The organism is Stappia stellulata DSM 5886, assembly GCF_000423705.1.
Taxonomy (GTDB): domain Bacteria; phylum Pseudomonadota; class Alphaproteobacteria; order Rhizobiales; family Stappiaceae; genus Stappia; species Stappia stellulata.
On record NZ_AUIM01000011.1, the window covers coordinates 111,723 to 167,356 of the forward strand.

General features: G+C 65.5%; 58 protein-coding genes (2 of these 58 cut by a window edge). 27 read left to right on the forward strand and 31 right to left on the reverse strand.

What is annotated here, in order from left to right:
* A protein-coding gene (locus tag G572_RS0107990; protein ID WP_208979066.1) for a LysR family transcriptional regulator crosses the window boundary here: on the reverse strand, positions 1–543 show its 5' portion. The gene continues 363 nt to the left of window position 1, outside the view; the window shows 543 of its 906 coding nt (coding positions 1–543); its start codon is at positions 541–543; the stop codon falls past the left edge of the window.
* A 208-nt stretch (positions 544–751) separates the two neighbouring features.
* Between G572_RS0107990 and G572_RS23100 the strand changes: the two genes are divergently transcribed.
* Complete coding sequence (locus tag G572_RS23100) at positions 752–1,915, forward strand: TauD/TfdA family dioxygenase (RefSeq protein ID WP_051242008.1); 1,164 nt, start codon at positions 752–754, stop codon at positions 1,913–1,915.
* 60 nt (positions 1,916–1,975) lie between these two features.
* Positions 1,976–3,169, forward strand: a complete 1,194-nt coding sequence (locus G572_RS0108000; protein ID WP_169391297.1) for an MFS transporter — start codon at positions 1,976–1,978, stop codon at positions 3,167–3,169.
* A gap of 163 nt (positions 3,170–3,332) precedes the next feature.
* Here the strand turns inward: G572_RS0108000 and G572_RS0108005 are convergent, their stop codons facing one another.
* Both G572_RS0108005 and lysM read right to left on the reverse strand, forming a co-directional pair.
* Positions 3,333–4,055, reverse strand: a complete 723-nt coding sequence (locus G572_RS0108005; protein WP_037546240.1) for a glycoside hydrolase family 25 protein — start codon at positions 4,053–4,055, stop codon at positions 3,333–3,335.
* A gap of 183 nt (positions 4,056–4,238) precedes the next feature.
* Entirely contained in the window at positions 4,239–4,676 is a 438-nt protein-coding gene (gene lysM / locus G572_RS0108010) for a peptidoglycan-binding protein LysM (protein ID WP_029058011.1), read from the reverse strand.
* Positions 4,677–4,899: 223 nt separating this feature from the next.
* On the opposite strand from lysM, the gene G572_RS0108015 reads away from it, so the two are divergent.
* Positions 4,900–5,703 (forward strand): exodeoxyribonuclease III, encoded by an 804-nt coding sequence (locus G572_RS0108015; RefSeq protein ID WP_029058012.1) that lies wholly within the window; start codon positions 4,900–4,902, stop codon positions 5,701–5,703.
* On the opposite strand, the gene G572_RS0108020 is transcribed toward G572_RS0108015, so the two are convergent.
* Positions 5,694–6,692, reverse strand: a complete 999-nt coding sequence (locus tag G572_RS0108020) for an NADPH:quinone oxidoreductase family protein (RefSeq protein WP_029058013.1) — start codon at positions 6,690–6,692, stop codon at positions 5,694–5,696. The two genes, G572_RS0108015 and G572_RS0108020, sit on opposite strands and share 10 nt — an antisense overlap.
* Positions 6,693–6,859: 167 nt before the next feature.
* Here G572_RS0108020 and G572_RS0108025 point away from each other — a divergent pair, with 167 nt between their 5' ends.
* Complete coding sequence (locus G572_RS0108025) at positions 6,860–7,408, forward strand: RNA methyltransferase (protein WP_029058014.1); 549 nt, start codon at positions 6,860–6,862, stop codon at positions 7,406–7,408.
* Between the two features lie 10 nt (positions 7,409–7,418).
* Here the strand turns inward: G572_RS0108025 and holA are convergent, their stop codons facing one another.
* The 3 genes from holA to leuS are packed head-to-tail and all read right to left on the reverse strand — an operon-like array spanning position 7,419 to position 11,634.
* Positions 7,419–8,459: a DNA polymerase III subunit delta gene (holA, locus tag G572_RS0108030; RefSeq protein ID WP_029058015.1), complete on the reverse strand. Its 1,041-nt coding sequence runs from the start codon at positions 8,457–8,459 to the stop codon at positions 7,419–7,421.
* Positions 8,460–8,465: 6 nt separating this feature from the next.
* Entirely contained in the window at positions 8,466–9,038 is a 573-nt protein-coding gene (gene lptE / locus G572_RS0108035; RefSeq protein ID WP_029058016.1) for an LPS assembly lipoprotein LptE, read from the reverse strand.
* A complete protein-coding gene (leuS, locus tag G572_RS0108040) occupies positions 9,025–11,634 on the reverse strand; it encodes a leucine--tRNA ligase (protein ID WP_029058017.1) in 2,610 nt (869 codons plus the stop codon). The genes lptE and leuS overlap by 14 nt, the downstream gene beginning before the upstream one ends.
* A 203-nt stretch (positions 11,635–11,837) precedes the next feature.
* Here leuS and G572_RS0108045 point away from each other — a divergent pair, with 203 nt between their 5' ends.
* Positions 11,838–12,524 (forward strand): YggS family pyridoxal phosphate-dependent enzyme, encoded by a 687-nt coding sequence (locus G572_RS0108045; protein ID WP_029058018.1) that lies wholly within the window; start codon positions 11,838–11,840, stop codon positions 12,522–12,524.
* A gap of 24 nt (positions 12,525–12,548) precedes the next feature.
* Here G572_RS0108045 and G572_RS0108050 read toward each other — a convergent pair whose 3' ends face one another.
* On the reverse strand, positions 12,549–13,991 hold the full coding sequence (locus G572_RS0108050; RefSeq protein ID WP_051242010.1) for a TrkH family potassium uptake protein: 1,443 nt from the start codon (positions 13,989–13,991) through the stop codon (positions 12,549–12,551).
* 415 nt (positions 13,992–14,406) lie between these two features.
* Between G572_RS0108050 and ffh the strand changes: the two genes are divergently transcribed.
* The 4 genes from ffh (at position 14,407) to rimM (ending at position 17,288) form a co-directional block, all read left to right on the forward strand.
* Positions 14,407–15,939, forward strand: a complete 1,533-nt coding sequence (ffh, locus tag G572_RS0108055; protein WP_029058020.1) for a signal recognition particle protein — start codon at positions 14,407–14,409, stop codon at positions 15,937–15,939.
* Between the two features lie 41 nt (positions 15,940–15,980).
* Positions 15,981–16,253, forward strand: a complete 273-nt coding sequence (locus tag G572_RS23105) for a chorismate mutase (RefSeq protein ID WP_208979073.1) — start codon at positions 15,981–15,983, stop codon at positions 16,251–16,253.
* A gap of 34 nt (positions 16,254–16,287) precedes the next feature.
* Complete coding sequence (gene rpsP, locus G572_RS0108065; protein WP_029058021.1) at positions 16,288–16,671, forward strand: 30S ribosomal protein S16; 384 nt, start codon at positions 16,288–16,290, stop codon at positions 16,669–16,671.
* Positions 16,672–16,757: 86 nt separating this feature from the next.
* The gene (gene rimM, locus G572_RS0108070; RefSeq protein ID WP_245566180.1) at positions 16,758–17,288 is read left to right on the forward strand and encodes a ribosome maturation factor RimM; all 531 of its coding nucleotides are present in this window, start codon (positions 16,758–16,760) and stop codon (positions 17,286–17,288) included.
* Here the strand turns inward: rimM and G572_RS0108075 are convergent.
* Positions 17,255–17,749: a VanZ family protein gene (locus G572_RS0108075; RefSeq protein WP_029058023.1), complete on the reverse strand. Its 495-nt coding sequence runs from the start codon at positions 17,747–17,749 to the stop codon at positions 17,255–17,257. The two genes, rimM and G572_RS0108075, sit on opposite strands and share 34 nt — an antisense overlap.
* A gap of 101 nt (positions 17,750–17,850) precedes the next feature.
* Between G572_RS0108075 and trmD the strand changes: the two genes are divergently transcribed.
* A complete protein-coding gene (trmD, locus tag G572_RS0108080; protein WP_029058024.1) occupies positions 17,851–18,573 on the forward strand; it encodes a tRNA (guanosine(37)-N1)-methyltransferase TrmD in 723 nt (240 codons plus the stop codon).
* A 233-nt stretch (positions 18,574–18,806) separates the two neighbouring features.
* Positions 18,807–19,292: a 50S ribosomal protein L19 gene (gene rplS / locus G572_RS0108085; RefSeq protein ID WP_029058025.1), complete on the forward strand. Its 486-nt coding sequence runs from the start codon at positions 18,807–18,809 to the stop codon at positions 19,290–19,292.
* A gap of 104 nt (positions 19,293–19,396) precedes the next feature.
* Here the strand turns inward: rplS and G572_RS0108090 are convergent, their stop codons facing one another.
* A complete protein-coding gene (locus G572_RS0108090; protein WP_245566181.1) occupies positions 19,397–20,482 on the reverse strand; it encodes a cell division protein FtsX in 1,086 nt (361 codons plus the stop codon).
* Positions 20,475–21,134 carry a cell division ATP-binding protein FtsE gene (gene ftsE / locus G572_RS0108095; RefSeq protein WP_029058027.1) on the reverse strand — a complete coding sequence of 220 codons (660 nt, stop codon included), beginning with the start codon at positions 21,132–21,134 and terminating at the stop codon, positions 20,475–20,477. Before ftsE ends, G572_RS0108090 begins: the two co-directional genes overlap by 8 nt.
* Before the next feature lie 217 nt (positions 21,135–21,351).
* Here ftsE and G572_RS0108100 point away from each other — a divergent pair, with 217 nt between their 5' ends.
* The 3 genes from G572_RS0108100 to G572_RS0108110 are packed head-to-tail and all read left to right on the forward strand — an operon-like array spanning position 21,352 to position 23,336.
* Entirely contained in the window at positions 21,352–22,368 is a 1,017-nt protein-coding gene (locus G572_RS0108100; protein ID WP_029058028.1) for a zinc-ribbon domain-containing protein, read from the forward strand.
* Positions 22,365–22,919 (forward strand): hypoxanthine phosphoribosyltransferase, encoded by a 555-nt coding sequence (gene hpt, locus G572_RS0108105; protein ID WP_029058029.1) that lies wholly within the window; start codon positions 22,365–22,367, stop codon positions 22,917–22,919. The genes G572_RS0108100 and hpt overlap by 4 nt, the downstream gene beginning before the upstream one ends.
* Positions 22,920–22,934: 15 nt before the next feature.
* A complete protein-coding gene (locus tag G572_RS0108110) occupies positions 22,935–23,336 on the forward strand; it encodes a response regulator (protein WP_029058030.1) in 402 nt (133 codons plus the stop codon).
* A 106-nt stretch (positions 23,337–23,442) separates the two neighbouring features.
* Here G572_RS0108110 and G572_RS0108115 read toward each other — a convergent pair whose 3' ends face one another.
* The 4 genes from G572_RS0108115 to argH all read right to left on the reverse strand — a co-directional run bounded on the left by G572_RS0108115 (position 23,443) and on the right by argH (position 29,272).
* Positions 23,443–25,986 carry a TIGR02302 family protein gene (locus G572_RS0108115; RefSeq protein WP_208979067.1) on the reverse strand — a complete coding sequence of 848 codons (2,544 nt, stop codon included), beginning with the start codon at positions 25,984–25,986 and terminating at the stop codon, positions 23,443–23,445.
* 118 nt (positions 25,987–26,104) lie between these two features.
* Complete coding sequence (gene lysA / locus G572_RS0108120; protein WP_029058032.1) at positions 26,105–27,379, reverse strand: diaminopimelate decarboxylase; 1,275 nt, start codon at positions 27,377–27,379, stop codon at positions 26,105–26,107.
* A 140-nt stretch (positions 27,380–27,519) separates the two neighbouring features.
* On the reverse strand, positions 27,520–27,732 hold the full coding sequence (locus G572_RS0108125; protein WP_029058033.1) for an LptM family lipoprotein: 213 nt from the start codon (positions 27,730–27,732) through the stop codon (positions 27,520–27,522).
* Positions 27,733–27,868: 136 nt separating this feature from the next.
* The gene (gene argH, locus G572_RS0108130; RefSeq protein WP_029058034.1) at positions 27,869–29,272 is read right to left on the reverse strand and encodes an argininosuccinate lyase; all 1,404 of its coding nucleotides are present in this window, start codon (positions 29,270–29,272) and stop codon (positions 27,869–27,871) included.
* Between the two features lie 43 nt (positions 29,273–29,315).
* Here argH and tlpA point away from each other — a divergent pair, with 43 nt between their 5' ends.
* Complete coding sequence (gene tlpA / locus G572_RS0108135; protein ID WP_029058035.1) at positions 29,316–29,978, forward strand: thiol:disulfide interchange protein TlpA; 663 nt, start codon at positions 29,316–29,318, stop codon at positions 29,976–29,978.
* Positions 29,979–29,985: 7 nt separating this feature from the next.
* Here tlpA and G572_RS0108140 read toward each other — a convergent pair whose 3' ends face one another.
* The 10 genes from G572_RS0108140 to G572_RS0108185 all read right to left on the reverse strand — a co-directional run bounded on the left by G572_RS0108140 (position 29,986) and on the right by G572_RS0108185 (position 38,569).
* A complete protein-coding gene (locus G572_RS0108140; RefSeq protein ID WP_029058036.1) occupies positions 29,986–30,186 on the reverse strand; it encodes a hypothetical protein in 201 nt (66 codons plus the stop codon).
* Between the two features lie 77 nt (positions 30,187–30,263).
* Positions 30,264–31,772, reverse strand: coding sequence for a class I adenylate-forming enzyme family protein (locus G572_RS0108145; RefSeq protein WP_029058037.1), 1,509 nt, complete (start codon positions 31,770–31,772; stop codon positions 30,264–30,266).
* A 28-nt stretch (positions 31,773–31,800) separates the two neighbouring features.
* Complete coding sequence (locus G572_RS0108150) at positions 31,801–32,682, reverse strand: 3-hydroxybutyryl-CoA dehydrogenase (RefSeq protein ID WP_029058038.1); 882 nt, start codon at positions 32,680–32,682, stop codon at positions 31,801–31,803.
* Between the two features lie 236 nt (positions 32,683–32,918).
* Positions 32,919–33,860 (reverse strand): electron transfer flavoprotein subunit alpha/FixB family protein, encoded by a 942-nt coding sequence (locus G572_RS0108155; protein WP_029058039.1) that lies wholly within the window; start codon positions 33,858–33,860, stop codon positions 32,919–32,921.
* Between the two features lie 26 nt (positions 33,861–33,886).
* Positions 33,887–34,636, reverse strand: coding sequence for an electron transfer flavoprotein subunit beta/FixA family protein (locus tag G572_RS0108160; RefSeq protein ID WP_029058040.1), 750 nt, complete (start codon positions 34,634–34,636; stop codon positions 33,887–33,889).
* Between the two features lie 210 nt (positions 34,637–34,846).
* Positions 34,847–35,539, reverse strand: coding sequence for a rhomboid family intramembrane serine protease (locus tag G572_RS0108165; protein WP_029058041.1), 693 nt, complete (start codon positions 35,537–35,539; stop codon positions 34,847–34,849).
* A gap of 27 nt (positions 35,540–35,566) precedes the next feature.
* Positions 35,567–36,142 (reverse strand): cob(I)yrinic acid a,c-diamide adenosyltransferase, encoded by a 576-nt coding sequence (locus tag G572_RS0108170; protein ID WP_029058042.1) that lies wholly within the window; start codon positions 36,140–36,142, stop codon positions 35,567–35,569.
* A gap of 42 nt (positions 36,143–36,184) precedes the next feature.
* Complete coding sequence (locus tag G572_RS0108175; RefSeq protein WP_029058043.1) at positions 36,185–36,382, reverse strand: twin transmembrane helix small protein; 198 nt, start codon at positions 36,380–36,382, stop codon at positions 36,185–36,187.
* A 42-nt stretch (positions 36,383–36,424) separates the two neighbouring features.
* The gene (locus tag G572_RS0108180; protein ID WP_051242014.1) at positions 36,425–37,303 is read right to left on the reverse strand and encodes an SDR family oxidoreductase; all 879 of its coding nucleotides are present in this window, start codon (positions 37,301–37,303) and stop codon (positions 36,425–36,427) included.
* A gap of 27 nt (positions 37,304–37,330) precedes the next feature.
* The gene (locus tag G572_RS0108185) at positions 37,331–38,569 is read right to left on the reverse strand and encodes a ubiquinone biosynthesis hydroxylase (protein ID WP_029058045.1); all 1,239 of its coding nucleotides are present in this window, start codon (positions 38,567–38,569) and stop codon (positions 37,331–37,333) included.
* 265 nt (positions 38,570–38,834) lie between these two features.
* On the opposite strand from G572_RS0108185, the gene tesB reads away from it, so the two are divergent.
* On the forward strand, positions 38,835–39,701 hold the full coding sequence (gene tesB / locus G572_RS0108190) for an acyl-CoA thioesterase II (protein WP_029058046.1): 867 nt from the start codon (positions 38,835–38,837) through the stop codon (positions 39,699–39,701).
* A gap of 6 nt (positions 39,702–39,707) precedes the next feature.
* Here the strand turns inward: tesB and G572_RS0108195 are convergent, their stop codons facing one another.
* Both G572_RS0108195 and G572_RS0108200 read right to left on the reverse strand, forming a co-directional pair.
* Entirely contained in the window at positions 39,708–40,907 is a 1,200-nt protein-coding gene (locus G572_RS0108195) for a CobW family GTP-binding protein (RefSeq protein ID WP_051242101.1), read from the reverse strand.
* A 124-nt stretch (positions 40,908–41,031) separates the two neighbouring features.
* Positions 41,032–42,348, reverse strand: a complete 1,317-nt coding sequence (locus G572_RS0108200; RefSeq protein WP_051242016.1) for a D-alanyl-D-alanine carboxypeptidase family protein — start codon at positions 42,346–42,348, stop codon at positions 41,032–41,034.
* 430 nt (positions 42,349–42,778) lie between these two features.
* Between G572_RS0108200 and G572_RS0108205 the strand changes: the two genes are divergently transcribed.
* From G572_RS0108205 to acs, 11 genes are all read left to right on the forward strand, one after another.
* A complete protein-coding gene (locus G572_RS0108205) occupies positions 42,779–43,630 on the forward strand; it encodes an urease accessory protein UreD (protein WP_051242018.1) in 852 nt (283 codons plus the stop codon).
* A gap of 61 nt (positions 43,631–43,691) precedes the next feature.
* Positions 43,692–43,994: an urease subunit gamma gene (locus tag G572_RS0108210; RefSeq protein ID WP_029058050.1), complete on the forward strand. Its 303-nt coding sequence runs from the start codon at positions 43,692–43,694 to the stop codon at positions 43,992–43,994.
* A 10-nt stretch (positions 43,995–44,004) separates the two neighbouring features.
* Positions 44,005–44,310, forward strand: coding sequence for an urease subunit beta (locus G572_RS0108215; RefSeq protein WP_029058051.1), 306 nt, complete (start codon positions 44,005–44,007; stop codon positions 44,308–44,310).
* Complete coding sequence (locus G572_RS0108220) at positions 44,307–44,732, forward strand: lysozyme inhibitor LprI family protein (RefSeq protein ID WP_029058052.1); 426 nt, start codon at positions 44,307–44,309, stop codon at positions 44,730–44,732. The genes G572_RS0108215 and G572_RS0108220 overlap by 4 nt, the downstream gene beginning before the upstream one ends.
* Before the next feature lie 39 nt (positions 44,733–44,771).
* Complete coding sequence (ureC, locus tag G572_RS0108225; RefSeq protein WP_029058053.1) at positions 44,772–46,484, forward strand: urease subunit alpha; 1,713 nt, start codon at positions 44,772–44,774, stop codon at positions 46,482–46,484.
* A gap of 39 nt (positions 46,485–46,523) precedes the next feature.
* Complete coding sequence (locus G572_RS0108230) at positions 46,524–47,132, forward strand: glutathione S-transferase family protein (protein ID WP_029058054.1); 609 nt, start codon at positions 46,524–46,526, stop codon at positions 47,130–47,132.
* Entirely contained in the window at positions 47,129–47,644 is a 516-nt protein-coding gene (locus G572_RS0108235; protein ID WP_029058055.1) for an urease accessory protein UreE, read from the forward strand. Before G572_RS0108230 ends, G572_RS0108235 begins: the two co-directional genes overlap by 4 nt.
* Positions 47,586–48,365, forward strand: coding sequence for an urease accessory protein UreF (locus tag G572_RS0108240; protein WP_245566182.1), 780 nt, complete (start codon positions 47,586–47,588; stop codon positions 48,363–48,365). The genes G572_RS0108235 and G572_RS0108240 overlap by 59 nt, the downstream gene beginning before the upstream one ends.
* 56 nt (positions 48,366–48,421) lie before the next feature.
* Positions 48,422–49,054, forward strand: coding sequence for an urease accessory protein UreG (gene ureG / locus G572_RS0108245; protein WP_029058057.1), 633 nt, complete (start codon positions 48,422–48,424; stop codon positions 49,052–49,054).
* 132 nt (positions 49,055–49,186) lie between these two features.
* A complete protein-coding gene (locus G572_RS0108250) occupies positions 49,187–49,585 on the forward strand; it encodes a DUF1761 domain-containing protein (RefSeq protein WP_029058058.1) in 399 nt (132 codons plus the stop codon).
* Positions 49,586–49,755: 170 nt separating this feature from the next.
* On the forward strand, positions 49,756–51,696 hold the full coding sequence (gene acs / locus G572_RS0108255) for an acetate--CoA ligase (protein WP_029058059.1): 1,941 nt from the start codon (positions 49,756–49,758) through the stop codon (positions 51,694–51,696).
* Between the two features lie 94 nt (positions 51,697–51,790).
* Here acs and G572_RS0108260 read toward each other — a convergent pair whose 3' ends face one another.
* The 4 genes from G572_RS0108260 to G572_RS26210 all read right to left on the reverse strand — a co-directional run.
* The gene (locus tag G572_RS0108260; protein WP_029058060.1) at positions 51,791–53,176 is read right to left on the reverse strand and encodes a TadE/TadG family type IV pilus assembly protein; all 1,386 of its coding nucleotides are present in this window, start codon (positions 53,174–53,176) and stop codon (positions 51,791–51,793) included.
* 161 nt (positions 53,177–53,337) lie between these two features.
* Positions 53,338–53,895 carry an HNH endonuclease gene (locus G572_RS0108265; protein ID WP_029058061.1) on the reverse strand — a complete coding sequence of 186 codons (558 nt, stop codon included), beginning with the start codon at positions 53,893–53,895 and terminating at the stop codon, positions 53,338–53,340.
* A gap of 144 nt (positions 53,896–54,039) precedes the next feature.
* Positions 54,040–55,452: a 3-isopropylmalate dehydratase large subunit gene (gene leuC, locus G572_RS0108270; RefSeq protein ID WP_029058062.1), complete on the reverse strand. Its 1,413-nt coding sequence runs from the start codon at positions 55,450–55,452 to the stop codon at positions 54,040–54,042.
* A 64-nt stretch (positions 55,453–55,516) separates the two neighbouring features.
* A protein-coding gene (locus tag G572_RS26210) for a hypothetical protein (RefSeq protein ID WP_156884522.1) crosses the window boundary here: on the reverse strand, positions 55,517–55,634 show its 3' portion. The gene runs 26 nt beyond the window's last position; the window shows 118 of its 144 coding nt (coding positions 27–144); the start codon falls outside the window, past its right edge — the gene reads right to left on this strand; the stop codon is at positions 55,517–55,519.

The following is a 55,634-nucleotide window of genomic DNA, read 5'->3' on the forward strand; positions in this document are numbered from 1 at the left end:
CGGCGTTCCCATGCGCGCCAGATAGTCCGGCGCCGCGCAGACCACCCGCCGGTTTGTCATCAGCTTGTTGGCAACAAGGCTTGAATCCGGGAGCACAGCACTGCGCACCGCCATGTCGAAGCCGTCGCGCACGAGATCGACGACCGCATCGCTCAGGGTCAGGTCGATCTCGACCTCGGGGTTCTGCTTCATGAAATCGACCACTGCCGGCACGATGTGCTTCTGACCGAAGGCATTGGAGGCGGTGAGCCGGATCCGGCCGCGCAACCGTCCCGACCTGTCGGAAATCTCGCTTTCCAGCGCCGCGATCCGGGCAAGGATCTCGCGCGCCTCGATGACGTAGCGCTCCCCCGCCTCGGTCAGCCGCATGCGCCGCGTCGTACGGACGAGAAGCTGCACGCCGAGCCGGTCTTCCAGATACCGTATCCGTTTGCTGATCGCCGAATGCGTCTGCCCGATGGCGCGGGCGGCGGCTGAAAACCCGCCTTCGTCGACGACTGTCAGCAAGACCGCCATGTCGAGATCGTGTTTCATCTGTTCCATGCGGTCACAGGCTCTGGTCCAAGTCAAGGAATTCTCGGATGGCGTGCAATCCGGGAAGATACACCCGTTCCATCAAGACGAACGGAGACGGACCATGAACATTGCAGTCCATACCCAATTCGAAACCCCTTGCCCGAAAGCCCGGAAGACGGACTGCCAGTGCGGCGGCACCTGCCGCTGCGGCCAGTCCACATTCGGATCCGCCGACATGTCCGATCTGCGGCGCTACACCCAGCCCGCACAGATCGTCGCCGCCAGCGCAGACGAAAGCCTCGTTGCCATCGCCTGGAGCGACGGCACCACCGACCGGTTCCACCACGGCTGGCTGCGCGAAAACGACCCCGGCCCGACCTCCCGCCATCCGCATTCCCGGGAACGGATCGTGCCGCCGCTCTCCATTCGCGACGATGTCCGCCCGGTCGCGGTCGGCATCGCTGCAACCGGTGCGCTTTCGGTCACCTGGGCCGAGCGGGACGGCGGACAGACGAGCCTCTATGACGCCGGTTGGCTGCATGCGCACAGCTACAGTTCCCGCCGGCAGGCCCCGGCCCGGCCGGTGCAGAAGGCCGACCGCCCGGCGCCTGCCACCGCAAGGTGGGACTCTTTGGTGCGCTCGCAAAAGTCCCAGCGGCTCTGGCTTGACGCCTATCTCGCCAAGGGCTGGTCGATCGTCTCCGGCATGCCGGACGAGGAAGGATCCGCCGTGGCGCTGGGCGAGCTTATCGGCACCATCCGCTCGAGCAACTTCGGCTTCAGTTTCGATGTGAAATCAAAGGCCGAACCCATCTCGAACGCCTATACGGCCGGCTTTCTTCCGCTTCACACCGATCTGCCGCACTACGAGATGCCGCCGGGTCTGCAGATCCTGCATTGCCTGCGCAACGAGGCGGAAGGCGGTGAATCGCTTCTTTCTGACGGCATCGCGGTCGCGGAGCTTCTGCGCCGCGAGGAGCGGGAGGTCTTCGACATCCTGACGACCGTCACGGTTCCCTATCGCTTCCAGGATGCCGAAAGCGAGTATCTGGCCCGCCACACGATCATTGAATGCGACGGAAACGGCGACCCCGTCTACATCAACTGGTCGAACAGCACCATGGCACCGCTCGATGCGCACTTCGACACGATGCCCGCCCTCCGTGCCGCGATCCGCCGCTTTGTCAGCCTGATCGATTCGCCCCGGTTCCTGATCGAACGAAAGCTGACAGCGGGCGAGGCCCTCGTCTTCGACAACCGCCGGATGCTGCACGGACGTGCCGCGTTCCGTCCGGAGACGGGCGTCCGGCACCTGCAGGGCTGCTACCTCGACACCTCGGACGTTCTCAGCCGCTACGAAGTGCTGAAGCGCCGCAGCGAAGCCGCCCATTCCTCATGAAGCCAACGGACGGCATCTTGCATGCGCAAGGTGCCGTCACCGCCCCTGGAGGCATCCGAAATGTCCAAGCTCACCATTCCGACATCCGTTCCCGAAGACGCGAAGCTGCCCGAGATCGTCAAGGTCTTCAGCTTCATCCTGTTCGGGGTCCTCGCCTTCGGCCTCGCCACCGGCGGCCTGTTTCCCATCATCGGCCTGCGTCTTCAGAAAGACGGAGCAAGCGATCTCGTGATCGGCCTGATCACCTCCGTCTTCTTTGCCGGAACCTTTGCCGGATCGATCCTGACAGAACGTATTCTCGCCCGGATCCGCCATGTGCGCACCTTCGCGCTGCTTGCCGCGACCGCCGGGATCAGCACCATTGCACTGACGCTGACCGATCTGCCGGCCGCCTGGATCGGCCTGCGCTTCGTCACCGGCTTCTGCCTTGGCGGGTATTACGTCGTCGTCGAGAGCTGGATCAACTACGCCTCGACCAACAAGACCCGTGCCCGCGGCATGTCGATCTACGAAGCGACACGCATGCTGGGCATCGCCGTCAGCCCCTTCGTTCTGGGCTTCGGCCTCGGCGGACAGCCCTATGTCCTGGCCGGACTGCTGTTCGTCGTCGCCATCGTTCCCCTGGTGCTGTGCCCGCTTGAGGAACCCCGCCAGAACGCCCCCGGCACCCTGCCGTTCTCCCGCCTGATCGCCGGCGCTCCGCTCGGCGTGCTTGCCTGCTTCGTCTCCGGCGCGGTCAACGCGGCGTTCTACGGCATGTCGGGCGTCTACGGCGAACGCGCCGGGCTTTCCACGACCGAGATCGCCATCTTCATCGCGGCGATGTTGATCGGGCCGACTTTCGCCCATCCGATCATGGGCGGTGCGGCAGACCGTTTCGGCCGCTTGCCGATGCTGTTCATGGCCGCGGCGGTCTCTGCGATAGCCGCGATCTGGATCGCCGTCGCCGGTCCCGGGTTCATCGGCCTCGTGGTGCTCAGTTTCCTTGTCGGCGGGTTCAGCCACCCTGTGTATTCGATCGGTGTCGCCTATGTGAACGATCAGCTCGACCCGGGCGACTTCGTCCGCGCTGGCGGGGCGCTGCTGATCGCCTTCTGCCTCGGAACGACGGTCGGCCCCACGGCAGCGGCGCTGACAATGTCCGTCCTCGGCGATGCGGGTCTCTATGTCTTCCTCGCCGCCATTCTCTCGGCCGTTGCCGTGGGCGCGACCGTCGCTGTCGGACGTTCGGCGCGGGTCTTCGCCAGGGCCTGACGGAGCGACCGCCGGTTGCTCCGTCGAAAAACCAACGATCCGTTCTAGGTTCGCAAGATACGCAATGCCCCTGGGGCGAAAACGAAAAACGGGGCCCGGCCGGGCCCCGTTTTTCCTGTCGATCTTTCGCATCCGTTCGCCGATCTCGCCGACCGGCGCTGCCTCAGTCTTCCAGCTCGCCCTTCAGCCACTTGCGCCACTGCGAGCGCGTGCCGAAGAAGACATTGCGGTCGACATTGCCGGAAATGCCGTCGACGCGGCCCGTCGCCGTGTATTGCCAGAACACCCAGTCCTCGCGGTTTTCGTACTTGCGGTCCGGGTGGCTTGCGACCGAGCGCAGCCAGAAATCATACTTGTGCTTGGCGTCGACAAGGCGGTCGCGATGGAAATCCACGGAGGAATAGATCACCGGCCGCTTGCCGTAATGCGCCTCGACCGCCTCGAGGAACTTGCGCATGTCACGGATGACCGCGTCGCGCGGCGGCCGTTTGCGGCAGGTCTTGGAGTAGGCGTTCCACTCCATGTCGAGCACGGGCGGAAGCGCGTCGGGTTCGTTCGGCACGTTCTCGATGAACCAGGCGATCTGGTCTTCGACCGGACGGCAGAAATAGTAGAAATGATAGGCCCCGCGCGGCACGCCTGCGGCCTTGGCGGCATACCAGTTCTCCAGGAATTTCGGATCGACGTAGTCGCCCCCCTCGGTCGCCTTGATGAAGGCGAATTCCGTACCGGCGCGTTTCACACGCATCCAGTCGATGTCGCCCTGGTAACGGGCAACGTCGATGCCGTGAATCGCGAAATCCTCCGGCGTCGGGTCCGGAAAATCAAACGCCGCGCATGCGGCGAGGGACAGGGCACAAATCAGGGAAATCACGCGCGCAAGCATCGCTCTCTCTTCGGTCCACGAGAGCCGCGCCGCACCAGGCGCCGGCTCTTCCCCTCCAACCAGGGGCGACCGTATGGCCAAACCGTTAAGGAACGGCTTACCAAGCAGGCAGAGCGAAATTGCGGTTGGCCGCGCCTTTCGGCGCGACCTCACGCGATTGTGATCGAAAACCCGTCGCCGAGATCAGTCTTTCGCGGGAATGCGCAGGACCTGACCGGGGTAGATCTTGTCGGGATGGGACAGCATCGGGGTGTTGGCCTCGAAGATCGCCATGTATTTCGAGCCGTCGCCATAGGTCTTGGTCGCAACAGCCCAGAGCGTGTCGCCCTTTGCCACGGTATGAAATGTTGCCTCCGGCGCGGCGTCCGCGACAGCGATCTCTTCTTCCACTTTGGCGACACCGAGAACGTTGCCGGCCGCAAGGATGAGCTTTTCGCGCGCTTCCTGCGTCGGAGCGGCACCTGCGATCTTCACCGTATCGCCCGAAACCTCGACCTTGACGTCCCCGTCCAGTCCAAGGCCCGCCACTTCCTTCTCGATCGCCTCGGCGGCATTTGTCTCGGGTTCATCGCTGCCAAAGAGCGACTTGCCAGCGTCCTTCACGAAATCAAAAAAGCCCATTTCACAACCCCTTCCGCGACCGCCGGACCATCCGCCGGGTCATCGTGTCTATGGCGCGCATGCCGTTCATGCTCGCGCCCCTTTATTGCGGCGCTGCGCCCCGACGGCAAGACAATTGCAAACATCGTGAATGGCCCGCTTGGCGCTTGCATAGCCGCGCCGGGGCTGGCATGTCCGAAAGGAACCCTTCATGTCCACGACCCGCGCGCGAGCGTATCCCTTCATGACCGATCACCTGACCGTCGCCACATGGAACATCAATTCGGTGCGCCTGCGCATGCCGATCGTGGAAAAGCTCATTCTGGATCACGGGCCGGACATCATCTGCCTCCAGGAAACCAAGTGTCCTGACGGCAACTTCCCTTTCGCTCCGCTGCGCAAGCTGGGCTACGAGCACATCGCGATCAACGGACAGAAGGGCTACCACGGCGTGGCAACGATCTCGCGCCGTCCGTTCCTGTCGGAGGAAAAGATCGACTATTGCGCCAAGGGTGACAGCCGGCATGTTTCGGTCGATGTCGACTTCGCGGGTTCGCGGCTTTCGCTGCACAATTTCTATGTCCCCGCCGGCGGCGACGAGCCGGATCCGGAGATCAACGACAAGTTCGCGCACAAGCTCGCCTTCCTCGATGAGATGGGGGAGCGTTTCGCCGCGCACAGCGGTTCACGGATGATCGTCGGCGATCTCAATATCGCGCCCTACGAACACGACGTCTGGTCGCACAAGAAACTTCTGAAGGTGGTCAGCCACACGCCGCGGGAATGCGAATTGCTGGAAGCCGTGCGCGCCGCTGGAGGCCTCACCGACGTGATGCGCAGCTTCGTGCCGATGGAGGACAAGCTCTACACCTGGTGGAGCTACCGCGCGAAGGACTGGTCGGCGGCCGACAAGGGCCGGCGCCTCGATCACATCTGGACAACGCCGGATATCGCGACGGCGGCAACGCGGATGGACGTGCTGCGCGACGCGCGCGGCTGGGAAAAACCCTCCGATCACGCTCCGGTGCTGACGCGGCTTCAGGCCTGAGGGACGTCCGCCCCTGAAGGACGAATGATCACCTTGCCCTGCACCTTGCGCTCCGCAAGCTGACGCAGCGCGGAGACCGTCTGGTCGAGCGGGAACACCCCGTGAATATGCGGACGGATGCGCCCCTCGCCGATCCAGACGAGCAATTGCGCCATGCTGTCGCGGTGCTCGTCCGGCTCGCGCACGACCGCCTCGCCCCAGAAGACGCCCAGCACGTCGCAGCCTTTCAGAAGCACCAGGTTGAGCGGCAGTTTGGGGATCTCTCCGGCGGCAAAGCCGATCACCAGATAGCGTCCGCGCCAGCCGGTCGCGCGCAGGGCCGCCTCCGTGTAGGCGCCCCCGACGGGATCGTAAACGACGTCGACGCCGCAGCCGTCGGTCAGCTCCTTCAGCCGGGTCTTCAGGTCTTGCTCGGCGTAATTGACGAGTTCGTCGGCACCGCGACCGCGCGCCAGTTCCAGTTTTTCCGCGCTTGAGGCACAGGCGATCACCCGCGCGCCCATCGCCTTTGCGATCTCGACCGCGGCAAGTCCGACACCGCCGGACGCCCCGAGCACGGCCACCGTTTCGCCCGCCTGAAGACGGGCGCGGTCGCGGAAGGCATGCAGCGTCGTGCCATAGGTGACGGTCAGCCCGGCTGCATCGTCTTCGCCGACCTCATCGGGCAAGGCCACGAGATCGTCCTCGGTCGCGATCACCGCCTCGCGCACGGCGCCCCATTTGACGTAGCCCATGACCCGGTCGCCCGGCTCGAACAGCTCGACGCCCTCTCCGACCGCCTTTACCGTTCCGGCGAACTCGGCGCCCGGCGAAAATGGCGGGTCGGGACGGAGCTGGTATTTGCCCTCGATGATCAAAGTGTCGAAGAAATTGAGCGCGGCCGCCGCCACATGAACCAGAACCTCGCCGGGTCCCGGCGCCGGTTCGTCGATATCGGCGATCACCAGGCTCTCCGGCGGTCCGAGCCGCTCGCACACGACAGCTTTCACGTTCATGCCCCCACTTTGCGCAAGGGACCCGCCCTGCGGATCCACACTCCCCGATTTTCGCCTAGCACGGGCACCCCCTCGTTAAAAGATGCAATACTACGCATACTTGCCTTGGCGGGTTGCGGCGGGTATGCCCGGGCACCGGTTTCAATCCACAGGCAGGTCACATGCGCGGTTATTTCGCCGTCGGCGCGGAAGGCATTTCCAAACCGATGAATCTCGGCAATCTCATGCGCTCGGCACATGCCTTCGGCGCAAGCTTCTTCTTCACCGTCGACGCGGACAAGAAAATTCGCAAGGCGCCGCCCTCCGACACCTCGAAGAGCACCGGCCACCTGCCGCTGTTTCACTGGGACACTCTCGACGACATCGACCTGCCGCAAGGCTGCCAGATGGTCGGCGTGGAACTCACGGAAGAGTCCATCGACCTGCCGAGCTTCATGCATCCGCTGCAGGCAGCCTATGTGCTGGGCCCCGAACGCGGCTCGCTGTCGCGGGAGATGCAGGCGCGCTGTTCGCATCTGATCAGGATCCCGACGAAATTCTGCCTGAACATCGCGATTGCCGGCGCCATCGTCCTCTACGACCGGCACAGGGTTCACGGCCAGTATGCAGACCGGCCGTTGTCGGCGGGCGGTCCGAAGACGCCCCGCCCCGCGCACAAGCATGGCGGACCGATCACGCGCACCGACCGAAAGATCCCCGGCTGGGAGTGATCGCTGTCGCTCAGCGCCTTGAGCGCACCCGCGCCACCCGTGCCAGCGTCAGCAGCACGTCGCTGACGAGGGCAGTTGCGAGCGTTTGCGACTTGCGGGCATCCGCCACGACGCGTCCGAGCCGCTCTCCCGCCTTTCCAAGGTCCGCCTGCGACCAGATCGAGACCTGCCGCTGGACGGCAGCCTTGCGCTTGAAGAAGACGGGCGGGCGGATCTGCTCCACCGCACGCGCCGCCGGCAGACCCCGGTCGACATCAGCGCGCGCGCGCGACAGCGTCTGGAAATGCCGGAGCGCCATTCCCGCGATCACGTCGGCGCGCTGCCCGGTCGCTTCCAGGCGTTCGAGACCGTGGTCAAGCGTCGACAGATCGCCGAGGGCGGCCGCGTCGATCAGCACATCGACCGCGAAGGCCGAGGCATCGCCGATCACCGCCTCGACGTCGGCGGTTTCCACCCGTCCCCGCCCATGGGCATAGAGGCACAGCTTGCGCACCTCGCCCCGGCTCGCCAGGCGGTCGGCGCCAAGCAGGCTCATCAGGGCCTGTCGCGCCTCGCGGGAGATCGTCAGCTCCGCCTCGCGCAACTCCGCGTCGATCACCCGTTCCAGATCCCGTTCCGCGTCGGCATAGCAGGCAATCGCGACCGCGGTCTTGTCGCCCTCGATCTTGCGCCTGAGACCGACGCCCTTTTTCAGATCGCCTGCCTCGATCACCACGAAGGCGCTGGCCGGATCGATCTGGCCGAGCAACGGCTCGACCGCGGCCGAGATATTCTTGCCCGCCCCGTCGCGCACCCAGACGACGCGGCGCCCGCCGAACATGGAAATCGTCATCGCCTCGTCGATCAGGCGCGCCGGATCGGAGGCAATGTCTGCGGCATCGAGCTTGACGAGGGAAAAGGGATCGTCGGCGCCGCCGGAGGCATGCGCGACAAGCGCCTGCGCGCGTTCCGACACCAGCCCGACATCCGGGCCGAAGACGAGCACGAGGGGAACATTGTCCGGCGGCCTTGCGACAAAACGGTCGACGTCGCCGGCCTTGAGCGCGACCATCGCCGGTCAGCCGCGCGTTGCGAAAAAGCCGGCAAGCCGCGTCTGGATATCCCGCGCCACGGTCTTTGCCGCACGGTCCTCCGCGTCGCGTTCCGCGCGCAGGTTGGCGAAACGCTGGCTGGAGAAGTCGAAGGAGGCGGTGCCGAAGGCACGGCCGGTCTCGAGCGTCCGGCCGGTGGCGATGTCGCTGAGCACATAGGTGGCGTTCACCGTCACCGTATAGGCGGAGGGAACGTCGGCAAGCCGTTCGACACCGACCTCGTTCAGCGGGCGGTCGATCAGGATCTTCAGCCGGTAGGCCGGCTCGCCCGCCTCGCGTCCGCGCCGGAAACCGAAGATCAGTTCGTTGCGCAGAACCTGTCCGACCCGGTCGAGATCGCGGCTGGACGCCGTTTCCACCGGATCGATGTCGATGCGGGCGAGTTTCTCGCTTAGCGCCGGAGAACCGCCGGGCGTGCCCAGCGTTCCGTACAGCGGGCGCACCTGACAGCCGGCCACGGCGACTGTCGCGCCAAACATCAGCGCAAGCGCGGCACGGCGGGTCGGGCTCGCGCCCTTCAAGCGATCAGACGACGACATTCACGATCCTTTGCGGCACGACGATGATCTTGCGCGCCGGCTTGCCGTCGAGCGCCCGCACCACCGCCTCAAGCGCCAGCGTAGCCGCTTCGACCTCCTCTTTGGAAGCCTCTCTTGAGATCGTGAGATCCGCGCGTTTCTTGCCGTTGATCTGCACGGGAAGCGTCACCGTCGCCTCGACGAGAAGCTCTTCCTCGATGTCCGGCCACGGGGTGGTTGCCAGCAGTTCGGCGTGGCCGAACACGCTCCAGCATTCCTCCGCCAGATGCGGCGCCATCGGCGCCATCATCTGCACCAGGTAACTGGCCGCCTCGCGGATGGCAAACCGCATGTCGTTGGTCTGGTAGCCCCCCTGATAGGCCTTGCTCAGCGTGTTCACCAGCTCGTAGAGCCGGGCCACGGCCCGGTTGAAGGCCAGCGCCTCGATGTCGGCGGACACGGCCGCGCAGGTCTTGTGCGTGGCGCGCCGCAACGCGGTTGCCTCCGCGCCGACCTTGGCCGGGCGGACCCGGGCGGGAACGTTTTCGACGATATCGTTCACCAGCCGCCAGACACGCTGCATGAACCGCCAGGATCCCTGGACACCGGCTTCGGTCCACTGGACATCGCGCTCCGGCGGGCTGTCGGACAGCATGAACCAGCGGGCGGTATCCGCGCCGTAGGTCTCGATGATGTCGGTCGGGTCGACGGTGTTCTTCTTCGACTTCGACATCTTCTCGATCGAGCCGATGCTGACCGCGCCGCCGCCCTCGGCGAGAACCGCGCGGCGTGCGTCGCCCTCGCCCTCGAAGCGCACGTCGCCAGGCGCAACCCATGCGCCCTCGGCAGTGCGATAGGTCTCATGCGTGACCATGCCCTGGGTAAAGAGCCCCTTGAAGGGCTCCGTAACGTCCAGATGCCCCGTCTCGCACATCGCCCTTGCGAAGAACCGCGAATAGAGAAGATGCAGGATCGCGTGCTCGATGCCGCCGATATACTGGTCCACCGGCAGCCAGGAATTCGCCGCTTCCCGGTCGGTCGGCGTTTCGGCTTTCGGATCGGCGAAACGGGCGAAATACCAGGACGAGTCCACGAAGGTATCCATCGTGTCGGTCTCGCGCCGCGCCGGACCGGCACAGGACGGACACTCCACATGACGCCATGTCGGATGGCGGTCGAGCGGATTGCCCGGCTTGTCGAAGTCGATGTCCTCGGGCAGTTCGACCGGCAGGTCCTTGACCGGCACCGGCACCACGCCGCAGTCGTCGCAATGGATGACCGGGATCGGGCAACCCCAATAGCGCTGGCGCGAGATACCCCAGTCACGCAAACGGTAGTTCACCTGGCGCTCGGCCTGCGAAATGCCGCCGACGGTCTGGAGTTCCAGCTTGACCGAGACCGCGTGCTTGGCCTCGTCGATGCCGAGCCCGTCCATGAAATCGGAATTGTAGATGGTGCCCTCGTCGGTGAAGGCCTCGGTTCCGATCTCGAAGGTCTGCGGATCCGCGCCGAAGGGCAGCACAACAGGCTTCACCGGAAGACGGTACTTGCGGGCGAAGTCGAGATCGCGCTGGTCATGGGCCGGACAGGCGAAGATCGCGCCCGTGCCGTAGTCCATCAGGATGAAATTGGCGATATAGACCGGCAGCCGAGTGTCCGGATCGAGCGGATGCACCACGCTCAAGCCGGTATCGATACCGATTTTTTCCGCCGTTTCGATCGCTTCCGCCGAGGTGCCCATATGATGGCACTGCTCGAGGAACTCGGCGATCTTCGGATTGTCCTCGGCCAGCTTCAGAGCAAGCGGATGGTCGGGCGACAGCCCCATGAAGGACGCGCCGTACAGCGTATCGGGACGGGTGGTGAAGATTTCCAGCGTCGTGTCGCCCGTCGGGGCCGGCTCCGTGAACTCGAAGCGAACCCGAAGGCCTTCGGAGCGGCCGATCCAGTTCTTTTGCATCAGCCGGACCTTTTCCGGCCAGCGATCGAGGGACTCGATCGAGGTCAGCAGGTCCTCCGACCATTCGGAGATCTTGAAGAACCACTGCGTCAGCTCGCGCTGCTCGACCAGCGCGCCCGAACGCCAGCCACGGCCGTCGATCACCTGCTCGTTGGCAAGAACGGTCATGTCGACCGGATCCCAGTTGACCTTGGAATTCTTGCGATAGGCGAGGCCGGCCTTCAGAAAATCCAGAAACAGCCGCTGCTGCTGCGAATAATACTCGACGTCGCAGGTCGCGAATTCCCGCGCCCAGTCGAGCGACAGCCCCATGACCTGAAGCTGTCCGCGCATCGTGTCGATGTTCTGATAGGTCCAGTCGCGCGGATGCACCTTGTTCTGCATCGCCGCGTTTTCCGCGGGCATTCCGAAGGCGTCCCAGCCCATCGGATGCAGCACATTGAAGCCCTTCGCCCGCTTGTAACGCGCCACAACATCGCCCATGGCGTAGTTGCGCACATGCCCCATGTGGATGCGGCCCGACGGATAGGGGAACATCTCGAGGACATAATATTTGGGGCGCGGGTCGTCGTTCACCGTCGCGAACACCTGCGTCTCGTCCCAGACCCTTTGCCAGCGGCTTTCCGCATCGCGGGCGTTGTAGCGCTCGGTCGCCATGATCTTGAATGTGTATCCCGTGGCTGTGATGAAATCGCTTGGCGCGACAGTCACCAGAAATCACGCGTGCGGTCAACCTGCATCGCACCGCCTCGCGCCCTTGCAATCGGCGCCGCGAGACGGCATGTCCCTCCGGCGGGATGGCAGAATGCTTCGCCTGCCGCAACGATACCACGACGGATCAACGAATGACGGGAGCGATCATGTCCGCCACTTCCAGCAAGGATGCAGCCGCCCGACTGGCAGAGGTGCACGCCGCTGTCGCGACCGCGGAACGCGAAGCGGGCCGCACGGAAGGCGCCTGTCGGCTCATCGCCGTGTCCAAGACCTTCGACGCCGATGCGATCCGTCCGGTGCTGGAAAGCGGACAGCGCGTCTTCGGCGAAAACCGCGTGCAGGAAGCACAAGGCAAGTGGCCGGAGCTGCGCGCCGCCTTCGACGACGTGGAGCTGCATCTCATCGGCCCGCTGCAATCCAACAAGGCCCGCGACGCCGTCGCCCTGTTCGACGTCATCCACACGCTCGACCGCGAGAAGATCGCCCGCGCCCTCAAGGCGGAGTGCGAGGCTCAGGGACGGACCTTGCGTTTCTTCATCCAGGTGAACACCGGCGAGGAACCGCAAAAGGCCGGGATCGCACCGGGCGAAACGGATGCCTTCGTTGCATTGTGCCGCGACGAGCTCAAGCTCGACATCGCCGGCCTGATGTGCATCCCGCCTGTGGAGGACATGCCGGGTCCGCATTTCGCGCTGCTGCAGAAGATCGCCGCCCGCAACGGTCTCGCCGAACTGTCGATGGGCATGTCTGCGGACTTCGAGACGGCCATTCGCTTCGGCGCAACCTTTGTCCGCGTCGGATCGGCGATCTTCGGTGCCCGCGACACGCATTGACCTGCTTGCCATGCGCGAAAGAGGTTAGCGCTCCAGCCAGAAGTCCGGCATCAGGATGATGATGCCCGACACGATCTCGAGCCGTCCCAGGATCATCTGCAAGGCCAGCAGCCATTTCACGACATCCGGCAGGGACTGGAACGTGCCGGACGGACCGATGACCGGCCCCACTCCCGGCCCGACATTCGCAAGCGCCGTGATCGAGGCGCTGAGTGCCGTCTCAACGTCGAGGCCGGCCGCCGCATAGACCAGAGCGAAGAGCGCGAAGGTCACGACATACAAAAGCGCGAAGACCAGCACGCCTTCGGTCACGCTCGGACTGAGGCGCCTGCCGGCAAACCGCGGCTCCGCGATCCGGTGCGGACGACACATGCCGTTCACAAGCGAACGGATCAGCTGGATCAACACCAGCATGCGGAAGGCCTTGAACCCGCCGGAAGTCGAGCCGCTGCAACCGCCCAGAAACGTCACCAGGAAGAACAGCGCTGTTGCGAAGGCCCCCCATTGCAGATAGTCGCCCGCCGCATATCCGGTCGTGGTGATGATCGACACGACGTGAAAGACGGACAACGTCAGCTCTCGAAACGGCGCGTCGCTCGCCCCCAGATGCAGCACCGCGAAAGCCGCAAGGCTTGCCGTGGCAGCCAGGCCGACGAAAAAGACCACCTGTTCGTATTCGCGGAAATCGCGCCGCTCCACCACACGGATCATGAACAGGAAGGGAAATCCCGACAACAGCATGAAGACGATCGCAACCCAGAGGACCGACAGGCCCTCGAATTGTCCCATCGACTGGTCGGAGGTGGAAAAGCCCCCGGAGGAGACCGTCGTCAGCGCGTGGTTGAGGGCCTGAAATCCCGTCATGCCGGCAAATCGGTAGAGCGCCATGCAGACGAGTGTCAGCCCGCCGTACAGCAGGAGCAGCCGAACGAGAAACGGCTCGATGCGTCCGTAGGGCTTGGCCGAGGTTTCCGAGGATTCGATGGCGAAGAGCTGCGAGCCCCCCACCCGCAGCCCCGGGAGCAACCAGATACCAAGCACAACAATTCCGATGCCCCCGACCCATTGCAGCAGCGACCGCCACAGCAAGATGCCCGGCGGCAAATGATCCAGTCCGGTAAGAACGGTCGCGCCTGTCGTGGTCAGCCCGGAGGCCGCCTCGAACACGGCATCCGTGAGAGAAAGGTCGAGGCCGCTGAGGTAAAGCGGCAATGCACCGGCAAAGGTGAAGGCGAACCAGGTGGCATTGACCAGCACCAGCGTTTCTCGGATGCCGAACCTGTTGTCCCTCTTCATGAAGGCAAGCGTCACGACGCTGCCGAAACAGCCGACGACAAGGGCCGAGACGGCAAACGCCACCCAGTCCGGATTGCCGACCATGAGATCGGCCGCGGCCGGCACCAGCATGAAGAGCGAGAGGAGAACCATCAGCCGCCCGACGGGCAGCGCAACCGCGCGGCAGTCCATGAAAGGGTCCTCGACAGCGCAGGCGCGCGATCCGGAAGCCCAGGCCCCGTTCGCATGCCCGTATCGCGAGAGCCCTTACTCCCATTTGGCCACACCCTGCAACGCAAAGATCCGGCCCCGTCGTGCAACCCGGCGAAACAAAGCGATGTCCTTGACTCTTTCGCGGTTTTCAGGCAACTGCATTCCAACTCCGCAAGAGTGACGAAACACAAGGCAACCGACCGGGACCCGCGAAGGTCTAAAGAGATCCCGGAGGTCAACACCCGACAGCGCGATGCGCCCTCGGGTGTCGCGATGCTTTGCATCATGCGCCTTTAGGTTCCGCGTTCACGCCTTGCATCTCTCGACGCCGGGAACGCGGGCACCGCCATGTGCCCGGCTTCCGGCAAAAACGGCAACCCGGAAGGGCCGAAGCATGTTCGAAAGTCTGTCCGATCGCCTGAGCGGCATCCTCGACAAGCTGACGCGACGCGGCGCGCTGTCGGAAGCGGACGTCGGCGAGGCGCTTCGCGAGGTGCGTCGCGCGCTGATCGAGGCCGACGTGGCGCTTCCGGTGGTGAAGTCCTTCACCGACAAGGTACGCAACCGCGCCGTCGGCCAGGAAGTCCTCAAGTCGGTCACGCCGGGCCAGCAGGTCGTCAAGATCGTGCACGACCAGCTCGTCGAGATGCTGGGAGCCCAGGCCGAGCCGATCGACCTCAATGCGCCGGCGCCGGTCGCCATCATGATGGTCGGCCTGCAGGGGTCGGGCAAGACAACCTCCACCGCCAAGATCGCTCTGCGCCTCACCCGCGACGACAAGCGCAAGGTCCTGATGGCCTCGCTCGACACCCGCCGTCCGGCGGCGCAGGAGCAGCTCAAGGTCCTGGGCGAGCAGAACGAGATCGACACGCTGCCGATCATCGCCGGCCAGTCGCCGGTCCAGATCGCCTCGCGTGCCGCCACCGCAGCCAAGCTCGGCGGCTACGACGTGGTGATGCTCGACACCGCCGGCCGCACGCATATCGACGAGCCGCTGATGGCGGAAATGGCCGAGATCAAGTCGGCCGCCTCCCCGCACGAGATCCTGCTGGTCGCGGATTCGCTGACCGGCCAGGACGCCGTCAACCTCGGCCAGTCCTTCAACGAACGCGTCGGCATCACCGGCATCGTGCTGACCCGCATGGACGGCGACGGACGCGGCGGCGCTGCACTCTCCATGCGCGCGGTGACCGGCAAGCCGGTCAAGCTCATCGGCACGGGCGAAAAGGCGGACGCGCTGGAGGAATTCCACCCCTCGCGCATCGCCGACCGGATCCTCGGCATGGGCGACATCGTCTCGCTCGTCGAAAAGGCCTCGCGCGAGCTCGACCAGGAACAGACGGCCAGGATGGCCGCGAAGATGCAAAAGGGCACCTTCGACCTGGAAGACCTGGCCGAACAGCTCAAGCAGATGGAAAAACTCGGCGGCATGTCCGGCATCATGGGCATGATGCCCGGCGTCGGAAAGCTGAAGAAGCAGATGGGCGAGGCCAATCTCGACGACAAGGTGATCAAGCGCCAGGTCGCCATCATCCAGTCGATGACGCCCCAGGAGCGACGCAAGCCCGACCTCCTCAAGGCAAGCCGCAAGAAGCGCATCGCCGCCGGGTCCGGTGTCGAGGTCGCCTCCGTCAACAAGCTTTTGAAGATGCACCGCCAGATGGCGGACATGATGAAGCAGATGGGCAAGGGCAAGGGCGGCATGTTTTCCAAGATGATGGGCGGCATGGGCATGCCCGGCGGCGGCGCCGGCATGCCCTCGATGGACCCCAAGGAACTGGAAAAGCTCGCCAAGTCCGGCCAAATGCCCGGCGGCGGCCTCCCGCCCGGCATGCCGGGCCTTCCCGGTGGCATGGGCGGCCTGGGCGGACCGAAACTTCCGGGTCTTGGTGGCATGCCCGGCATGGGGCGAGGAAAGAAGAAATGACGAACAGCACAGATGGGATCCTCGATCCCGTGTCGCAGGCGATGGAAGAGCTGGCGCGGCTGCGCGGGTCCATCGACAACATCGACGCCGCTTTGATCCACATGCTCGCAGAACGCTTCAAATGCACCCAGAAGGTCGGGGTGCTGAAGGCGCAACACAATCTTCCGCCCGCCGACCCGGCGCGCGAGGACCGGCAGATCGCACGACTGCGATCCCTTGCCAGGGACGCCAATCTCGATCCCGATTTCGCGGAAACCTTCCTGAACTTCATCGTCAAGGAAGTCATCCGCCACCACGAAGCCATTCGCGGCTGATGCCGCGAACACCAAACACACAGGAGATACCCCGATGGCTTTGAAAATTCGTCTCGCCCGTGGCGGCGCCAAGAAGCGTCCGTTCTACCGCATCGTGATCGCCGACGTGCGCTCGCCGCGCGACGGCCGTTTCATCGAAAAGGTCGGCAGCTACGACCCGATGCTGCCCAAGGACAACGAAAACCGCATCACGCTGGACGCCGAGCGCATCCAGCATTGGCTGAGCCACGGCGCGAAGCCGACCGACCGCGTGCACCGTTTCCTCGATGCCGCCGGCCTGCTGAAGCGCGACGCGCGCAACAACCCGAACAAGGCGGAACCGGGCCAGAAGGCCAAGGAACGCGTCGAAGCCCGCAAGCAGGCCGCCGAGGATGCAGCCGCTGCCGCCTCCGAGGGTGAAGAAGCCGCCGCCGAGTAATCGACGGAAGACGTGACGGCCCGCGCCGCGCCCGACGGCGCGACGCGGGCTTTTGCTTGCCTGCCGGTTGAAGGAGCTGCATCGCCTTGGCGCAAGATCGTATCCTGATGGCCCGCATCGGTGCCGCCCATGGCATTCGCGGCGAGGTCCTGGTCAAGCCCTTCGGCGACGATCCGCTGTCCTTTACCGACTACGGTCCGCTGGAAACGGCCGACGGCAAGCGCCGGCTGACGGTCTATGCCGCGCGCGTTCAAAAGAACATGGTGATCACCCGCTTCGAGGGGATCGACGACCGGAATGCCGCCGAAGCGCTGAACGGGCTCGACCTCTACATTCCCCGCGACGCCCTGCCGGAGCTGGAGGAAGACGACGACTTCTATCACGCCGATCTGCTCGGTCTGCGCGCGCACTCCCTGGATGGCGAAGAGCTTGGTAAGATTGTCGCCGTGCCCGATTTCGGTGCCGGCACGCTGCTGGAAATCCGTCCCGGCATCGGAACGTCCTTCTTCGTGCCCTTCACGCACGACGCCGTGCCGGAGGTCGACCTGACAGACGGGAAGGTAACGGTCGTGCTTCCGCCGGATTACGAGGACGAGGAGCGGGACGAAGAGGCCTGAACCGGGCGACGCGCCGTGTCCGTCAATTCGACCTCAAGGCCGGTGTCGCCGTGCGTATCGGCAAGGGCCGCGCGGGTCTCGGACCGCACCAGAACGACGATGGCGACGACGAGCGCGACGCCAACGCTGTTGGCCACGACATCGAGCAGCGAGGCGTGATGGTGCGGCGTGATGGCCTGGACGCCTTCGCCCGCGATCCCCATCAGCATCGCCGCACCGGCCGACAGACGCAGCCGGCAACAGAAGAACGCATGAATCGCCAGCGTCAGGAGCGCAAAGAAAACGAGGTGCTGGACCTTGTCCCAGGGATGATCGAGACCGGTGTTGAACACCAGCCCCACGGTCACGCCATAAGCGATCAGCACGAAAAGCGGCAGGACCCGCGCGAGCGAAAGATCGATATAGTCGCGTTCGGCATAACGCCGGATCCAGCGCGGCAGGAGAATGCTGATACTTGGCATGACGACCTCGCATAAGAGGCACGAGTCTAGCCTGCCAATCTTTAACCAAGCGTTCCCGCCGGCCGGCGCCGCGGAACGCGCCACACCCCGCCGGAGAACAGATGCGCTTCGACGCGACCGTCCTGACCCTTTATCCGGAGATGTTTCCGGGTCCGCTCGGTGCCTCGCTCGCCGGCAAGGCACTGGCCCGGGGCGACTGGCATCTGAGCGCCCGGCAGATCCGCGACCACGCCACCGACCGGCATCGCTCCGTCGATGACACGCCGGCTGGCGGTGGCGCAGGAATGGTGTTGCGACCCGATATTCTGGCGCAAGCCATCGATTCCGCCTCCGCGGCGGATGACCCGCGCCCGCGCCTGCTTATGAGCCCGCGCGGGCGGCCTCTCGACCAGGCCCGGGTGCGCGATCTTGCGGCCGGCCCCGGCGCGGTGATCGTCTGCGGCCGGTTCGAAGGCGTCGACCAGCGTGTGATCGATAGCCGTGCTCTCGAGGAGGTCTCCATCGGCGACTACATCCTGTCGGGCGGCGAGATCGCCGCCATGGTTCTCCTCGACGCGGTCGTTCGCCTGCTTCCCGGCGTCATGGGCAATGCGGAGAGCGGCGCGCAAGAAAGCTTCGAGGCCGGCCTTTTGGAGCATCCGCATTACACGCGACCACGCGACTTCGAAGGCATTCAGATCCCCGACGTCCTCACCTCCGGCGACCATGCTCGTATCGAGGCCTGGCGCCAGGCCGAGGCCGAACGGTTGACCCGCGATCGCCGCCCCGATCTCTGGGAGGCCCATCGCGCCGCAAAGAGCGCCAAACCGGCAAAAAACACATGACAAACGGGACCTCATGCGCTACGTACCGGCCCACTCGGGTATCGTTTCGGTGCCGCGTGCGGACTTTGGCGTGCATGATCGCCCTTTCCCCGCCTCGGCAACCGGGCAACGATCGCCCCAAACATATTCCATAGCCGGGCAGAGCGTCCGGTCGGCCAAAACGCGGTGAATTCGCCCCGGCGTCTGGAACGCTTGAGGACGCTCTGACCGAGCAAGACCCAAAAGGCAGTGCCATGAACATCATCGAGGAACTCAACGCCGAGGAAATGGCGAAGATCGAAGCCGTGCGCAAGCTTCCGACCTTCTCCGCAGGTGACACCATCCGCGTCAACGTGCGCGTGACGGAAGGCACCCGGACCCGGACCCAGGCCTATGAAGGCGTGTGCATCGCCCGGTCCGGCGGCGGCATCAACGAGAACTTCACGGTACGCAAGATTTCCTACGGCGAAGGCGTGGAGCGTGTGTTCCCGATTTTCTCGCCGATGCTGGAAGGCGTCGAGGTCATCCGGCGCGGCAAGGTGCGTCGCGCCAAGCTCTATTACCTGCGCGGCCGTCGCGGCAAGTCCGCCCGTATCGTCGAGGCGACCAACACCCGTGCCCGTCGCCTGAACGACGAGACCAAGGTCGAACTGGCCGCGGCGAAGGCGGCCAAGGAAGCCGAGCGCGCCGCCGCCCAGGCAGCAGCGAAGGCCGCCGCCGCCGAGAATGCTTCGGAATAAGCCGCTGGCGTCACGGCGCAAGCGCGATGACACGAAACGAAAAGCGGCCTCCGGGCCGCTTTTTTGTTTTGGGTCCGCGCGAGGGACCGGCCGGCATGGAAAGGTCAGTCGATGCGGCGCAGATGCGCACGAACCGCCACCCGGGAGGTTGCAGCGGTGAGGATCGTCACCAGGAAGATGATCGCCAGCACGCCGAGATAGCCGGCGGCTCCGACCGACACGCCGCCGAAGAGCACCATCGCCTGTTCCATAGCCGCAAACCCGGTGTTGCCGTCGGCGAAGAAACCGAGAACGACAAAGACGACGGAGGCGCTCACCCCCCCGGCGAGACCGCCCTTCAGCCCCAGCAGCAGGAAATGGCGCTGAAACTCGCGGGCGACAAAACTGTCCTCCGCGCCGACGAAATGCAGCACCTCGACCACATCCTTGTTGCCGGCCATGGCCGCGCGCGTGGCAAAGACCACTGACAGCACCATGGAGGCAAGCACGAGCGCCAGGATCGCCAGTCCGGCCAGCACGACGGCATTGGCCATGGAGGCAAGCCGGCCCGTCCACAACGAGTGGTCGTCGACGCTGGCGCCGCTGACACCGTCCGAGACCGCAACACGCAGGCCGGTCAGGTCGAACCGCGTTCCATCCTCGATTTCCACCTGGATGAGCCGGGGGACGGGCAGCGTGTCCAGGTCGAGACCGGTTCCGAGCCACGGCTGCAGCAGCTCGCGCGTCTGCGCGTCGGAAAGCGCACGCACGGCGCCCACGCCCGGCCGCGCTTCCGCGATGGAAATCGCCTTTTCGATCTCCCGCAGCATGTCCACGCCCTGGGCCGGACGGATCTGGATCGTCACCTCGCGCAGCAGATCGTTCGACCAGGCGTCGGCCGCGTCGTGAATGACCGTGACCATTCCGATCGTCAGGCAGGCGAGAAAGCTCATGATGGCAACGACCAGCGTCAGCGCGCGCCCTGCAACGGCTTGCGGCGGCACGATCGGCGCGGAGGGGCGCAATTGCGCATCCGGATCCGCCCGGCGCTGCTTCGCAGGCTTCTTTGCGGGACGTTTGAGACGCGGCAGCCGCGGCGCCATCGATTTCGAGGCGGATGGATTTCGCGCGCCGGGGCGCGAAGCGGCGCCCGTGCGGCGGTCTGCCTGTCCGCCGGACGGCCTGTCGGGAGTGTTCGGATCGTCAGTCATGTATCTGCAACCGTCCGTCGGCCAGTTCCATCCGCCGCGCATGCACCTGATCCATCAGCGCAAGATCGTGAGTGGCGATCACCACGGAGGTGCCCAGCCGGTTGAGTTCGATGAAAAGCCTCAGGAGCCTGCGCGCAAGCGGCGGATCGACGTTGCCGGTCGGTTCGTCGGCCAGCAGCAGCTCCGGACGCGTGATCAGGGCGCGGGCGATCGCCGCGCGCTGCTTCTCCCCGCCCGACAGCACCGGCGGCAGCACATGCATGCGTTCCCCGAGCCCGACCCATTTCAGCAGTTCGACCACATCCGAGCGATACTGGCCTTCCTCCTGTCCGGCAACCCTGAGCGGCAATGCGACATTCTCGTAGGTCGTCAGATGCTGCAAGAGGCGAAAGTCCTGGAACACGATGCCGATGCGCCGGCGCAACGCCGGGATCTGGCTCTTCTGCAGCGCGGATGTGTCCTTTCCGAAGGCGCGAACCAGCCCGCGTGTCGGCGTGAGCGACAGGAACAAAAGACGCATGAGAGAGGTCTTGCCCGCGCCAGACGGGCCGGTCAGGAACTGAAAGGACTGCGGCTTTATCTCAAAGGTCAGGTCACGCAGAACCTCCGGCCCCATGCCGTAGCGCAGCCCAACATTTTCGAATCGGATCACGGCATCCTCGTTTTCGCTTGATTGCAGGGACCCTACGCCCTGCTCATTAACGCTTCATTAACGATATGGGGGCGTGATGGGGCTTCGGCGAGCCGCACATCGCTCGCAATGCGTCGGCGTTTGCCCGGTGTTTACGCTCAGCAGGTGAGACTGCATCGGACAGGTCGCGAATGAACGCGACCTCACCCGTTCGGTCAAGACGAGGCCTCTTCGGAAAATGAAGATCACCTGCCCGGACTGTTCGACGTCCTACGAGGTCAGCGCGGTCGCGCTCGGACCCGGCGGGAGAAACGTGAAATGCGCGCGCTGCGGCAGCCGCTGGCATGCCGACGGTGCGGACGACGCGCGCCCCGACACCGCATCCATCGAAACGGACCTCCCGGCCGAAGCCGGCGACGACGCGCACGCGGCACCGGTCGACGGCGACACCCTTGCCGCAGAAACGGGCGAGGGGGATGCTGAGGAGAGCGAAACCGACGGCGATCTTTCAGATGACTGGGCGGCCGCGCTGTCCGGCGCGGAAGAGTCCGGCGACGGGGACGAGGCCGACGCCGGATCCGACGGGACGTTTACCGACACATTCGACGACGACGGACTGGATGAAGCCGAAACCTTCGCCGAACCGCTGCCCGTGGCAAATGGCGACAGCGATGCTCCGCCGCCCGCACAGCCCGTCGACATCGAGACCTTGGCCAAGAAGCCGAAGATCCAGGTAATCACGAAGCCACCGGAAGCGATTGCGAAGCGGATCGCGGGCGCGGCCCTGCAGCGCGCGCGTCGGATAAGGCCGAGGCGCGTGGTCGGGGCGGTGTTTTTTCTGGCCGCGCTCGCAGTCTGCGGGCTGGCGGTGGGCCTGCGCAATCCGATCGTGGCGCGCATGCCCGATCTGGCCGGCCTGTTTTCACTTGCCGGTCTCGACGTCAATCTGCGCGGGCTGGAATTCAGGGACCTGCGCACCTTTCGTGAGCTTGAAAACGGAACGATCGTTCTCGTCATCGAGGGCACGATCGAGAATGTGGAGCGCAAGCCGGCCTTCGTTCCGGCCGTGCGTTTCGCGTTGCGCAGCGAGGATGCCCAGGAGATATATGCCTGGGTTCTGGAACCCCGCCTGCGCCGCCTCGACGCGGGGACCACCACCCGGTTTCGCACCCGCTTGTCGTCTCCCCCGGAGCTGGCCGCGGATATTCAGGTACGCTTCGTCGAGCGCGGACAACAACAGGCCAGACTTCAATGACCGACACACCCGACATTCGCACCCTTTACGACACCGACGAGATCGCCGCGCGGGTCGACGAGATCGCACGCGAGATCGCGGCCGCACGACCTTCGGGATTGCTGGTCGTGGCGGTTCTCAAGGGAAGTTTCATGTTCGCCGCCGATCTGGTTCGGGCCATGCACAAGGCGGGCCTTCAACCGGAGATGGAGTTCATTCATCTGTCGAGTTACGGGGCGGGCACCGAGTCAAGGGAAATCCGCGTTTTGCGCGATGTTGAGAGCGATGTGGCCGGTCGGGATGTGATTCTCGTGGATGACATCCTGGAAAGTGGCCGCACGCTCTCCTTCGCACGAGACCGACTCACCGAGCGCGGCGCAAGGTCGGTTCACATCGCCGCGCTGCTCGACAAACCGATGCGCCGCAAATCCGCCATTTCTGCGGATTATGTCGGATTCGAGTGTCCGGACCGATTCGTTGTCGGCTACGGGATGGATATGGGCCACAAATGGCGCCAGCTCCCGTACATCGGCTATGTGGTTCAGGATGATGCGGCAACCGCGAATGTTTGAGAATGGGAGAGGGACATGGCCCATATTCTAGTTGCCGAGGATGACGAGGCGGTTCGCAGCTTCGTCAAGCGGGCACTCGAGCTGGACGGCCACCAGGTGGTCGCCGAGGAAGACGGTGCGGCCGCGGCCGAAACGCTTGCCCGCGAGAAGGGCAACTTCGATCTGATCCTCTCGGACATCAAGATGCCGGTCATGGACGGCATCGCCTTCGCCCTGATCGCGGCGCGCGACCATCCGCAGGTGCCCATCCTGCTGATGACGGGGTTTGCGGATCAGCGCGAACGGGCAAACGGTCTGGATGCACTGATCCACGACGTTGTGACCAAGCCGTTCTCGCTTGCCGACATCCGGCGCGCCGTGGTCGACGCCCTCAACGGGATCACCCGCGACGAGACCGCCATGCGCCGCTACGCCTGAGCCGCGTCTTCGAACGCGGCCGGCGCGATGTCTCGCCGGGAAGAATAATGAGCGGGGCCGGGATGCCCCGCTTTTTTGCGCAGATCGTGTTTGCGGTCCCGCGCGGTCAATAGCGCCGCAGCAGTCGTTCCAGATAATCCAGTTCCAGCATCGGCCGGCCCGGGTCCGAGAAGCGCTTGCGCAGCTCTTCCAGAATGCGCCTTGCGCGCTGGACATCGATCTCGTCGGGAACTTGCACCCGCGCGCCGAAGTCCGGCCCTTCGGTCCGCCGCGGGCGCCCGAGCGGGTCCTCGTCCTGCGGATTGCCCTGCCGGCCGGCCATGCCGGGCCCCTGTCCCTGACCCAGCATCTGTTCCGCCAGCCCCTGTGCGCCCTGACGCAGAGCCTCGAGCGCATTGCCCTGCTGTCCGAGCGCCTGACCGGACTCGCCTTCGCCGAGACTGTCGCGGGCGTTTCCCATTTCCTCGCCCGCCCGGCCCAGCTCGCCGTTTTGCGGCATGCCGTTCTCCGCCATCTGGTCGAGAAGCTGCTGCAATTGCCGACCGAGCTCACCCTGCCCCTGTTGCAGCTGCCGCAATGCCTCGGCCAGTTGCTCCGGAGTCATCTGGCCTTGCTGCTGACCCTGCTGGCGCTGCTGGCCGGGGCGTTGCTCGCCGCCATTTTGCTGCTGCTGGTCAAATCGGTGGGTCTGATCCATCAGCTCCTGCTGACGCTGGATCATCTCGCCAAGTTCGTTCAGCGCCTCCATCATTTCCTGGGTCATGCCGTCCTGCATCATCTGCGGCCGGCCGGCCTGCATGTTCTCCATCATGCGCTGCATCTGCGCCAACAGTTCGCGCGCGGCATCGCGCGAGCCGGTCTTGGCCAGCTCCTCGATGCGCGACAGCATTTCGTCGAGGTCCTGCGGGCGCATCGACTGCGCGTTCGGGTCCATCTGCTGCATCGCCTGCGGATTTTGCCGCATCTGTTCGGCAAGCGCCTGGAAATACTCGCTCATCGCCTCGCGCAATTCCTGCGTCAGCCGCGCGATTTCCTCGTCCGAAGCGCCCTCCTCAAGCGCCCGGCGAAGCGCCTCCTGCGCATTGCGCAAGGCCCGCTCGGCAAGCGAGAGGTCACCGTCCTCGATGGTCAGCGCCAGATCCCAGAGCAGGTCCACCGCCTCCCGCAACTCGTCGTCCGTTGTGGCGGCAATCAGGCGCGTGCGGGCGAAATCCATGCCGAGATAGGTCTTGGCGTCGTCGATGAACCTCTCCGGCGCCAGCATCAGCCCATCGAACGCATCGACGACGCGCATCTGCGCATTGGCATCGAGCGCGAGGTCGCGGCGCTGTTCGACGATTGCCCGCGCCAGCGGCTTGGAAAAGCGGCGCTGCGGCAACGTGAAGCGATGCGGCGTCGAGTAGCCGGCCTGCCCCGCATGGTCCCGGGCGGAGAGCACCAGTTCCACCTCGGATCCGGCCCAGGGATGGCTGGTGAGGTCGCGGATCGTCTCCCCGGCGCCGCTCTTGCGCTCGCCTGCGGCCAGGGAAAGGGGAAACTCCGGCGCCGCCACCAGCGGGCGGGTCTTTTCCTTGCGGTCGAGACCGAGCACACGCACGGGCCGGATCGAGGCCGCCGCCGACACCAGGCCGTGGTCGTCGTCCGCGAGATAGCTGAGCTTGAGCGCGCCGCTGAACTGCTCTTCCGGATCGTCGAGAAGCCGGATGGTGGGAGCGGCGTCCGGTTCGATCGCAATGCGCCAGGCATTCACCAGGTCGCCACCGTTACGGATCTCCAGATCCGCGGACGCGTCGAGCATATGGCGCAGATTTACCGATGCGGGCGTCTCCGGACCGGCCTCCATCGGCGTGGGGCCGCCGGTGCCGACAAGCCGAACGTCGAGATCGGTCACGCCCTGGGCGCGAACGATCAATTCGCTGCCTTCCGGCACGCTGACGGGCTGGTCGCTGTCGCGCAATCCGGCCGATGCCCCGGTGAGAAACACCGGCGCACGCCCGGTATAGACAGGCGGTGTGATCCACGCATCGATCCGCAAGGGCGCAGCCGGTGCGGCGTCGGCTTGCGGCGCGACCGGCAGCAGCCGCTGCCAGTGCACGCCACTGGCGGTGAAAAACCCGACCACGACCAGCATGGCCGCCAGCGCCCGCAGCGCATAGGGATCCTTGCGAAAGGCCTCCGGGCGGGGCGTGCCCGCCTTGAGCGCGTCGAGGGCTGCACGCGCCCGGCGCTGATGCAGCAGCCACAGGGCGCGGGTCTGCGGCGTATCGCCGGCATCGAACAGACGGTCATCGAGCGCGGCGAGCGGCCGGTGCGAAAACCCGGAGATACGCTCCACCCGAGCCAGTGCCTCGGCCCGCCCGGGCCATCTTGCAGCGAGAAGAGGACGGGCGACCCAAAGGGCTGTAGCCAGAAAACCGAAAGCGACAATCAGCGAAAGCCAGGCAGGCAGCAGCGTCCAAAGGCCGAGCCAGGAGAGCCCGACGTAAAGCGCGGCGACGATGAGGACGCCCTGCAGGGTGGGCCACACACGTTCCCACCAAAGCGAGGCGGAGGCCTGCAGCAACGCACGCTCCAGCCGCCTGGGCGCATCGTCGGTGCCCGCGCGGGGGGCAACATCGTCGTTCAAGTCCGGCGGTAACGCTTCGCTCAAGTGCCCTGCCTCCACGGCCCGTTCAACCCGACCAAACATCCCCCGAACTCAGCCCGACACCTAAGGGTGGGGCGTTTTGGTGCGCTTGGCAAGGCATGGACGCGACCACCAAGACAATTCAGGGCTTCGCGAGCCACTCCGGCAGCACATCGAGCGCCAGCATGTCCTCATAGCTCGGCCGCGGACGCACCACCGCGAAGCGATCGCCGTCGACCAGAACCTCGGGTATCAGCAAGCGGCTGTTGTAGGTACACGCCTGCACCGCGCCATAGGCGCCGGCCGACAGAACGGCGAGCAGATCGCCGGCCGCCACCTGCTCCATCTCCCGGTCCTGCCCGAGGTAGTCGCCGGTTTCGCACACCGGACCGACAATGTCGGCACGCATCCGCGGATGGTCGGACGCATGCCGAACCACCGGCTTGATGGCATGAAAGGCGTCGTAGAGCGTCGGCCGGATCAGGTCGTTCATCGCCGCGTCGACGATGACGAAGGCCTTGTCGGCCCCTTCCTTCACGTAGATGACCTCGGTGACAAGGATGCCCGCATTGCCTGCAATCATCCGCCCGGGTTCGAAAATCACCTTGCAATCAAGATGTTCCACATGTTTGCGCACCACCTGCGCATAAGCATCGGGAAGGGGCGGCGGTTCGTTGTTGTCGTGATAGGGAATGCCCAGCCCGCCGCCAAGGTCGACATGGTCGATGACATGGCCGGCGCCGCGCAGATCCGCGATCAATCCGCCGAGGCGCGAGAAGGCGGCATCGAACGGTTCAAGCTCGGTGATCTGCGAGCCGATGTGCATGTCGATGCCCGACACCTGGATACCGGGAAGCCCGGCGGCCTGCTCATAGACCGCGCCGGCCCGCCCCCAGGGAATGCCGAACTTGTTCTCCGCCTTGCCGGTGGCGATCTTGGCGTGGGTGCGCGCATCGACATCCGGGTTGATCCGCAGCGACACGCGGGCGGTCTTTCCCTTTTCGACGGCGACACGCGAAAGCTGCACAAGCTCGGGTTCGCTTTCAACGTTGAAGCACAAAATGTCTTCGTCCAGCGCCAGCGCCTGTTCCCGTTCCGTCTTGCCGACACCGGAGAACATGATGCGGTCGGCCGGCACGCCGGCCGCGCGGGCCCGACGCAATTCGCCCTCGGAAACCACATCCATCCCCGCGCCGAGCCGGGCCAGGGTGGTCAGCACCGCCTGGTTGGAATTGGCCTTCATCGCGTAACATACAAGCGTCGGAATGCCGGCAAAGGCCTCCTTGAACACCTGGTAGTGGCGGGTGAGGGTCGCCGTCGAATAGCAGTAGAAGGGCGTCCCCACCCGGGCCGCGATCGCTTCGAGCGGCACGTCTTCGGCATGCAGCCGATCATTCACATAATCGAAGTGATGCACGGGTCGTTCCTGCCTGTGATCTGCGCGCCGCAGCGTCGCCGGTTTGCCGGCCGCTGACCGGCCCCGCGGGCCTGCGCGTGGGATTAGTTTTTATTGGTCGGAAACCAGCGGGCGGCAAGGGCCGCAAGGCCCGTTGCCGGTCAGATGATGGAATCGAGCACGAAGCGCCTGTCGTCGCGGCCGGACGGCTGGACGTCTTGCGGTTGACCGGCAACGCCAACCGACACCGCCGGGTCCACGCTTGCCGGCGCGTCGAGCGCGCCCCGACGGCCACAGCCGGCCAATGTCAGCGCGAGAACGACCGCGACCAGCACGCCGCCCTTCACCGGGCCGAAGACCCTACCCCTGCCCATGATCCGCTGCACTCCCGTCTCGCTGCGCGAGGCTCTCGCGCGTTCCTGCCTGCGTTTCCTCGCATGCGGCGCGATGCCCCGCAACCCTTTCGCGTTGCGCCACGGGCCGGAGGCCGGCCGGGGCCGCCTCGCACCGTCAGGAAGCGCGCGTGCGCGCCTCGCGTTCCAGTGTCTTCAGCCAGCGGCGCGCCTGCTTGCGCACGTTGGCAGGTGCCGTCCCGCCGTAGCTTGTGCGCGAGCGCACGGACTTGTCGACGGTCAGCACGGAAAAGAGATCCGCCGTGATGCGCGGCTCGATGGCCTGCAGGTCGGCGAGCGGCAGCTTGTGCAGCGCCACGCCGCGCTCCACGCCGAGCGCCACGATGCGTCCCGTCACGTGATGCGCATCGCGGAACGGCATGCCGAGCACCCGGACCAGCCAGTCGGCGAGATCCGTGGCCGTGGAATAGCCCGAGCCGGCGGCCTGTTTCATTGCCTTCGTGTTGGGCTGCAGGTCCGCGACCATGCCCGTCATCGCCGCAAGCGCCAGCGACAGGCTGGGCAGACCGTCGAACGCCTGTTCCTTGTCTTCCTGCATGTCCTTGGAATAGGCGAGCGGTAGGCCCTTCATCATCACGAGAAGGGCGGTCAGCGATCCGTAGATCCGCCCGGTCTTGGCGCGGACCAGCTCGGCCGCATCCGGGTTCTTCTTCTGCGGCATGATCGAGGAGCCGGTCGAGAACTTGTCCGACAAGGTGACGAAACCGAACTGGGCGGAACACCAGATGACGATCTCTTCGGCGAGCCGCGACAGATGCATCGAACATATGGAGGCCGCGCCAAGAGACTCGATGATGAAGTCGCGGTCGGACACCGCATCGAGGGAATTCGCCGTCGGACGGTCGAAGCCGAGGCTGTTCGCCGTCATCTCCCGGTCGATCGGGAAGGAGGTTCCGGCAAGGGCGGCGGAGCCGAGCGGACATTCGTTCATGCGCGCGCGCGCATCGCGCATGCGGCTGCGGTCGCGGGCAAACATCTCGACATAGGCAAGAAGGTGATGGCCGAAGGTTACCGGCTGGGCCGACTGCAAATGCGTGAAGCCCGGCATCACGTCGCCGGCATGCTCCAGCGCGCGCTCCGAAAGCCCCTGGATCAGGGCGGTCAGCTGGTCGTCGAGCGTGTCCAGCGTATCGCGCACCCACATGCGGAAATCGGTGGCGACCTGGTCGTTGCGCGAGCGCGCCGTGTGCAGCCGTCCGGCCGTCGGCCCGATCAGTTCGGCCAGCCGCGCCTCGATATTCATGTGAATGTCTTCCAGCGAGCGCTGGAAGGAGAAGCCGCCGGACTCGATTTCTGACCGGATCGTGTCTAGACCGTGAGCGATCTTCTCAGCATCGTCAGCGGCGACAATTTCGCGCGCCGCGAGCATGCGGACATGGGCCTTCGAACCCTCTATATCCTGGGAGTAGAGCTTGCGATCGTAATCGATGGAGGCGTTGATCTCCTCCATGATGGCGTCCGGGCCTTCCGCGAACCGGCCTCCCCACATGCGATTGCTCATGAACTTGCCCTTCTGGCGCCCTTGACGGACGGATAATGGATAGATGACCAACGGACCTAAGACCCGGCGAACCCGCCCGATCGTCTTTGCTGCTCTCGCAGCCTTCGTACTTCTGGCAGGACTGGCGGCGGTATACGTGATCGGCGGCCCGGATGGCAACCGACAGCAGGCTGCAAGCTGCACGGGCGCCCTGCAGCTGGCCGAAGCCGTCGCGCCGAAGGCGACCGGCGAAGTCGCAGCCTTCCTTCCGGCCAGCAAGGCGCTGTCGCTCGCCGATCTTTCGTTCAAGGACGACACCGGCGCCGACCGCACCATCGGCGATTTCGCCGGTCGGACGGTGCTCCTGAACCTCTGGGCAACCTGGTGCGCGCCCTGCCGCGAGGAAATGCCCGCGCTCGACGCGCTCCAGGCCGAACTTGGCAGCGAGGATTTCGAGGTGGTGACCGTCAGCGTCGACCGCGGGTCGGATGAAAAGCCCAAGGCCTTCCTGAAGGACATCGGCGTCTCGCAGCTGGCATTCTATGCCGATCCGACGATGCAGATCTTCCAGACCGCGCGCTCGCGCGGGCGCGCGCCCGGCCTGCCCTCGACCATGCTGATCGACAAGAACGGATGCGAGATCGGCACGTTGATGGGGCCGGCCGAATGGGCAAGCGACGACGCCAAGGCGCTCATCCGCGCAGCGCTTGGCGAAAGCGGGATTTGAAGGAAGATCAGACCGAGACGTCGACCCGGCCGCCCATCCCGGCGGCCGGCGGCGCCTTGGCGGCAGCGGCGGCCATTTCGGCGTTTTGTTCCAGAACGGCGACAAGCCCGGCTTCCGCACTCGCGTTCTGCTTGAGAAACGTGGCGGCAAGCGAGGTTTGGGTCTGGGCCTGTGAGGCGGCAACCATGGCACCGGCAACGCTGGACATGAAAGACTCCTGAGACTTGCCCCTTTTCCTAGCCCGACAGGCGTTAAGCTCCGGTTAAACCTGTCGTCCTCTTGCCTCTACCCGCGCGCAGGCGTGCCGGACGTCAGGTCCTTGCGCCTGAGCTTTCCGGACGGCGTCCGCGGCAGGGTCGCGACAAAGCGATAGGCCTTCGGCCGCTTGTATTCCGCCAGATGGCTCGCTGCATGGGTCGCCAGTGCGGTTTCGTCGGCATGCGCGCCCTCGCTCAGGATGACAAAGGCGGTGATCAAACGCACGCCCGGCGCGGCCTCCACATCGGTGACCGCAACGTCCTGGATGTCCGGATGGGCAAGCAGCGCGTGTTCCACCTCCTGCGGCGCCACCCGGTAGCCGAAGGCGTTCATGACGTCGTCGGTCCGCCCGCCGTACCAGATATAGCCTTGCCGATCGATCGACGCCCGGTCGCCGGTCAAAAACCAGTCCCCGCGAAAGGCCGCCGCCGTGTCCTCCGGCCGCCCCCAGTAGCGCAGCATCAGGCCCGGATCGCTGTTGTGAATCGCAAGCAACCCCGTCTCCCCCGGGGCAAGCGGCGTCGCGTCCCCGCTGTCGGGATCGAGGATCGCGATCCGCCGCCCGGGCTGGGCGCGCCCCGGACTGCCCGGGCGCGTCGGCGTGTCCGGGCCGCTTGAGACATAGGTGGAGATCTCGCTCATGCCGAGCGCCTCGTAAAGCGGCCGCCCGGTTGCCTCGCACCACTCGGCATGCAGGGCCGGGGCCAGTGCCTCGCCCGCCGTCAGCCCGTGGCGCAGGGCCGGAAAGCTGCCCCGCCGGATGTCGCCATACTTGAGGATGCGCCGGTAGAGGCTCGGCACGGCCGCAAACAGCGTCGCGCCGCTCGCCTCGATCAGCTCCGGCCAGACCTCCGGATCGCGCGGACCGTCATAGACCAGGCTCGTCGCCCCGTTCGCCCAGGGATCCATCAGCCCGACACCCAGCGTGTATGTCCAGTTGAAGGCGCCCGCATGCAGCAGCCGATCTTCCGGCCCGATGCCGTACCAGCCGCGCGCCATCGGCGCGCGTCCGCGGGCCGAGCGCTGCGCATGCAACACGCCCTTCGCCCGTCCGCTGGTGCCCGAAGTGTAGACCAGAAAGGCCGGCGCATCGTCGTCGAGCTCGAGAAACGGGACCGGAGCGGCCTGCTTGAGCGCGAGGAGCTCTTCCGGCCCCAGCAAATGCGTTGTGCCAGGATCGGAGGGCAACGTCGTGTGGCCGTCGTGCAGGACGAGCGCCGCCCCGCTGTCGGCGAGGAGCGCGTTGCACTCGTCGGAGGTCAGCATCGCCGACGTCGGCACCGGCACGAGACCGGCGCCGATCGCACCGAAGAACATCAGGGGAAAATCGCTGGAATGGCCAAGCCGCAGCAGGACACGCGTCCCCGGCTCGAGGCCCAGTTTGCCGAGGCCGCCGGCCACGGCGTGAATGGCCGCGCTCAGATCGCCGTAAGTCCAGCGTTCCCGCACGACGGCCCCGGGGCCAAGCACCAGAAGCGCGTCGCGCGCGGGGGCCGGATCCGCCTGCGTCAGACAATACTGCGCAAGGTTGGTCATGACGGATACGCGCTCCGTCCCGTTTGCGTCAGCGCGTCGGGACCGGGGTCTCGCCGCGGTAATCGTAGAAGCCGCGCTGCGTCTTGCGGCCGAGCCAGCCGGCCTCGACATATTTCACCAGAAGCGGACAGGGGCGGTACTTGCTGTCGGCCAGGCCCTCGTAGAGCACCTGCATGATCGACAGACAGGTGTCGAGACCGATGAAATCGGCCAGCTGCAACGGCCCCATCGGATGGTTGGCGCCGAGCTTCATCGCCGTGTCGATGGCTTCCACCGACCCGACGCCCTCATAAAGCGTGTAGATCGCCTCGTTGATCATCGGCAGCAGGATGCGATTGACCATGAAGGCCGGGAAATCCTCGGCAACCGCGGTGGTCTTGCCGAGCTTCCTGGTGAACACCTTCGACGCCTCGAAGGTCTCGTCTTCCGTCGCAATGCCGCGCACCAGCTCCACCAGCTCCATCAGCGGAACCGGGTTCATGAAGTGAATGCCGATGAAGCGCTCCGGACGGTCGGTGGTTGCCGCCAGCCGGGTGATGGAGATCGAGGAGGTGTTGGTGGCGAGGATCGCCTCGGGCTTCAGAAGCGGACAGAGCTGGGCGAAGATCTTGCGCTTGATCTGCTCGTTCTCGACGGCGGACTCGATGACCAGATCGACATCCGCGAGTTCGTCCATGCTTTCGGCCGGTTTCAGCCGGTCGAGTGCCGCCGTGCGTTCGTCCTCGGTGATCAGGCCCTTGGAGACCTGACGCGCCATATTGCCGTTGATCGATGCAAGTCCGGACTGGACCCGGTCGACGGAAATATCGTTGAGCCACACATCGAACCCGGCCACGGCGCAGACATGCGCGATGCCGTTGCCCATCTGGCCCGCGCCGATCACACCGACCTTCTTGATCTCGACCACCATTTTTCGTTCCGATTTGGGTTCAGCGCGTTTGATCGCGCTCTTGGAAAACTGAGGGGCTATTCATCGCAACTTCCCGCCCTGACCGCAAGAACCCCCCTCCCTTTTTCGCACACCGGAGGGGCGGCTTTCGCCGCTTGGAAGTCCGCCCGTGCGGCGGCTCAACGAAAAGAGCCCGCCGGACGGGCGGGCTCTCGCTTTTCTCACGGCCGCCCGTCGGCTTTGGCCGAACGGGACACTCAGCTCTTGGCGGCTTCCACGGCGGCCTTGAACTCCGGCAGGGCCTCGAACAGGTCCGCGACCAGACCGTAATCGGCCACCTGGAAGATCGGGGCTTCCTCGTCCTTGTTGATCGCCACGATCACCTTGGAATCCTTCATGCCGGCCAGATGCTGGATGGCGCCGGAAATGCCGCAGGCGATGTAGAGATCGGGGGCGACGACCTTGCCGGTCTGTCCGACCTGCCAGTCGTTCGGCGCATAGCCGGCATCGACGGCCGCACGCGACGCGCCCACAGCCGCGCCCAGCGCATCTGCGACCGGCAGCATGACTTCCTCGAACTTCTCCTTGGAGCCGAGCGCGCGGCCGCCGGAGATGATCACCTTGGCCGACGCCAGTTCCGGGCGATCCGACTTCGACAGTTCCTGTCCGACGAAGCTGGACAGATCCGAGCTTGTCGCGCTCACGTCCTCGATCGCCGCCGATCCGTCTTCCGCTGCGGCCGCAAAGCTTGCGGTGCGCACGGTGACGACCTTCTTGGCGTCGTTCGACTTCACCGTCTGAAGCGCATTGCCCGCATAGATCGGACGCTCGAAGGTCGAGGCATCGATCACGTCGGTGACGTCGGAAAGCTGCATCACGTCGAGCAGGGCGGCAACGCGCGGCAGGATGTTCTTGCCGTTTGCGGTCGCCGGCGCGACGATTGCGTCGTAATCCCCGGCAAGCGATAGCACCAGATCGGCCATCGGCTCGGCGAGCTGTTCGGCCAGACCGTCGCCGTCGGCGACAAGCACCTTCGCGGCTCCGGAAATCTTCGCGGCCGCTTCCGCGGCCCCGCGGCAATCCGTGCCCGCCACCAGCACATGGACGTCGCCGCCCAGGGCAAGGGCTGCTGTCATCGCCTTGTGCGTGGCTTCATTGAGAGTGCTGTTGCTGTGCTCGGCAACAAGAAGTGTGGTCATGGTCCTGTTCTCCCTGTCGTGAGCGCTCAGATGACGCCGGCTTCGGATTTGAGCTTCTCGACCAGCTCGGCAACGCTGCCGACCTTGATGCCGGCCTCGCGTGCGGGCGGCTCCGTGGTCTTGAGAATCTCCAGACGCGGGGCAATGTCGACGCCGCAGTCTTCCGGGGTCTTCTCCGCGATCGGCTTCTTCTTCGCCTTCATGATGTTGGGAAGCGAAGCATAGCGCGGCTCGTTGAGGCGCAGGTCCGTGGTGACCACGGCGGGCATCGTCAGCTTGACCGTCTGCAGGCCGCCATCGACCTCGCGGGTCACGTCGACTGTGCCCTCGCCGAGATCCACATTGGAGGCGAAGGTGCCCTGCGACCAGCCAAGAAGTGCCGCCAGCATCTGGCCTGTCTGGTTGCAGTCGTCATCGATCGCCTGCTTGCCGAGAATGACAAGGCCAGGGGCCTCTTCCTCGACGATGGCCTTGAGGATCTTCGCGACCGCAAGCGGCTCCGTGGTCTGGTCGGTCTTGACCAGGATGCCGCGATCCGCGCCCATGGCAAGCCCCGTGCGCAGGGTTTCCTGCGCCTGCTGCGGACCGACGGACACGACGACAATCTCCTCCGCCTTGCCGGCCTCGCGCAAGCGGATCGCCTCTTCGACGGCGATCTCGTCGAAGGGGTTCATCGACATCTTGACGTTGGCCAGGTCGACGCCGGAGCCATCCGCCTTCACCCGCACTTTGACGTTGTAGTCAATCACCCGCTTGACGGGGACAAGGATCTTCATGGGGTTTTCAACCTCCCGCTAGCGCGGCTGCCTGCAAGCCGCCGGTCATGTGCCGAAACCAGATGCCGTAACGGCAGCTGCATCGGCTGAATTCTGCCATTTGGACTGTCGGGCGGCGACCGTACTGACGCGCCATCGCGGTGTCAACGCCGCGCAGACCGCCCGACCATCGCAAATCCGACGGATCTGCGCGGCGTCGCAAACGCGCGCCTATAATCCCCGGTCGAACAAGACCACGCCGGGTCGCCGCATCAGCATGATCAACGCCGCCCCCGCGGCGGCACCGGCCACATGCGCCCACCAGGCAACCTGTTCGTCCCCGGCTCCGAACGCCATCACCACCTGAAACCCGATCCATGCGAGCAGCACCCATGCAGCCGGCAGGCGCAGCGGAACCCGCCCGAAGGCCAGCACCCACACATTGACCTTCGGATGCAGCACGAGATAGGCGCCGATCACGCCGGCAACGGCACCGGACGCGCCGATAAGCGGAGCAATCGAGGCCGGCGCGATTGCCGCATGCGCCAGACCCGCGGCCGCGGCACACAGAAGATAAAAAACGAAGTAGCGGAAATGCCCCAGCGCATCCTCGACATTGTCGCCGAAGACCCAGAGAAACAGCATATTGCCGCCCAGATGCATCCAGTCGCCATGCAGGAAGGCATAGGTGACCAGCGAGGCCCCGTCGGGCAGGACGGCAAGCTCCGGCGCGAGATCGCGGATGTCGAAGAGCACCGCCGGCACCAGCCCGTAGGAGAGGCTCGCGGCCTGTGACATCGGCCCGGAAAACCCTCCGCCCTGAACGACCACGAAGACCGCGATATTCGCCAGGATCAGGCCCCATGTGACATATTGCCGCTGCACATGCCGCAGCGGATTGGTGTCATGCAGCGGAATGAACATCGCATCTCTCCTCCCCGCGCCGCCGGGCTAGCGGTTCTTGCCGGGCACCCACAAGACGTCTTGCGCGCCCTTGTCGTTGACCCAGCGCGACGCGACGAAAAAGAAATCCGACAGGCGGTTCATATACACCATTGCCTGGCGGTTGACCGTTTCTCCGGCGGCCAGCGCCGTCATCAGCCGTTCCGCGCGGCGCGAGACGGTGCGCGCCATGTGCAGATGCGCGGCCGCGGCGGACCCGCCCGGCAGCACGAAGGAGCGCAAGGGTTCGAGATCGGCGTTCAGCCGGTCGATTTCCGCCTCGATGGCCGTGACCTGCGCCTCGGTGATCCTGAGCGGCGGAAAGGCCGGCGCCTCGTCGCTCTCCGGCGTCGCCAGATCGGCACCGAGATCGAAAAGGTCGTTCTGGATCCGTCCCAGCACCACATCGAGCTCCGGATGCTCGGTGGCGGTCACCTGCCGCACGAGCCCGAGCACCGCATTGGTCTCGTCGACGGTTCCATAGGCGTCCACCCGAAGATCGTGCTTGGGCCGCCGCTCGCCGGAGGCCAGGGCCGTCGTCCCGGCATCGCCGGTCTTTGTGTAGATCTTGTTGAGAACAACCATGTCCGCTCCCGTGCAGGTTGGATGTCGGTCACGCCGTGACGGTCACGGCGCGGACGTTGTCAGATAGAGCAGGGCCATGACGATAACCACGGCGAGAAACTGCAGCCCGACCCGCCAGCGCATCAATGACTGCGACCGTGACGACGATCCCCCGCGCATCATGTTCCACAAGCCCATCATCAGGACCACGGCAACCGCTCCCACGGCAACCGGGATGAGCATCCGCAACACGTCCGTCATCTTCAAATCCTTCTGTCCCGGCAGTCCTTGCCGGCCGGTCTGTCATTCTTCGGAGCGCGACGCCCGGGACAGAACCCGATCGAGCGCGCGTGTCGGCAGGAGCCGCTTCGCCACGGCCATCGCGACCGTGGGAACGGTGACCCGGTAACGTGCCTTCGGCCGCGGCGCCTCCACCGCATGTACCACCTGTTTCACAACGGCGCGCGCCGGAAGCTTGAACAGCGACTTTTCGCCCGCCTGCATGCGCGCGACGCGCTTTTCATAGGCCTCGCGGTGCACCGAGGCGGCAATGCCGTCCTGCCCAATGATCCGGAGGAAGTTCTCCAGCGCATTTTCGGTAAAGCGGGTGGCGATCGGCCCCGGCTCGATCAGCGATACATGGATCCCGCTGCCGCGAAGTTCCAGCCGCAGGGTATCGCTGTACCCCTCCAGCGCAAACTTCGAGGCATTGTAGGCCCCGCGATAGGGCATGCCGATGAAACCGAGGATCGAGGAACACTGCACGATGCGCCCCGCGCCCTGTCGGCGCATCGCCGGCAGCACGGCACGGGTGAGCGTATGCCAGCCGAAGAAATTCGCCTCGAAAATGTCGCGCAAGGCGGCGGTCGGCATGTCCTCCATCGCACCGGGAATTGCATAGGCGCCATTGTTGAACAGCGCATCCAGCCGCCCGCCCGTGCGCTCAAGCACGGCGGCCGCTGCCGCTTCGACGCTTGCCGCATCCTCATAGTCCAGGAGAAAGCTCTCGAAACCGTCGGCGCGAAGCCGGTCGACATCGCGTTGGCGCCGCGCCGTGGCGAAGACCCGCCAGTCGCGCCCGCGCAAGGTGCGGGCCGCGGCAGCGCCGATCCCCGACGAGCAGCCCGTGATCAGGATAATCCGCTGCGGCCGGTCCTGTTCGGCTGCCTTTTGCCCGGGCATCGATCCGGTGTTCCTTTCCGTCACGCCTCAGATCGGTTCCCCGGCAAGCAGACGTGGCACCGGGCCTTCCAGCCCTGCCGCCTGACGGATGAAGAACCGTTTCAGCGAGGGGAGCCGATCGACCAGTCCAAGCCCGATATCCCGTACCGCGCGCACTCCATCCATATCGTTGGAAAACAGGCGGTTCAAGACATCGGTGACGACCCCCATCTGGAAGGTGTCGAACCGGCGCCAGCGTTCATAGCGCTCCAGCACGTCGAGCGCACCGATGTCCTGCCCCAGACGGCGCGCCTCGACGAGCACCTCCGCAAGTGCCGCAACGTCCTTGAAGCCGAGGTTAAGCCCCTGTCCGGCAATCGGGTGAATGCCGTGCGCCGCGTCGCCGGCGAGCGCGAAGCGCGGCTTGACGAAGCCGCGCGCCAGCGTCAGCCCCAGCGGATAGGCGTTGCGCGGTCCGTCGAGATCGATCTTTCCGAGATGATGGCCGAAGCGCCGTTCCAGCTCCAGTTCGAAAGTGAAATCGTCCCCCTTCACCAGCCGTTCGGCTTCCAGCCGCCGCTCCGACCACACAAGGGAAGAGCGGTTGCCGGTCAGCGGCAGGATTGCGAAAGGTCCCGATGGCAGGAAGTGCTCTTCCGCCCGGCCGTTGTGCGGCCGTTCGTGCCGAATGGTGGTGACGATCCCCGACTGGTCGTATTCCCATTTCACCGTCTGGATGCCGGCCAGATCGCGGAGCCGCGAGCGCACGCCGTCGGCGGCGACCAGAAGCCGTGCGCGGCGCGTCTTGCCCGATCCCAGCGTGATGTCCACCTCCGCGTCGCCGACGGAAAAGTCGCTGACGCCGTCAGGGGCGATCAGTTCCACGCCAAGCGCCTGGGCCCGGTCGGCGAGGGCCGCCACCATCTTTCCGTTCGGCACCATATGGGCGAAAGGCTCCCCAGGCTCCACCTCGCCGTCGAAGGTGAGAAACACCGGGCGCACCGCGTCGCGCAGCTTGCTGTCGGTAACGATCATCTCCGTCATCGGCTGTGCATGCGGGGCGACCTCCTCCCACACGCCCAGCTGGTCGAGCATCCGGCTGGCCGCGGCCGCGATGGCGGAGGCGCGCGGATCGCCGGCCATCGCCTCGCGCGGACGCAGATCGACAACCGCGACCGACAAGGCGGGATCGGCCTGTTTCAGCGCGACCCCGAGGGAGAGGCCGACATATCCGCCGCCGCCGACCAGAACGTCGAGCATGGCATCGGCATCGGACTTGCGGGTCATGATGATCGGTCCTCTTCCTGCGGCGCGTCGCTGCGGCGCCTGTTCGCTTTGCCGGCGGCGGGACGCCGCCACCGTTCGCTTTGTCGGCGGCAAAACGCCGCCTGGGAAACTTCGGCGTTGCGGGAAAACCCGCAACTCGGGGCCCGGAGGTGCCCTTTGGGCAGCCTTGACTTTTACCCCCGGCAAATCACACGGTCACGGGAACGTCTCCCCGGGCCTTTGTCCAGGACGTCTGCCACAGAACTTGCGAAAAGGTATTTCCCGCATGCGCTCAGCCGTCGACGACCTCCTTTCGATACTCGATTTGGAGCCGCTGGAACACAATCTCTTCCGCGGCATGAGCCCGCAGGTGGGCTGGCAAAGGGTTTTCGGCGGTCAGGTGATCGGCCAATCGCTGGTCGCCGCCTCCCGCACCGTACCCGAAGAGCGCGGCGTTCATTCGCTGCACGCCTACTTCCTGCGTCCCGGCGACCCGTCGGTTCCCATCATCTACGAGGTCGACCGGATCCGCGACGGCGGCAGCTTTACCACCCGTCGCGTCGTGGCGATCCAGCATGGACATGCGATCTTTTCCATGTCCGCCTCCTTCCAGAAGCACGAGGAGGGACTGGAACACCAGATGACCATGCCCGAGGTCACCGCGCCGGAGGAGCTGCCGAGCGAGGCGGAGTTGAAGGAAAAATTCCTGGCGCATGCGCCGGAACCCGTTCGCCGCTACTGGGAGCGCGACCGGCCGATCGAGCTGAGGCCCGTTGACCTGACCCACTACTTCAGCCGCAAGAAGCTGACGCCGGCGCAAGATGTCTGGGTGCGCGCAAGCGCCTCGCTCCCAGACGACCCGCGCATTCATTCCTGCGTGCTGGCCTATGCCTCCGACATGACGCTGCTCGACACGGCGCTCTTCGCCCATGGCACCAGCGTCTTCGACCCCAGGCTCCAGGTGGCGAGCCTCGATCATGCGATGTGGTTTCACCGCCCTTTTCGCGCCGACGAATGGCTGCTGTATTCCGAAGACAGTCCCTCGGCGTCGGGCGGGCGCGGCTTCACGCGCGGCGCGCTTTACGACCGCGCCGGCCATCTGGTCGCCTCGGTCGCGCAGGAAGGCCTGATCCGCATGCGCAAGCAAAGCTGAGCCGCGTCAGGAGAACCGGCCGCTGAAGCCGGTGATCGCCAGCGGATTGTCGGAGATGGCGGCCTTGTCCGGCGTATCGCTGGAAACGCCGCCGGTGAAGGCGTCGAACATGCGCTGCACGAAGCCTTCCGGCAGATCGCGGGTGATGAAGACCAGCCGCGTACGGTGATCGTCGTCCGGCCATTTCGGCAAGGTCGCGGGCGGATGAAACACATGCTGCACCCCGTGCAGCACCACCGGCCGGTCCGGGTCCTCGGCGATTTTCACGATGCCCTTCATGCGCAGGAGCTTCGGCCCATGCGCGGAGCGCAGAAGATCGAGGAACATGTCGAGGCCGCCCGCGGAAATCGCACGCTCGCTCGTCAGCGAAAAGGCGCGGATGCCGTCGCCATGCCGGTTCACGTCATGTGCGTGATCGTGATGCGCATGAGCGTGATCATGACTTTGGCCGTGGTCGTGCGAATGGTCATGGCCGTGATCGCCGCCATAGGCTTCCGCGTTGAGCCAGCGCGCCACATCGGCGGTCTTGGTCGCCGGGTCGTAGAGCCCGGTGGCGATCAGATGCGCCGCGTCCGCCTCGCCGTTGGCCGCGATGAGGACGGGGGCGGCCGGATTGAGCGCCGCGATGCGCCGGCGTAGCGACGACGCCGGGTCCAGGGCATCGGCACCGTCATCCAGATCGGTCTTGGTCAGCACGATGCGGTCGGCGACGGCGATCTGCTTTACCGCCTCGTCCTGCGCATCTAGCGTTCCAAGCCCGTTGACCGCATCGACCAGCGTCACCACGCCGTCGAGCTGATAGCGCATCACCAGATAGGGATGCTGCATCACCGTGTGCAGCACGGGCGCGGGATCCGCGAGACCCGTGGTTTCGATAACGACCCGCGACAGGCGCTCGGTCCGGCCGTTGTCGAGCCGGCGCAAGAGGTTTTCCAGCGTTGTCACCAGATCGCCGCGAATGGTGCAGCACAGGCACCCCGACGACAGTTCGATGATGCCTTCCTCGCCGCCCTCGACGAAGAGATGATCGAGCCCGACCTCGCCGAACTCATTGATGATCACCGCCGCATCCGACAGCGCCGGATCGCCCAGAAGCCGGTTGAGCAGCGTCGTCTTGCCGGCTCCGAGAAACCCGGTGATCACGGTGAGCGGGATCGGCGGCTTGGGCCCGCGCGCGGGCTTTTGCAAAGACGATGGCTGCGTCACGGGACACCCTTTGTGGGACAGCACAGCGCGGGCGCTGCGGGAAAGCGAATGAAACCGGCGTCGATACGACATGCCCGATGCGCTGCCGTCGATCAATCTTTCGGCAGGTAAATTCGGCCCGGAGCTACGGACGCGGGTTTTGCAGCGGGATCGGTGCGATGAGCAGCGGCTCGCCGCGGAAGATCGCTCCCGGTTTCGCCGGCTGTTGCGCGACCGACGCCGCCACGGCCGGCACCCTTGCAAGATCCGCGGCAACGGCCAGAGGCTTGGCCAACGGCTTGGGCGTGCCAGGAACGAGAACAGGCTCGCCCGCGACGATGCGCGGCGCGACGGCCGTGCGCGGCGCGGCGGTGGAGACCGGAACAGCCTCATAGGCGCGGCGGCGCGGCCCGATCACCGTGTCCATCACCTTGGCCCAGTCGGTCTTGCCATCGGCGCGCTTGGGGACAGTCGACGATCCGACCTGACCGCTCGGACTCGGGGCGGGTGCGGCAACGATGCTGCGGCGGATGCCGCCGCCGTTGAGATCGCCGCGCGCGAAAGACAGGACCGAGGGCGAACGGGTTTTCCTGGCGAAGGCCGCCATCAGCTCCTCCGCCTTGGGGCGGGAATTGCGCTTGCAGTAGCCGTCCGCCGGCGGCTTGCCGGAGACGCCCGAAAGCTGGTCGACCGACCGGCCGCCGCGATCCTTGAAACCGGCGTCGATCAGCGCGCGCGCCTTGGCCGCCCGCTCCACGCCCGAGGCCGCCCCCAGGATCACCGCCATCACCGTGCGTCCGCCACGGGTCGCGGAAACGACGACATTCAGGCCGGAATTGCAGATGTAACCGGTCTTCATCCCGTTGGCGCCCTGTACCCGCAACAGGAACTCGCGGTTCGCCGAACGCAGCGTCTTCTTGCCGACGCGGATCCCGGCAAAATTGAAATAGGCGCGATGCTCGGGAAACTCGCGCCATACCGCTCGCGCCAGAACCGCCAGATCGCGCGCGGACGACACCTGCCGGTTGTCGGGCAGCCCATGCGGATTGACGAAACGCGTCGCGCTCATGCCGAGGCGCCGGGCTTCCGCATTCATCAGGCCGATGAAGGCCGGCTCCGAACCGCCGATCGCCTCGGCCACCGCGACGGCGACGTCATTCGCGGATTTTACGATGACCATCTTCAGCGCGCTCTCCAGCGAGATCCGCGTGCCCGGCTTGAACCCCATCTTGCTGGGCGGTTCGGCATGGGCATTGGCACTGATCGTCACGGCTGACTGAAGGGTCGCCCGGCCTTCCCGGATCGCCTTGAAGGTCACATAAGCGGTCATCAGCTTGGTGATGGAGGCCGGGTACCACTGGCGCAGGGCCTGCTTCTGGTCGAGCACGGCGCCGCTGTCCATGTCGACGACAATCCAGGCGCCGATATCGGCGCGCGCCGGAATCGCGGGAAGTGCGAGCATCGCAAGCGCCGCACACAATACGAAATTCCGCACCGGCCGGAGCGGCGCGAGGAGCGCTGCAGGAACTGATCGCAACATGCCGTGCCTTCCGTCTTCGATAGGCCGTCTTACCGTTCAAGGACCGTATCTAACCGAATCAGCAGCCCGAATGCAAAAAACACCTCGCGGAACGGCAGGTGCACACGGCGAAAGTGGCCGCGGATAAGGCAATTGCCCAAAATTGCGGCATTCGCGAGGCGCGCGCGCCGTCGCCCGCCGTGAGGACAAAGCCGGCCAGCCCGCCGACGCCCTCGCGGAATGCACGGCTTGCTGCACGGCGTCCGCCGATTGGCCCCTGTCTTGCAATGACTTGAGGAAAACGGAACCAGGACGACACGGCCACATGTCTCACGTTTCCAGAACACTCCAGAATGCGAGCGGATTCCCATCGATGACGATAGACCCCGCCTTCTCCACCAGTCCGAATCCTCTCGGCCTGCAACGGGTCACGGGCCGTGCCCGGATCCGGTTCCAGAAGACAGGCGATACGGTGCGGCTGCGCGATCTCGACCAGAGCGGCTCGGCCAAGGTGCGCCTCCCCAAGACCCACGGCGACGCACCGGTGGCCGTTTTCCTCAACACCGCGGGCGGTCTCACCGGCGGCGACCGGCTGGAGTATGAGGCGGAAGTCGGTGAAGACGCCCAGGCCGTGATCACCACGCAGGCGGCGGAGCGCATCTACCGCAGCCAGGACGGGCCGGCGGAGGTGCAGGGCACGGTCAGGGTGGACGCCGGCGGCCTGGTCGAATGGCTGCCGCAGGAAACGATCCTCTTCGACAAGGCGGCCCTGACCCGTGCGCTCGCCGTCGATCTGGAAGGCGACGCCCGTCTTCTGGCGGTGGAAAGCGTCGTGCTCGGCCGCGAGGCCATGGGCGAGGATGTCCACGCCGTCTCCTTTCGCGACCGCTGGCGCATTCGCCGCAACGGGCAGCTCGTCTTCGCCGACGAGGCGCGTATCAGCGGCGATGCGACGGATATTCTTGCAGGCTCCGCGACGGCTGCAGGCGGGCGGGCGTTCGCGACGCTGGTCGACTGTCGCGAGAACGCGCAAGCCGACATCGAACGCGCGCGGGACGCGGTCGCCGGCATTCGCCGCGACGGTCTGAACGCCGGCGTCAGCGCTCGTACCGGCTTGCTCATCTTCCGCTTCGTCGCGGAAAACGGGCAAATCCTGCGCAGCGGGCTGATGGCGCTGCTCGAGGTCTGGCGGGACACGCGGCTGCCACGCACATGGTATTGCTAGATATCGCAGGACGAGCCGTTTCGTCGGCTTCACGACAGGACAAGGGGTTGGGGACCGCCAGATGAAACTGACACCGCGGGAAAAGGACAAGCTGCTCGTGGCGATGGCCGCCGAGGTCGCGCGCAAGCGGCTTGAACGGGGCGTCAAGCTCAACCACCCCGAGGCCATCGCCCTGATCACCGACTTCGTCGTCGAGGGCGCGCGCGACGGGCGCAGCGTCGCGGAAATGATGAGCGCGGGCGCGACGGTACTCACCCGCGACCAGGTAATGGACGGCGTCGCGGAGATGATCCACGATGTGCAGGTCGAGGCGACCTTTCCCGACGGCACCAAGCTCGTCACCGTTCACCAACCGATCCGTTGAGGACGCCGCCATGATCCCTGGAGAAGTCTTTCCCGCCGACGGCGAGATCGAATTGAACGCCGGACGGCCCACGCTCGAGATCGACGTCGCCAACACCGGCGACCGGCCGGTGCAGGTCGGCTCGCACTATCATTTCGCCGAAACCAATCCGGCGCTCGCCTTCGACCGGGCGGCCGCACACGGGCTCAGACTGGACATTCCCGCCGGGACCGCGATCCGCTTCGAGCCGGGCCAGACACGCCCGGTCATTCTTGTTCCCTTCGCCGGAGACCGAACCGTCTACGGCTTCAATGCAAAGGTTATGGGACCGCTATGATGCAGACATTCATTCGATTGCCGCTGGTCGCTCTTGGCCTTGGGCTGTTCGCCTCCTCCACCGCGCAGGCCCAGGAGGTGGATTGCTCCGATCCGGTCACGCAGATGGAAATGACCTATTGCGCGGAACAGGACTGGCAGGCGGCCGACAAGGAGCTGAACGCGGCCTACGGCCGGGCCATGGCGTCGATGAAGCGCATGGACGCGGATCTCGCCGACAGTCCGGCCCTCGCGGGCGCTGCAGAGGCCCTGCGCGAGGCCCAGCGCGCCTGGATCCCCTATCGCGACGCCGCCTGCGCCGCCTATGGCTTCCAGGCCCGTGGCGGCACGATGGAGCCCATGCTGATCTACCAGTGCCGCGCCGATCTCACCGGTCAACGCACCCGCGAACTCGATGACCTCGCCGGCGGTCTCGGCAACTGAGCATCGCCGAGACAAGCGCCGCACCGTCTGGAGACCCCGATGCCCCATAAATTGTCGCGCGCCGCCTATGCCGACATGTTCGGCCCCACCACCGGCGACCGGATCCGTCTCGCCGACACCGACCTGTTCATCGAGGTGGAGAAGGACTTCACCGTCTATGGCGACGAGGTGAAGTTCGGCGGCGGCAAGGTGATCCGCGACGGCATGGGCCAGTCGCAGCGCACCCGCGCGCAAGGCGCCGTCGACACGGTGATCACCAATGCGCTGATCGTCGACCACAGCGGCATCTACAAGGCGGACATCGGGTTGAAGAACGGCCGCATCGCCGCCATCGGCAAGGCCGGCAATCCGGACGTCCAGCCGGGCGTCGACATCGTCATCGGCCCGGGCACGGAGGCAATCGCCGCAGAGGGCAAGATCGTCACCGCGGGCGCGCTCGACGTGCACATCCATTTCATCTGCCCGCAGCAGATCGACGAGGCGCTCACCTCCGGCGTGACAACGATGCTCGGCGGCGGCACGGGGCCGGCGACCGGCACCAACGCCACCACCTGCACGCCCGGCCCCTGGCACATCGAGCGCATGCTGCAGGCGGCCGAGGCCTTTCCGATGAACCTCGCCTTCGCCGGCAAGGGCAATGCGGCCCTTCCCGCAGCCCTTGAGGAACAGGTGCTCGCCGGCGCCTGCGCACTGAAGCTGCATGAGGACTGGGGCACGACGCCGGCGGCCATCGACTGCTGCCTCTCCGTCGCCGATGCCTATGACATCCAGGTGATGATCCACACCGACACGCTGAACGAATCCGGCTTCGTGGAAAACACCACGGCCGCCTTCAAGGGCCGCACCATTCACGCCTTCCACACCGAAGGCGCGGGCGGCGGGCATGCGCCAGACATCATCAAGCTGTGTGGCGAGGCGAACGTCATTCCCTCCTCCACCAATCCGACGCGGCCCTATACGGTCAACACCATCGACGAGCATCTCGACATGCTGATGGTGTGCCACCACCTCGACAGCTCCATTCCCGAAGACGTCGCCTTCGCCGAAAGCCGCATCCGGCGTGAGACCATCGCCGCCGAGGACATCCTCCACGACATGGGCGCCTTCTCGATCATCGCCTCCGACAGCCAGGCGATGGGTCGGGTCGGCGAGGTGATCATCCGCACCTTCCAGACCGCGCACAAGATGAAGGTCCAGCGCGGACGGCTTGCCGGCGAAGCGGGTGCGAACGACAATCTGCGGGTGCGCCGCTACATCTCGAAGGTGACGATCAATCCGGCGATCGCCCATGGCCTGGCCGACCATGTCGGCTCGGTGGAAGTCGGCAAGCTCGCCGACCTGGTGCTCTGGGATCCGGCCTTTTTCGGCGTCAAACCGGATCTTGTGCTGAAACTCGGAACCATCGCCACCGCTCCCATGGGCGATCCCAATGCCTCGATCCCCACGCCCCAGCCGGTGCACTATCGCCCGATGTTCGGCGCCTTCGGACGCGCCATGACCGCCTCTTCGGTCACCTTCGTGTCGCAGGCGGCCCATGACGCCGGCATCAAGGACCGGCTCGGACTCGACCGGATGGTCTTGCCGGTCGCCAACACGCGGGGCGGCATCTCCAAGGGCGCGATGGTGCTGAACGATGCCGTGCCGGAAATCGAGGTCGACCCTGAAACCTACGAGGTGCGCGCGGATGGCGAACTCCTCACCTGCGAGCCGGCGGAGGTGCTTCCCATGGCCCAGCGCTATTTCCTGTTTTAAGGTCCGCGAGACACAACCGGGGATCGGGAGACACAACATATGTACACGGTGATCGGCTTTCCGCGCACACGCGCGATGCGCGTGATGTGGACGCTCGAGGAGCTTGGCCAGGGGTATGACCTGGTGCCGGCCATGCCGCAGAGCGACGAGGTGCGGGCACTCAATCCGCTTGGCAAGGTGCCGGTCCTGAAGGACGACGCGCATGTGCTGACCGATTCCGTCGCGATCTGCCAGTATCTCGCCGACAAGCATGGCGCGTTGACCTTTGCCGCGGGCACGCCGGAACGCGCGCATCAGGATGCGGCCACGCAGTTTACCGTCGACGAGGTGGAAGGCGCGCTTTGGACGGCGGCGAAGAACAGCTTCATCCATCCGGAAGAGCTGCGCGTGCCGGAGATCAAGCGCGTCTGCGCGGCGGAATTCGCAACCGCGATGCAGCGGCTCGAGGTCATGATCGGCGACGGCCCCTATGTGATGGGCGAGACGTTCACGGTGCCCGACATCCTGCTCGGCCATGCCGCCGGCTGGGCGCGGGCGGCGAAATTCGACGTGCCGGAGACCGGCCCCGTCGCCGATTACTTCGCCCGCGTCACGACGCGTCCCGCCTTCAAGGCGGCACTCCTGCGCGGCAAGGACGCCGACGCATGATCCGTGTCGCCGAAATCCTGCCGGCCGGAAGCTGGGAGGGCGCACCCGACGACAGCGTGGTGCTCGACCGGGAAGACCGCCACCGGCGCCGTGCGGTGCTCGATGGCGCACGCGGAACGCAGGTGCTTCTCGACCTGCCGAAGGCTGTCCAGCTGCGCCATGGCGACGGCTTGAAACTTGAGGACGGGCGCCTCGTCGCGATCCTCGCCGCCGCCGAGGAGCTGGTGGAGATCGAGGCCGACGGGTTCGACGCGCTTCTCAGGATCGCCTGGCATCTCGGCAACCGCCACCTGCCGACGCAGCTCGTCCCCGGCGCATTGCGCATTCGCCGCGATCACGTCATCGAGGACATGGTGACCCGCCTCGGCGGGCGCATGAGCGTGATGACCGCGCCCTTCGATCCGGAAGGCGGCGCCTATGGTCACGGCACGGTGCAGGGTCACGACCATCCTCATGACCACGGACACGGGCATGACCACGCGCATGGGCAGCCCCATTCCCATGACCACTAACGTCGCCCTGTCCCCGCAAGCGCTGCATGCGTTGCTCGCCTGGATGTCGCCGGCCTTTCCCGTCGGCGCCTATACCTACAGCCACGGGCTGGAATGGGCGGTGGAGGAGGGCACGGTGCATGACGCGGCGAGCCTTGAAGCCTGGCTCGGCGATGTCCTGCACCATGGCGCGGGGCGCTCGGATGCCATCCTGTTGGCGCGCGCTATGGACGCGGCGACGGCCGGCGATGCATCCGCCTTTCGCGATCTGCTCGAGCTGTCGCTTGCGCTGCAGCCCTCCGCCGAGCGCTTCCTGGAGGCCAGCGCCCAGGGCGGCGCCTTCATCGCCGCCGTGCGCGATGCCTGGCCGGCCCCACAAGACTGCCCGGCTGCGGCCCTCTTCGACCAGCTGACAGCCGGGTCCGAGGCAATCGCGCGCGGCGGCTGGAGCTATCCGCTCGCCGTGGCGCTCGCCGCCAGCGCCCATGCGATGCCGGCCGCACCGGTCGCCGGCGCCTATCTGCATGCCCTCGCCGCCAATCTGGTCTCGGCGGCGGTGCGCGCGGTGCCGCTCGGCCAGACCGACGGCCAGCGCGTGATCCATGCGCTCGGTCCCGCGATCGCGGCCCTTGCCGACGAGGCACTCGACAGCGGCCTCGACGACATCGGCGGCTGCGCCTTTCTCGTCGACATCGCCTCGATGAACCACGAAACCCAGTACACGCGGCTGTTTCGCTCGTGACGTCACGCAGAAACGGCCTGCCTTCCCTCATCGGACACAACGCGGAGACCGGATAGATGGCATCCCTGAACGGCCCCTTGCGCGTCGGCATCGGCGGCCCCGTCGGCTCGGGCAAGACGGCGCTGATGGACGCGCTTTGCAAGAAGCTGCGCGATACCTTCGAGATCGCGGCGATCACCAACGACATCTACACCAAGGAAGACGCGGAGTTCCTGACCCGCTCGGGCGCGCTGGACGCCGCGCGCATTCGCGGCGTGGAGACCGGCGGCTGCCCGCACACCGCGATCCGCGAGGACGCCTCGATCAATCTCGCCGCCGTCGCCGACCTGGAAGCCGCCTTCCCCGCCCTCGACCTGATCCTGATCGAATCCGGCGGCGACAATCTCGCCGCGACCTTCTCGCCGGAGCTTGCCGATCTCACGATCTACGTCATCGACGTCTCCGCCGGCGACAAGATCCCGCGCAAAGGGGGGCCCGGCATCACCCGCTCCGATCTTTTGGTCATCAACAAGACCGACCTCGCGCCACTGGTCGGCGCCTCGCTGGACGTCATGGACCGCGATGCACGCATGATGCGCCGCGAGCGCCCCTTCGTCTTCACCAACGTGAAGACCGGCAGCGGCGTCGACGACGTCCTCGCCTTTCTGCTGAAGCGCGGGGGACTGCGGAAAACGGACCCCACCGGCTGAGCGCGCGCCGGCATGCCGGCGCACGGCGGCCTCGCCCACAGGGAAAAGGCGACTGACAATGACTGCGACCTTCCCCGGCGAACGGATTGCGCTATAGGTTTGCACGCAAACGGCCGACGGGAGACATGCGCGATGATGCTGGACGGGATCAATCTGCTTGCGGTGCTGGCGGCAGCCATCGCCTCCTTCGTCGCCGGCGCGGCCTGGTACGGCGCGCTCGGCACGCCATGGATGCGCGCGGCCGGACTGACCAAGGAACAGACCCGCCCCTCCGCGCTGCTCTTCGCCGGCACCTTCTTCTGCCAGCTGCTGATGGCCTTCGTCTTCGCCGGCCTTATCTATCACGCAGGTCCTGTGACGGTGTCCAACGGCCTGCTTTCGGCCGCCCTCGTCTGGGTCGGACTGATCGCCACCAGCCTGATCGTCAACCACCGGTATCAGGGGCGTCCCTGGTCTCTCACCCTGATCGACGGCGGCCACTGGCTGGCGGTTCTCCTCGTTCAGGGCGCGGTCATCGGCGCGGTCGGTTGATCGTCCTTCGGGGGGCTTTTCGGACCAAAGACTTATGGGATAATCCCAAGCCTACGAAAGAACGACGGCTGCCCAGTGGACGGCCCGGCCCCTCATCCCCATAATGCGCGGCATTCGCAAGCACCGCACCCGCGAACGTGCGGGGCACATGACATTTTGGGAGGGTCCGTATGTCCGAAAATCTCTATCCGGTTCCGGCGGACATCGCCGCCACGGCGCTTGTCGACAACGCCAGGTACCAGGAAATGTATGAGGCCTCGGTCGCCGACCCGGAAGCCTTCTGGGCCCAACACGGCAAGCGCATCGACTGGATCAAGCCCTATACCAAGGTCAAGAACACCTCCTTCGATCCGCACAACGTATCGATCAAATGGTTCGAGGACGGCACGCTCAACGTGTCCGCCAACTGCGTCGACCGTCATGTGGCGACGCGCGGCGACAAGCCGGCGATCATCTGGGAAGGCGACGATCCGTCCGAACACAAGATCATCACCTACAAGGAACTGCACCACGAGGTGAACAAATTCGCCAACGTGCTGCATGCCATGGGCGTGAAGAAGGGCGACCGCGTCACCCTCTACCTGCCGATGATCCCGGAAGCGGCCTATGCGATGCTTGCCTGCGCCCGCGTCGGCGCGGTGCATTCCATCGTCTTCGGCGGCTTTTCGCCCGACAGCCTCGCCCAGCGCATCACCGGCTGCAAATCCAAGGTGGTAATCACCGCCGACGAGGGCCTGCGCGGCGGTCGCAAGGTTGCGCTCAAGGCCAATGTCGACAAGGCGGTCGAGGGTCTGGACGTCGACAAGGTCGTCGTCGTCAGGCGCACCGGCGGCGACGTCTCCATGAAGGACGGCCGCGACGTCTGGTATCACGAGGAAGCCGACCGCGTGTCGGACCATTGCGAACCGGTGGAAATGAACGCGGAAGATCCGCTGTTCATCCTCTACACCTCCGGCTCGACCGGTCAGCCCAAGGGCGTGCTGCACACCTCCGGCGGCTATCTCGCCTACGCCTCGATGACGCATGAGTATGTCTTCGACTGCAAGGACGACGACGTCTACTGGTGCACGGCTGATGTGGGCTGGGTGACCGGCCACTCCTATATCGTCTACGGACCGCTCGCCAATGGCGCCACCACGCTGATGTTCGAAGGCGTGCCGACCTATCCCTCGCCGGCCCGTTTCTGGGAGGTGGTCGACAAGCACAAGGTGTCGATCTTCTACACCGCGCCGACCGCGATCCGCTCGCTGATGGGAGCGGGTCCCGACCATGTCACCAAGACCTCGCGCAAGTCGCTGCGTATTCTGGGGTCCGTCGGCGAGCCGATCAATCCGGAAGCCTGGCAGTGGTACTACGATGTGGTGGGCGACGGTCGCTGCCCGATCGTCGACACCTGGTGGCAGACGGAAACCGGCGGCATCCTGATCACGCCGCTACCGGGCGCCACCGACCTCAAGCCCGGTTCCGCGACCCGGCCCTTCTTCGGCGTCCAGCCGGCGCTGGTCGACGCGGAAGGCAAGATCCTGGAGGGCGCCACGGAAGGCAATCTCGTGCTGCTCGACAGCTGGCCGGGCCAGATGCGCACGGTCTACGGCGACCACGAGCGCTTCGTGCAGACCTATTTCTCTGCCTACAAGGGGATGTATTTCACCGGTGACGGCTGCCGCCGCGACGCCGACGGCTACTACTGGATCACCGGCCGCGTCGACGACGTCATCAACGTCTCGGGCCACCGCATGGGCACGGCGGAAGTGGAATCCGCGCTCGTCGCCCATCCCAAGGTCTCCGAGGCCGCCGTGGTCGGCTATCCGCACGATCTCAAGGGGCAGGGCATCTACGTCTATGTGACGCTGATGGCCGGCGAGGAGCCGAGCGCCGAACTGGCCAAGGAGCTGCGGACCTGGGTGCGCAATGAAATCGGCCCGATCGCCTCGCCGGACCTGATCCAGTTCGCGCCGGGCCTGCCCAAGACCCGCTCGGGCAAGATCATGCGCCGCATCCTGCGCAAGATCGCCGAGGACAGCTTCGAAAACCTGGGCGACACCTCGACGCTGGCCGATCCGGCCGTGGTCGACGACCTGATCGAAAACCGGCAGAACCGTCCGGCCTGACGCCGGCTGACGGACCACGTCGAAACGAACGACAAACGCCGGGACCGCAAGGCCCCGGCGTTCTGCAGTCTGGCGACCCGACGCAGCCGTCCGCTCAGCGCGCGAGATAGGTCGTCTTGATCTGGTTGGCGATGGCCGAAAAACGCTCGATCAGCTCGTCGTCGTCATCGGCGAGATAATAGTCCGACGGCGTCGAGGCACATTGTTCCATGACCTTCTTGGCATTCGAATTGCCGCCGATCTGAAACCCGACGGTGATGATCTTGATGCCGCTGTCCTTGACCTCCTTGCACAGCCGGATCGCGCGGTTGGTGGATTCCGGGGTGCTTCCTCGCATGAGCCAATCGTAATTCTTTCTCTTGAAGCGCAGCGGCGTGAAGTATGTGTTGAACGCTCCGTCGGTCATCAACAGCATGTATTTCAGCACACGCTCGTCGGAATAGGGCGCCGGTCGCGCACTCGCCGGCCACAGGCCGGACCAGTTGCTCGACAATGTGTACCAGCCCCAGGCGATGCCGGATTGTCCCACGGTCTGCCCGCTGGCCCGGAGCTTGTCGATCGTATTCAGGATGCTGCCGTTTTTCGCCTTGGATCCCGGGTCGAGCGAAAGCGGGACCAGTTCCGCATCCGGACAGATCATGCTGCGACGTTCCAGTATTTTCCGCTCGTCGAAATAGCTTCCCTTCTTGTAGCCGGCGCGCACCGACCCCGGTCCGACCACCGCCGTTGTATAGCTGTCATCCGTATAGGCCTGCGCGCCGGTGCGTTCCGAAACGCAATATTCGAACGACTTGCGCGACTTGTTCCATCCACCCGTCGCCTTGGTCGCCCGCGTCGTGCCGATATTCACCCCCGAGGCATAGGGAATGACGGCGATGCGGACCTTCTCGTTGTCATCGGCGGAATCGGGCGGCACCAGCGTGTTCACAAAGGCCTCGGCGGCATCGCGCAACGCGCGGATCTTCGAACCGGCCATCGATCCGGTCACATCGAGCACCAACGCGGCCTCGACGCTCTTGGGATAGATCGCCTGCGCGGCGACCGACACGTCGAGCTTTTCCGGTCCAAGCCCCCCCAGGCTGATGAAGAAGGTGGGAACGCTCGCGCTTGCCGCCACCGCAATCTGGCGGGTCTGCGTGTTGATCTGCGGCTCCTCGATCGTCACGGTCGCGCCGGCGACGCTGGAACCCTCGCCGTTGGCACCGAAATAGGCCGCGTAATTCTCGTCGAGGAACGACCGGATCTCGCCTTCCGACATGTTGCGGATCGACAGTTCGCGGGCCACCGCCAGCATCGCCGCGTCGAGGCCGCGCGACAGCGACTGGCGCTGGTTGACGGCCCGGGCAAAATCGATCCCCGCCCCGGCGGCCACGATCACGAACACCAGCACGATCGCAAAAAGCGGCAGGATCGCGCCCGCGCGGTCTTCGGCGAACGCGCACACACGCGCGATGTTCGCGTTGAACTTCCAGCCTGTCATCTCACGCACTCCAGCGGCGCCGTCGTCCGGCGTCCTTTTGCGGTGACAATGCGCGCGAAAAGACTTTGGCCTTGTTAACACCGCTGTACAGGCAGTGGGCATTTTGCCTGCAGAATTAACAAACCCTTAACCCGACTGGAGAAAGCCGGGCGGGTCGCCGGTCACGGTTCCAGTTCGGTGTCCCAGTAAAGAAAGTCGAGCCAGCTGTCGTGGAGGTAGTTCGGCGGAAACTGACGGCCGTTGTTGTGCAGGTCCTGCACGCTCGGCGCAAACGGCATGTGGAACGGCCACATGCCGATGTCCTTGCAGGACTTGTTGGCCTTGCGCAGATTGCAGGGCGAACAGGCCGTTATCACGTTCTGCCAGGTGGTCTGGCCGCCGCTGGAGCGGGGCACGAGATGGTCGAAGGTCAGTTCCTCGCGGGCGCCGCAATACTGGCACTGGAACCGGTCGCGCAGAAAAACATTGAAACGGGTAAAGGCGGGATAGCGGTTTGGCTTGATGTAGCTTTTCAGGGAAACAACGCTGGGAAGCCGGAATTCGCTGCTCGGACTTCGAACGGAAACATCATACTCGGAGACAATGTTCACCCGATCGAGAAACACGGCTTTCACCGCGTCCTGCCACCCCCAGAGCGACAGCGGATAATAGGCAAGTGGCCGGTAGTCCGCATTCAAAACAAGGGCCGGATGCGCCCCTGGAGAGATAGCGACATTCACACCTTCGCTCCTCGTGCCGTTCAGGAACGGGAACAGCGCCTCGGCGCGTCCCGATGCCGGCATAGTGTAGAGCGACAGTGACAGTCTTGTGAAGCGCATAACCACGCGCGACGTTGGGTCGCGCGTGGTTTTTTTGCCCTTGCGTCAGGCTTTCGGCCAGTCGCGGATGTCGACGAAGTGACCGGCGATGGCCGCAGCCGCCGCCATCGTCGGCGACACGAGGTGCGTGCGGCCCTTGAAGCCCTGACGGCCCTCGAAGTTGCGGTTCGAGGTGGAGGCACAGCGCTCGCCCGGCGCCAGCTTGTCGGCGTTCATGGCAAGACACATCGAACAGCCCGGTTCGCGCCATTCAAAGCCGGCGTCCTTGAAGATCGCATCAAGGCCTTCAGCCTCCGCCTGCGCCTTCACCAGACCGGATCCGGGAACCACCATCGCGCTGACGGTGTCCGCGACCTTGTGGCCGCGCACCACCTCGGCGGCGGCGCGCAGATCCTCGATGCGCCCGTTGGTGCAGGAACCGATGAACACACGGTCGAGCGTGATGTCCGTGATCGGCGTTCCCGCTTCCAGGCCCATGTACTGCAGCGCGCGTTTCTTGGAGGACTTGCGGTTCTCCTCCGCGATCTCTTCGGGGTCCGGCACGCTGCCGGTCACCGACACGACATCCTCGGGGCTGGACCCCCAGGTGACGATCGGCGGAAGGTTGGCCGCATCGAGACGGATTTCCTTGTCGAAATGCGCGCCCTCGTCGGTGAACAGCGTCTTCCAGTAGGCCACCGCCTGATCCCACGCGGCGCCCTTGGGCGCCTTGGGACGGTCCTTGATATAGGCGAAGGTCTTCTCGTCCGGCGCGATCAGGCCGGCGCGCGCGCCCGCCTCGATCGACATGTTGCAGACGGTCATGCGGCCCTCGATCGAAAGCGCGCGAATGGCATCGCCCGCGTATTCGATCACATGGCCTGTGCCGCCGGCGGTGCCGATCTCGCCGATGATGGCGAGAATGATATCCTTGGCCGTCACGCCGTCCGGCAATTCGCCGTCGACGGTGACCCGCATGTTCTTGGCTTTCTTCTGGATCAGCGTCTGGGTGGCGAGCACATGCTCGACCTCCGAAGTGCCGATGCCATGCGCCAGCGCGCCGAATGCGCCGTGGGTGGACGTATGACTGTCGCCGCACACGATGGTCATGCCGGGCAGGGTAAAGCCCTGCTCGGGGCCGACGATATGCACGATACCCTGACGGTTGTCCGTCTCGCTGTAATACTCGATGCCGAAAGCGCCGGCATTCTTGGCGAGCGTGTCGACCTGCAGCGCCGATTCCGGATCGTCGATGCCATGGCTGCGGTCCGTGGTCGGCACATTGTGGTCGACAACGGCCAGCGTCTTGCCGGGCTGGCGCACCTGGCGACCGGTCATGCGCAGCCCCTCGAAGGCCTGCGGACTGGTGACTTCGTGCACCAGGTGGCGGTCGATGTAGAGCAGGCTCGTACCGTCTTCCTGCGTGTCGACGAGGTGGTCGTCCCAGATCTTGTCGTAGAGGGTTCTCGACGTGCTCATCCGTCTCTCCTTGAAAAACTTGCGGGGGGCCGGCGCGTCGGCGCGCGGCGAACTCGGGGCCGTGTCAGCCCAGATCGTCCAGTCCGATGGCGGCGCTCAGCCGGGCATGGAAACGCGACGGCAGGCGCCGACGGTCGCACATGATGACGCGGCGCCAGGGCATCGTCCGCCCGGCGACTTCG

What these genes read in the sequence shown, in the direction of transcription:
- G572_RS0108210 (WP_029058050.1), top strand. Translation starts at nt 43,692, where the DNA reads ATGAAACTGACACCGCGGGAAAAGGACAAGCTGCTCGTGGCGATGGCC.
- G572_RS0108050 (WP_051242010.1), bottom strand. Translation starts at nt 13,991, where the DNA reads ATGGACTGCCGCGCGGTTGCGCTGCCCGTCGGGCGGCTGATGGTTCTC.
- rplS (WP_029058025.1), top strand. Translation starts at nt 18,807, where the DNA reads ATGAACATCATCGAGGAACTCAACGCCGAGGAAATGGCGAAGATCGAA.
- G572_RS0108015 (WP_029058012.1), top strand. Translation starts at nt 4,900, where the DNA reads ATGACCGATCACCTGACCGTCGCCACATGGAACATCAATTCGGTGCGC.
- G572_RS0108185 (WP_029058045.1), bottom strand. Translation starts at nt 38,569, where the DNA reads ATGACCCGCAAGTCCGATGCCGATGCCATGCTCGACGTTCTGGTCGGC.
- ureC (WP_029058053.1), top strand. Translation starts at nt 44,772, where the DNA reads ATGCCCCATAAATTGTCGCGCGCCGCCTATGCCGACATGTTCGGCCCC.
- G572_RS0108215 (WP_029058051.1), top strand. Translation starts at nt 44,005, where the DNA reads ATGATCCCTGGAGAAGTCTTTCCCGCCGACGGCGAGATCGAATTGAAC.
- G572_RS0108220 (WP_029058052.1), top strand. Translation starts at nt 44,307, where the DNA reads ATGATGCAGACATTCATTCGATTGCCGCTGGTCGCTCTTGGCCTTGGG.
- G572_RS23105 (WP_208979073.1), top strand. Translation starts at nt 15,981, where the DNA reads ATGGAAGAGCTGGCGCGGCTGCGCGGGTCCATCGACAACATCGACGCC.
- G572_RS0108005 (WP_037546240.1), bottom strand. Translation starts at nt 4,055, where the DNA reads ATGCTTGCGCGCGTGATTTCCCTGATTTGTGCCCTGTCCCTCGCCGCA.
- G572_RS0108170 (WP_029058042.1), bottom strand. Translation starts at nt 36,142, where the DNA reads ATGGTTGTTCTCAACAAGATCTACACAAAGACCGGCGATGCCGGGACG.
- G572_RS0108165 (WP_029058041.1), bottom strand. Translation starts at nt 35,539, where the DNA reads ATGTTCATTCCGCTGCATGACACCAATCCGCTGCGGCATGTGCAGCGG.
- G572_RS0108075 (WP_029058023.1), bottom strand. Translation starts at nt 17,749, where the DNA reads ATGCCAAGTATCAGCATTCTCCTGCCGCGCTGGATCCGGCGTTATGCC.
- lptE (WP_029058016.1), bottom strand. Translation starts at nt 9,038, where the DNA reads ATGTCGTCGTCTGATCGCTTGAAGGGCGCGAGCCCGACCCGCCGTGCC.
- ffh (WP_029058020.1), top strand. Translation starts at nt 14,407, where the DNA reads ATGTTCGAAAGTCTGTCCGATCGCCTGAGCGGCATCCTCGACAAGCTG.
- G572_RS0108260 (WP_029058060.1), bottom strand. Translation starts at nt 53,176, where the DNA reads ATGACAGGCTGGAAGTTCAACGCGAACATCGCGCGTGTGTGCGCGTTC.
- G572_RS0108100 (WP_029058028.1), top strand. Translation starts at nt 21,352, where the DNA reads ATGAAGATCACCTGCCCGGACTGTTCGACGTCCTACGAGGTCAGCGCG.
- holA (WP_029058015.1), bottom strand. Translation starts at nt 8,459, where the DNA reads ATGGTCGCGCTCAAGGCCGGCGACGTCGACCGTTTTGTCGCAAGGCCG.
- acs (WP_029058059.1), top strand. Translation starts at nt 49,756, where the DNA reads ATGTCCGAAAATCTCTATCCGGTTCCGGCGGACATCGCCGCCACGGCG.
- leuS (WP_029058017.1), bottom strand. Translation starts at nt 11,634, where the DNA reads ATGGCGACCGAGCGCTACAACGCCCGCGATGCGGAAAGCCGCTGGCAA.
- trmD (WP_029058024.1), top strand. Translation starts at nt 17,851, where the DNA reads ATGCGCTTCGACGCGACCGTCCTGACCCTTTATCCGGAGATGTTTCCG.
- G572_RS0108250 (WP_029058058.1), top strand. Translation starts at nt 49,187, where the DNA reads ATGATGCTGGACGGGATCAATCTGCTTGCGGTGCTGGCGGCAGCCATC.
- G572_RS0108160 (WP_029058040.1), bottom strand. Translation starts at nt 34,636, where the DNA reads ATGAAGATCCTTGTCCCCGTCAAGCGGGTGATTGACTACAACGTCAAA.
- argH (WP_029058034.1), bottom strand. Translation starts at nt 29,272, where the DNA reads ATGAGCAATCGCATGTGGGGAGGCCGGTTCGCGGAAGGCCCGGACGCC.
- G572_RS0108025 (WP_029058014.1), top strand. Translation starts at nt 6,860, where the DNA reads ATGCGCGGTTATTTCGCCGTCGGCGCGGAAGGCATTTCCAAACCGATG.
- G572_RS0108125 (WP_029058033.1), bottom strand. Translation starts at nt 27,732, where the DNA reads ATGGGCAGGGGTAGGGTCTTCGGCCCGGTGAAGGGCGGCGTGCTGGTC.
- G572_RS0108205 (WP_051242018.1), top strand. Translation starts at nt 42,779, where the DNA reads ATGACGATAGACCCCGCCTTCTCCACCAGTCCGAATCCTCTCGGCCTG.
- G572_RS0108145 (WP_029058037.1), bottom strand. Translation starts at nt 31,772, where the DNA reads ATGACCAACCTTGCGCAGTATTGTCTGACGCAGGCGGATCCGGCCCCC.
- G572_RS0108240 (WP_245566182.1), top strand. Translation starts at nt 47,586, where the DNA reads ATGACCACGGACACGGGCATGACCACGCGCATGGGCAGCCCCATTCCC.
- tesB (WP_029058046.1), top strand. Translation starts at nt 38,835, where the DNA reads ATGCGCTCAGCCGTCGACGACCTCCTTTCGATACTCGATTTGGAGCCG.
- G572_RS23100 (WP_051242008.1), top strand. Translation starts at nt 752, where the DNA reads ATGTCCGATCTGCGGCGCTACACCCAGCCCGCACAGATCGTCGCCGCC.
- tlpA (WP_029058035.1), top strand. Translation starts at nt 29,316, where the DNA reads ATGACCAACGGACCTAAGACCCGGCGAACCCGCCCGATCGTCTTTGCT.
- G572_RS0108000 (WP_169391297.1), top strand. Translation starts at nt 1,976, where the DNA reads ATGTCCAAGCTCACCATTCCGACATCCGTTCCCGAAGACGCGAAGCTG.
- G572_RS0108175 (WP_029058043.1), bottom strand. Translation starts at nt 36,382, where the DNA reads ATGACGGACGTGTTGCGGATGCTCATCCCGGTTGCCGTGGGAGCGGTT.
- G572_RS0108140 (WP_029058036.1), bottom strand. Translation starts at nt 30,186, where the DNA reads ATGTCCAGCGTTGCCGGTGCCATGGTTGCCGCCTCACAGGCCCAGACC.
- G572_RS0108200 (WP_051242016.1), bottom strand. Translation starts at nt 42,348, where the DNA reads ATGCTCGCACTTCCCGCGATTCCGGCGCGCGCCGATATCGGCGCCTGG.
- lysM (WP_029058011.1), bottom strand. Translation starts at nt 4,676, where the DNA reads ATGGGCTTTTTTGATTTCGTGAAGGACGCTGGCAAGTCGCTCTTTGGC.
- G572_RS0108180 (WP_051242014.1), bottom strand. Translation starts at nt 37,303, where the DNA reads ATGCCCGGGCAAAAGGCAGCCGAACAGGACCGGCCGCAGCGGATTATC.
- G572_RS0108045 (WP_029058018.1), top strand. Translation starts at nt 11,838, where the DNA reads ATGTCCGCCACTTCCAGCAAGGATGCAGCCGCCCGACTGGCAGAGGTG.
- G572_RS0108235 (WP_029058055.1), top strand. Translation starts at nt 47,129, where the DNA reads ATGATCCGTGTCGCCGAAATCCTGCCGGCCGGAAGCTGGGAGGGCGCA.
- ureG (WP_029058057.1), top strand. Translation starts at nt 48,422, where the DNA reads ATGGCATCCCTGAACGGCCCCTTGCGCGTCGGCATCGGCGGCCCCGTC.
- G572_RS0108150 (WP_029058038.1), bottom strand. Translation starts at nt 32,682, where the DNA reads ATGGTGGTCGAGATCAAGAAGGTCGGTGTGATCGGCGCGGGCCAGATG.
- G572_RS0108110 (WP_029058030.1), top strand. Translation starts at nt 22,935, where the DNA reads ATGGCCCATATTCTAGTTGCCGAGGATGACGAGGCGGTTCGCAGCTTC.
- leuC (WP_029058062.1), bottom strand. Translation starts at nt 55,452, where the DNA reads ATGAGCACGTCGAGAACCCTCTACGACAAGATCTGGGACGACCACCTC.
- G572_RS0108155 (WP_029058039.1), bottom strand. Translation starts at nt 33,860, where the DNA reads ATGACCACACTTCTTGTTGCCGAGCACAGCAACAGCACTCTCAATGAA.
- G572_RS0108090 (WP_245566181.1), bottom strand. Translation starts at nt 20,482, where the DNA reads ATGACTGACGATCCGAACACTCCCGACAGGCCGTCCGGCGGACAGGCA.
- G572_RS0108230 (WP_029058054.1), top strand. Translation starts at nt 46,524, where the DNA reads ATGTACACGGTGATCGGCTTTCCGCGCACACGCGCGATGCGCGTGATG.
- hpt (WP_029058029.1), top strand. Translation starts at nt 22,365, where the DNA reads ATGACCGACACACCCGACATTCGCACCCTTTACGACACCGACGAGATC.
- rpsP (WP_029058021.1), top strand. Translation starts at nt 16,288, where the DNA reads ATGGCTTTGAAAATTCGTCTCGCCCGTGGCGGCGCCAAGAAGCGTCCG.